The organism is Absiella sp. AM09-50 (assembly GCF_003433845.1).
Classification (GTDB): domain Bacteria; phylum Bacillota_I; class Bacilli_A; order Erysipelotrichales; family Erysipelotrichaceae; genus Hoskinsella; species Hoskinsella hominis.
Map to the genome: position 1 here is coordinate 1 of NZ_QVFI01000025.1, position 57671 is coordinate 57671.

General features: G+C 33.9%; 44 protein-coding genes, 1 tRNA gene and 2 riboswitches (1 of these 47 running past the window's edge). Of the genes, 33 read left to right on the top strand and 12 right to left on the bottom strand.

The features are described from left to right. Positions 1 to 122 precede the first annotated feature (122 nt). The 7 genes from DW114_RS16680 to DW114_RS16710 all read left to right on the top strand — a co-directional run bounded on the left by DW114_RS16680 (position 123) and on the right by DW114_RS16710 (position 5515). Positions 123 to 1193 carry a hypothetical protein gene (locus DW114_RS16680; RefSeq protein ID WP_117454846.1) on the top strand — a complete coding sequence of 357 codons (1071 nt, stop codon included), beginning with the start codon at positions 123 to 125 and terminating at the stop codon, positions 1191 to 1193. 74 nt (positions 1194 to 1267) lie between these two features. Next, on the top strand, positions 1268 to 1930 hold the full coding sequence (deoC, locus tag DW114_RS16685) for a deoxyribose-phosphate aldolase (RefSeq protein ID WP_117454847.1): 663 nt from the start codon (positions 1268 to 1270) through the stop codon (positions 1928 to 1930). A 37-nt stretch (positions 1931 to 1967) separates the two neighbouring features. Beyond that, positions 1968 to 2783 carry a YwqG family protein gene (locus tag DW114_RS16690; protein WP_117454848.1) on the top strand — a complete coding sequence of 272 codons (816 nt, stop codon included), beginning with the start codon at positions 1968 to 1970 and terminating at the stop codon, positions 2781 to 2783. Positions 2784 to 2848: 65 nt separating this feature from the next. After that, positions 2849 to 4186, top strand: coding sequence for a hemolysin family protein (locus tag DW114_RS16695; protein WP_117454849.1), 1338 nt, complete (start codon positions 2849 to 2851; stop codon positions 4184 to 4186). 88 nt (positions 4187 to 4274) lie between these two features. Continuing rightward, entirely contained in the window at positions 4275 to 4598 is a 324-nt protein-coding gene (locus DW114_RS16700) for a helix-turn-helix transcriptional regulator (protein ID WP_117454850.1), read from the top strand. Between the two features lie 117 nt (positions 4599 to 4715). Then, positions 4716 to 5060, top strand: a complete 345-nt coding sequence (locus tag DW114_RS16705; RefSeq protein ID WP_117454851.1) for a helix-turn-helix domain-containing protein — start codon at positions 4716 to 4718, stop codon at positions 5058 to 5060. Between the two features lie 128 nt (positions 5061 to 5188). Further along, positions 5189 to 5515, top strand: coding sequence for a helix-turn-helix domain-containing protein (locus DW114_RS16710; protein ID WP_117454852.1), 327 nt, complete (start codon positions 5189 to 5191; stop codon positions 5513 to 5515). A 122-nt stretch (positions 5516 to 5637) separates the two neighbouring features. Here the strand turns inward: DW114_RS16710 and DW114_RS16715 are convergent. Both DW114_RS16715 and DW114_RS16720 read right to left on the bottom strand, forming a co-directional pair. After that, positions 5638 to 5713, bottom strand: a tRNA-Asn gene (locus DW114_RS16715). Between the two features lie 76 nt (positions 5714 to 5789). After that, the gene (locus DW114_RS16720) at positions 5790 to 6089 is read right to left on the bottom strand and encodes an ArsR/SmtB family transcription factor (RefSeq protein WP_117454853.1); all 300 of its coding nucleotides are present in this window, start codon (positions 6087 to 6089) and stop codon (positions 5790 to 5792) included. Between the two features lie 164 nt (positions 6090 to 6253). Beyond that, positions 6254 to 6432, top strand: a riboswitch (cobalamin riboswitch). Between the two features lie 122 nt (positions 6433 to 6554). On the opposite strand from DW114_RS16720, the gene DW114_RS16725 reads away from it, so the two are divergent. The 14 genes from DW114_RS16725 (at position 6555) to DW114_RS16785 (ending at position 26179) form a co-directional block, all read left to right on the top strand. Then, complete coding sequence (locus DW114_RS16725) at positions 6555 to 7790, top strand: hypothetical protein (RefSeq protein ID WP_117454854.1); 1236 nt, start codon at positions 6555 to 6557, stop codon at positions 7788 to 7790. 16 nt (positions 7791 to 7806) lie between these two features. Then, positions 7807 to 8538 carry a DUF4430 domain-containing protein gene (locus DW114_RS16730; protein WP_117454855.1) on the top strand — a complete coding sequence of 244 codons (732 nt, stop codon included), beginning with the start codon at positions 7807 to 7809 and terminating at the stop codon, positions 8536 to 8538. Beyond that, complete coding sequence (locus DW114_RS21210) at positions 8538 to 9401, top strand: energy-coupling factor transporter transmembrane component T family protein (RefSeq protein ID WP_117536398.1); 864 nt, start codon at positions 8538 to 8540, stop codon at positions 9399 to 9401. Before DW114_RS16730 ends, DW114_RS21210 begins: the two co-directional genes overlap by 1 nt. Then, positions 9377 to 10927, top strand: a complete 1551-nt coding sequence (locus DW114_RS16735) for an ABC transporter ATP-binding protein (RefSeq protein ID WP_158552312.1) — start codon at positions 9377 to 9379, stop codon at positions 10925 to 10927. The genes DW114_RS21210 and DW114_RS16735 overlap by 25 nt, the downstream gene beginning before the upstream one ends. Then, on the top strand, positions 10924 to 11592 hold the full coding sequence (locus DW114_RS16740; protein WP_117454857.1) for an ECF transporter S component: 669 nt from the start codon (positions 10924 to 10926) through the stop codon (positions 11590 to 11592). The genes DW114_RS16735 and DW114_RS16740 overlap by 4 nt, the downstream gene beginning before the upstream one ends. A gap of 286 nt (positions 11593 to 11878) precedes the next feature. Further along, positions 11879 to 17782: a beta-N-acetylglucosaminidase domain-containing protein gene (locus DW114_RS16745; RefSeq protein WP_117454858.1), complete on the top strand. Its 5904-nt coding sequence runs from the start codon at positions 11879 to 11881 to the stop codon at positions 17780 to 17782. 180 nt (positions 17783 to 17962) lie between these two features. Beyond that, complete coding sequence (locus tag DW114_RS16750) at positions 17963 to 18895, top strand: ABC transporter substrate-binding protein (RefSeq protein WP_117454859.1); 933 nt, start codon at positions 17963 to 17965, stop codon at positions 18893 to 18895. Further along, a complete protein-coding gene (locus DW114_RS16755; protein WP_117454860.1) occupies positions 18882 to 19871 on the top strand; it encodes a FecCD family ABC transporter permease in 990 nt (329 codons plus the stop codon). The genes DW114_RS16750 and DW114_RS16755 overlap by 14 nt, the downstream gene beginning before the upstream one ends. After that, on the top strand, positions 19868 to 20878 hold the full coding sequence (locus DW114_RS16760) for a FecCD family ABC transporter permease (protein ID WP_117454861.1): 1011 nt from the start codon (positions 19868 to 19870) through the stop codon (positions 20876 to 20878). Before DW114_RS16755 ends, DW114_RS16760 begins: the two co-directional genes overlap by 4 nt. Then, a complete protein-coding gene (locus DW114_RS16765) occupies positions 20875 to 21654 on the top strand; it encodes an ABC transporter ATP-binding protein (protein ID WP_117454862.1) in 780 nt (259 codons plus the stop codon). Before DW114_RS16760 ends, DW114_RS16765 begins: the two co-directional genes overlap by 4 nt. 122 nt (positions 21655 to 21776) lie before the next feature. After that, a complete protein-coding gene (locus DW114_RS16770) occupies positions 21777 to 22448 on the top strand; it encodes a response regulator transcription factor (protein ID WP_117454863.1) in 672 nt (223 codons plus the stop codon). Next, positions 22445 to 23455 (top strand): sensor histidine kinase, encoded by a 1011-nt coding sequence (locus DW114_RS16775; RefSeq protein WP_117454864.1) that lies wholly within the window; start codon positions 22445 to 22447, stop codon positions 23453 to 23455. Before DW114_RS16770 ends, DW114_RS16775 begins: the two co-directional genes overlap by 4 nt. Before the next feature lie 84 nt (positions 23456 to 23539). After that, on the top strand, positions 23540 to 24289 hold the full coding sequence (locus DW114_RS16780) for an ABC transporter ATP-binding protein (protein WP_117454865.1): 750 nt from the start codon (positions 23540 to 23542) through the stop codon (positions 24287 to 24289). A 183-nt stretch (positions 24290 to 24472) separates the two neighbouring features. Continuing rightward, positions 24473 to 26179, top strand: coding sequence for an ABC transporter permease (locus DW114_RS16785; protein ID WP_317286365.1), 1707 nt, complete (start codon positions 24473 to 24475; stop codon positions 26177 to 26179). A gap of 36 nt (positions 26180 to 26215) precedes the next feature. Here the strand turns inward: DW114_RS16785 and DW114_RS16790 are convergent, their stop codons facing one another. From DW114_RS16790 to DW114_RS16800, 3 genes are read right to left on the bottom strand one after another with little or no spacing between them, the layout of a single operon-like run. Further along, positions 26216 to 26935 carry a helix-turn-helix domain-containing protein gene (locus DW114_RS16790; RefSeq protein ID WP_117454867.1) on the bottom strand — a complete coding sequence of 240 codons (720 nt, stop codon included), beginning with the start codon at positions 26933 to 26935 and terminating at the stop codon, positions 26216 to 26218. A 39-nt stretch (positions 26936 to 26974) separates the two neighbouring features. Next, a complete protein-coding gene (locus tag DW114_RS16795; protein WP_117454868.1) occupies positions 26975 to 27571 on the bottom strand; it encodes a GNAT family N-acetyltransferase in 597 nt (198 codons plus the stop codon). 10 nt (positions 27572 to 27581) lie between these two features. Continuing rightward, positions 27582 to 29075 (bottom strand): carboxypeptidase M32, encoded by a 1494-nt coding sequence (locus DW114_RS16800; RefSeq protein ID WP_117454869.1) that lies wholly within the window; start codon positions 29073 to 29075, stop codon positions 27582 to 27584. Positions 29076 to 29144: 69 nt separating this feature from the next. Beyond that, positions 29145 to 29250: riboswitch (TPP riboswitch) on the top strand. 41 nt (positions 29251 to 29291) lie between these two features. Between DW114_RS16800 and DW114_RS16805 the strand changes: the two genes are divergently transcribed. Both DW114_RS16805 and thiD read left to right on the top strand, forming a co-directional pair. Further along, positions 29292 to 29945 carry an HAD family hydrolase gene (locus tag DW114_RS16805; protein WP_117454870.1) on the top strand — a complete coding sequence of 218 codons (654 nt, stop codon included), beginning with the start codon at positions 29292 to 29294 and terminating at the stop codon, positions 29943 to 29945. Beyond that, a complete protein-coding gene (thiD, locus tag DW114_RS16810; protein ID WP_117454871.1) occupies positions 29930 to 30721 on the top strand; it encodes a bifunctional hydroxymethylpyrimidine kinase/phosphomethylpyrimidine kinase in 792 nt (263 codons plus the stop codon). Before DW114_RS16805 ends, thiD begins: the two co-directional genes overlap by 16 nt. A 25-nt stretch (positions 30722 to 30746) precedes the next feature. Here the strand turns inward: thiD and DW114_RS16815 are convergent, their stop codons facing one another. From DW114_RS16815 to DW114_RS16835, 5 genes are all read right to left on the bottom strand, one after another. Continuing rightward, positions 30747 to 32402 carry a J domain-containing protein gene (locus tag DW114_RS16815; protein WP_117454872.1) on the bottom strand — a complete coding sequence of 552 codons (1656 nt, stop codon included), beginning with the start codon at positions 32400 to 32402 and terminating at the stop codon, positions 30747 to 30749. A gap of 64 nt (positions 32403 to 32466) precedes the next feature. Continuing rightward, positions 32467 to 33234 (bottom strand): ABC transporter ATP-binding protein, encoded by a 768-nt coding sequence (locus DW114_RS16820; protein WP_117454873.1) that lies wholly within the window; start codon positions 33232 to 33234, stop codon positions 32467 to 32469. A 12-nt stretch (positions 33235 to 33246) separates the two neighbouring features. Continuing rightward, positions 33247 to 34593, bottom strand: coding sequence for an ABC transporter permease (locus DW114_RS16825; RefSeq protein ID WP_117454874.1), 1347 nt, complete (start codon positions 34591 to 34593; stop codon positions 33247 to 33249). Positions 34594 to 34706: 113 nt separating this feature from the next. Further along, complete coding sequence (locus tag DW114_RS16830; protein WP_117454875.1) at positions 34707 to 36101, bottom strand: polysaccharide deacetylase; 1395 nt, start codon at positions 36099 to 36101, stop codon at positions 34707 to 34709. Positions 36102 to 36158: 57 nt separating this feature from the next. Continuing rightward, entirely contained in the window at positions 36159 to 36752 is a 594-nt protein-coding gene (locus DW114_RS16835) for a LexA family protein (RefSeq protein WP_117454876.1), read from the bottom strand. A 140-nt stretch (positions 36753 to 36892) separates the two neighbouring features. On the opposite strand from DW114_RS16835, the gene DW114_RS16840 reads away from it, so the two are divergent. Both DW114_RS16840 and DW114_RS16845 read left to right on the top strand, forming a co-directional pair. Further along, positions 36893 to 38149 (top strand): DNA repair protein, encoded by a 1257-nt coding sequence (locus DW114_RS16840; RefSeq protein WP_117454877.1) that lies wholly within the window; start codon positions 36893 to 36895, stop codon positions 38147 to 38149. After that, entirely contained in the window at positions 38139 to 38483 is a 345-nt protein-coding gene (locus DW114_RS16845) for a YolD-like family protein (protein WP_117454878.1), read from the top strand. Before DW114_RS16840 ends, DW114_RS16845 begins: the two co-directional genes overlap by 11 nt. 3 nt (positions 38484 to 38486) lie before the next feature. On the opposite strand, the gene DW114_RS16850 is transcribed toward DW114_RS16845, so the two are convergent. Then, positions 38487 to 39272, bottom strand: a complete 786-nt coding sequence (locus DW114_RS16850) for a C39 family peptidase (protein ID WP_158552314.1) — start codon at positions 39270 to 39272, stop codon at positions 38487 to 38489. Between the two features lie 101 nt (positions 39273 to 39373). Next, positions 39374 to 39529 carry a hypothetical protein gene (locus tag DW114_RS21535; protein WP_199483628.1) on the bottom strand — a complete coding sequence of 52 codons (156 nt, stop codon included), beginning with the start codon at positions 39527 to 39529 and terminating at the stop codon, positions 39374 to 39376. A 292-nt stretch (positions 39530 to 39821) separates the two neighbouring features. On the opposite strand from DW114_RS21535, the gene DW114_RS16860 reads away from it, so the two are divergent. The 8 genes from DW114_RS16860 to DW114_RS16890 all read left to right on the top strand — a co-directional run. After that, complete coding sequence (locus DW114_RS16860; protein ID WP_117454880.1) at positions 39822 to 40646, top strand: EFR1 family ferrodoxin; 825 nt, start codon at positions 39822 to 39824, stop codon at positions 40644 to 40646. Between the two features lie 441 nt (positions 40647 to 41087). Then, positions 41088 to 41915, top strand: a complete 828-nt coding sequence (locus tag DW114_RS16865; protein ID WP_054322386.1) for a ParA family protein — start codon at positions 41088 to 41090, stop codon at positions 41913 to 41915. Next, positions 41869 to 42813: a ParB/RepB/Spo0J family partition protein gene (locus DW114_RS16870; protein WP_054322385.1), complete on the top strand. Its 945-nt coding sequence runs from the start codon at positions 41869 to 41871 to the stop codon at positions 42811 to 42813. The genes DW114_RS16865 and DW114_RS16870 overlap by 47 nt, the downstream gene beginning before the upstream one ends. 220 nt (positions 42814 to 43033) lie before the next feature. Then, positions 43034 to 43747, top strand: coding sequence for a CAP domain-containing protein (locus tag DW114_RS16875; protein WP_054322384.1), 714 nt, complete (start codon positions 43034 to 43036; stop codon positions 43745 to 43747). Positions 43748 to 43823: 76 nt separating this feature from the next. Next, positions 43824 to 48404, top strand: a complete 4581-nt coding sequence (locus DW114_RS16880) for a SpaA isopeptide-forming pilin-related protein (RefSeq protein WP_117454881.1) — start codon at positions 43824 to 43826, stop codon at positions 48402 to 48404. Between the two features lie 94 nt (positions 48405 to 48498). After that, on the top strand, positions 48499 to 49062 hold the full coding sequence (locus tag DW114_RS16885; protein ID WP_054322380.1) for a YodL domain-containing protein: 564 nt from the start codon (positions 48499 to 48501) through the stop codon (positions 49060 to 49062). A gap of 908 nt (positions 49063 to 49970) precedes the next feature. Further along, positions 49971 to 50300, top strand: coding sequence for a TnpV protein (locus DW114_RS22230; RefSeq protein ID WP_394336431.1), 330 nt, complete (start codon positions 49971 to 49973; stop codon positions 50298 to 50300). Then, positions 50228 to 57671, top strand: the 5' portion of a protein-coding gene (locus tag DW114_RS16890) for a helicase-related protein (RefSeq protein WP_158552315.1). The gene runs 545 nt beyond the window's last position; only the first 7444 of its 7989 coding nucleotides appear in the window; it begins with the start codon at positions 50228 to 50230; its stop codon lies beyond the right edge, outside the window. The genes DW114_RS22230 and DW114_RS16890 overlap by 73 nt, the downstream gene beginning before the upstream one ends.

The window sequence follows — 57671 nt, forward strand, 5'->3', positions numbered from 1 at the left end:
TAGCTATATTCCTGATTTTTGTTTTTGTCAATACCTTTAACTTATTGGCATTGGTCCATGGTGACTGTTTATTTTTTTTGTATTATTACCTGGGAAATATTATATATATCAGAAAGTAATTCATGTATAATAGAGTCATGAGAAAGAAAGTCACAAAAGAAAATTACCGATATATGCAAAGAAAAGGTCGGCAGAATTTAAAAGTGCTGCTGATTCTCTTTTATATGTTCTTATTATGTTATAGTGTAATCAATTATTTTATGGTAAAAATGTTATTTGTGCCAAAAGAAAAGGACGCAATGCTGATATTTATGGTGAAAACAATCAGTATGCTTGTCATATGGGGTATCATCATTCGCATGCTTTGGCGCTTTCGTAAGGTTGGAAGGACACTGTTTGCGGCATTTACTATCATTTCTTTATATACACTGGTCGATATGTTACAGGTATTAGAATATCCAATCGTTGATAAAACAGATAATATATTGCGTTACTTATTTGCTATATTGCTTGTGTTGAAAACTATTTTAACGTGTAGCTGTATGTTAAAAATGCGTACAGACCCTACAATGCGCTGTATCTGGAGCAGATATATCATCTATGAAGATGCCTTGGATGAAGACGAACAACTACCTAATGATGATGAGGAAGAAAATCCTATGCAGGGAATACCGTTTCAAAATGATGAAGCGATCCCGTTGATATTACGACTGCCGCAGCGAAGCCCTTTGATTATAAGAGCGAAAAAACGCATACGTATCAATGCATTCCTGCTTGTGATGTTATGCTTTGGTGGATTTCTGTTTTGTTATTTGTTTCTATATCTGATGCATTTAAATAATCGTCATGATGCTGGTATTCCATATATTCAGCGTATGTTGATGCTGTCTACCTTGTATTCTATTTTGATCTGGATGTTTCCTATGGTAACCATGTTTTTCTATCATCGTATCACAAAGCCTTTAATATTTATCGCATGGCTGTGTGAGTTGGTACGTCAGGTGGCAATGCTGCCAGAAATTATGCAGACATGTATATCACAAAAATATTCTATGTTATGTATTATTTTATTATTGATTATGGAAGCTGCACGATATCTTTGTTTCTATCGCTTAACCATGCGTTTATTAAAAGATCCCTTCATTCATGCCTATTGGTCTGGGCGCTTTAAAACAAAGGAACCATATGAATAAGAAAAACAATTTCATTATGGATGATTGCGTAAGATAATGCTATACTGATAGTAGTAAACAGGAGGATTTTTATAATGAAAATGAATAAATATATTGATCATACATTGTTGAAGGCAGATGCGACGTATGACAAAATAAAAGTGCTATGTGAAGAAGCAAAAGAGTATGATTTCGCAAGTGTTTGTGTGAATGGATATTGGGTATCAGCCTGTAAGGAATTATTGGCAGGAAGTGATGTTATGGTATGTACTGTCATTGGTTTTCCATTAGGTGCAATGAGCAGCGATGCGAAAGCATTTGAAACAAGAGATGCCATTAATCATGGTGCCAACGAAGTCGATATGGTATTAAATATTGGCGAGATGAAAGCTGGACACTATGATGCTGTACTTGAAGATATAAAAGCGGTTGTAGAAGCAGCGCAGGGACATACAGTAAAGGTGATCTTAGAGAACTGTTTGTTAAGCAAAGAAGAAATCGTAAAGGCATGTAAGCTTTGTGTAGAAGCTGGCGCAGCATTTGTGAAAACCTCCACTGGTTTTTCTACAAGTGGTGCGACTGTAGAAGATGTACGATTAATGAAAGATACAGTAAAAGATGCATGTAAAGTCAAAGCAGCTGGTGGTGTACGTACATTTGAAGATATGGAAAAAATGATTGAAGCAGGAGCCGATCGTATTGGCACGAGTGCTGGAGTAACACTAATGCAAAGAAAAACAAGTGAAGGCGGATACTAAGGTCAGAAATGACCTTTTTCAATTAGAGGAAACAAATATGGAAAAAAGAGAAGAAGCATTTGATGCAAAACAGATTTATGAGCATTTAAAACAGGCAAGTGTACGCCCTATCATACGCTTTGAAGTTGAAAAGAAAAATGAGATAAGTCCATTTGATATGAAGATTGGTGGTGCATATTATCTTCCAGAAGGTGAGAAGCCACCAGTGAATATAGAAACAGGAAAAGAATTGTATCTATTGGCACAATTAGATTTTTCTAAAATACCGCATATACAGGACTTTCCGCAGAAAGGTATTCTTCAAATATTTATTGCTGGGGATAATGATATGGCAGGTATGAATTGTGATGATCCATTTGATCAAACGACATGGTGTATACGATATTATGAAAATGTGGAACATCCGGATATCCTGAAAGATGTACATCACACCAATTGCGATGATTCAGATATATCACTGCCTTTTTCACCTTCTAATACCTATGTACTAACGCCTTATCTGGATGAACAGGTGATTAGTTTGAGTGATTATCGTTTTAATGATGTTTTAAAAGAAAGCTGTAAAGATATCTTGCCTGAAGATGTCACAAGATATTATGATTTAGATGATGACACTTTGGACCAGCTGTATGATATGTTAGAAACCTGCAATTGTCAGATGGGTGGATATCCGTATTTTACACAATATGATCATCGTGCAGGCATGCCGGAATATGATGTTTTGTTATTTCAATTAGATAGTGTAGAAGACATCATGTGGGGAGATTGTGGAGTAGCAAAATTCTTTATGACATGGGAAGCTTTAAGGAAATGTGATTTTTCAGAAGTGATGTATCAGTGGGACTGTTGTTAAGGTACTTTACTTTTATATTGAAATCTGATAAAATTCATTCAAAATGAAAAAAGGAGAGATGATTTATGGATGACCCCCAAGGTTCATCGATCATGGTACAATTATTACTTATCGTTATATTGACGATGATTAACGCATACTTTGCCGCAAGTGAAATGGCAATCGTATCCGTTAGTAAAACAAAGATTCACCGTTTGGTGGAGGAAGGCAATAAGAAAGCGGAGCTGGTAGAAAAACTTCTACAAGAACCAACTGCCTTTTTGTCTACTATTCAGGTGGCAATCACATTAGCGGGTTTCTTTAACTCTGCCAGTGCTGCGACAGGGATTTCCCTTCGCTTTGCGACGGTTTTAAAGCAATGGCAAGTGCCATATGGAGAAACAATCGCAATCGTTGTGATTACTATTTTATTATCCTTTGTGACTTTGATTTTTGGTGAATTGGTACCAAAGCGTATCGCCCTTCAAAATGCAGAGAAATTCTCAATGATGTGTGCGAAGCCAATTGTTGTGGTATCAAAAATCGCATCACCATTTATTAAAATATTGTCATGGTCCACAAAGTTTGTCTTGCGCTTATTTGGTATGCATGATGAAAATGTAGAAGAATCTTTATCACGTGAAGAAATTCGTTCCATGGTAGAAAGTGGACAGGAAAACGGTGTGTTTAATGAAACAGAAACAGAGATGATCAACAGTATCTTTGAATTTGATGATATTCAGGCAGAAGATGTCATGACACCAAGAACAGAGGTTTTCTGTATTGATATCAATGACCCATTAGATTCTTATTTAGATGATTTAATGGAAATGCATTATACACGTATTCCTGTTTATGAAGATACGGTAGATGATATTATTGGTATTCTACATATTAAAGATTTCCTAATAGAAGCACATAAATATCATTATGATTATACAAAAGTGGATATCCGAAAGATTTTAAGAAAACCATATTTTGTATTAGAAACGAAAAATATAGATGAACTGTTTAAAGAAATGCAGAAGAAACGCCAGCATTTAGCAATTCTGGTGGATGAATATGGTGGCTTTTCTGGTATTGCCACAATTGAAGATTTAGTTGAAGAAATCATGGGTGATATCGAGGATGAATATGATGAAATCGAAGAACCCCAGTTAAAGAAACTGGATGAACATACGTATCTGATTGACGGCTTCATGAATGTAGATGATTTAAATGAAGAATTATCTTTAGATTTAGAAAGTGAAGATCATGATACCATTTCAGGCTTCCTGTTGGATTTATTAGGAAAAATTTTGGAAGATGGTTCAAAAACAAGTGTGGATTATAAAAATCTTCATTTTGATATATTAGAAGTAGAAGATAAACATATTGAGAAAATACGATTAATCATTCAACCAGAAGAAAAAACGGAAGAATAACTCTTTTAAGGGTTATTCTTTTTTTGTGAAGAAAAAGTAACTTGCAAATTTTAAATTATGTGATATCCTTAAAAAAAAGGAGGTTATTATGAATCATAAATCTGATGTTGAAGCGTGGGCGACAGCACTGATATTAAAACGTTTGCGTAGCGCAAAAGGTTTAAAACAATATCAATTTGCGGATGAAATACAGATGAGTTTACACAAATACAATCGTATAGAAAACGCAAGAGGAAAGCTGTCACAAGAAGATTTAGAAAAGATTGCAGAGTATTACCAGATGAGTGTAGAGGATTTATTTCTGAAAATTCATAAAGAAATAAAAATCTTGCAAGGTGAAGAAAAAGAATACTTCGCTAAAGAGAAAATAAACTATTTGAAGATCAGAGATGAAAGATATCAAAACAAATGATTTTTTTTGACCATGAAGTTTAGCGTTACGAAAACTATATACAAAAATGTATATTATCACTAAAATCGTATATCTAAAATTTTCTGATAACTCTATAATTTTATCATGAGGTAAAATATGGAAAATTTTGGAGAGTTAATACGTCAAAGATTAAAAGAGCTGAATATGACACAATCAAAGCTAGCTTATAAGCTTGGCGTTAGTAAAAGTCAAATATCGCATTATATCAGTGGGCATAATGAAGTGCCTTTTCAAAATGTCGCAAAGATATGTAAAATATTAAATCTGAATTTAAATAAATTATATGGAATATACGATGGCAGTATGAATGATGATGAAATGCGTATGGTTGAACTGATGAGATATCTAAACGAAGCAAACAGACAAGAGCTTGCTGACTACATGAATTATTTACTTTATAAACAAAGAGAGAAAAATGATTTCCATCAAAATAAGAAATGATTTTTCACTCTTTTTTGATGTATTGGTAAAGTATAAATTTACTTTTATTTTTCTTAGTAACTTATCAAGTTATGTATATATCTTAATCTTTTGGTACATCCTATAATAAAATTGAGGTAGATTAGAATATGAATACAAAAGATTTTGGTAAGCTGATAAGAAAAAAATTAAAAGAAAAAAACATGACACAGGCGAAGCTTGCTGAGAAATTAAATGTCAGTAAAATGCAAGTATCACATTATTTAAATGGGCAAAATGATATCCCTTACCAGAATATGGTGAAAATATGTTCTATATTGAATCTTAATCTGAATGCGTTTTATGGCATATATGACGCAAAGGTTTCTAATCAGGAAATGATGTTGATTGAATTATGCAGAAATCTTAGTGCGGAGGAAATGAATGAAGTGATTTCATTTGCGACATACTTGGCATACAGGCGTAAGAAAACATAATGTTTTTCTTTTCATGTTTCTTCAGAAATCATTTATATGAGAGATATTGATACATTGTCACATTGTCTAGGATTATACAAAAAAACCATTGAAATATTTATTTCAATGGTTTTGTCTTTCAATGGCGCCTTAAACAAGACTCGAACTTGTGACCTGCCGGTTAACAGCCGGATGCTCTACCTACTGAGCTATTAAGGCATCTTTCTGAATGCCTTGTTATAATATCATATCTTTTTCATTTTGACAATATCAAAAATGAATTTTCTTGAAAAATTTACTTGCAGCAGGATGGGATACGTTCTTTAGTATCTTCAAAATAATGAATCAGCTCGATTGCTTCTTCACAGCCTGTTTTATTGATGCGATAATGCATCCATTTTCCATCTTTTTTAGATTCAACGATTCCACTGTCAATCAAAATTTTCATATGATGGGATAAAGTAGACTGACTGATTTGCATTTTATCTAATAACTCACATGCACAATGTTCTCCCTCTTTTAATATTTCAAGTATTTCCACACGATTTTCATCACAGAAAGCCTTGAATATTAACGCAATTCTACGATTATTCATACAACATACTCCTTCCTTGCCCCTTTTTCTATTATAATCATAGAAGAGTAACGATTTTTTGTCAATCATAAAAAAATAATAACAAAATAAAACTTTCTTATGGAAGTCATGTGATAAACGATGGCGCAATAAAGATAAACATGATACAATACACATGCTCATTGAAAAATGATAAGGATAATGGTTCACAATTTAGTGATGAAAAAGGAAGCAGGTGAAAGACCTGCGCGGTCCCGCCGCCGTAATAGGGAGTCTTATTCAATTGTCACTGTATAACTTATGGGAAGACGAATTAAGATGTTGAACTAGAGCCGGAATACTTGCCATTATCTATATGGATGTGATTAACGAGAGATTAAGCACACCATGATTGAGAAAGATAAGAAACTCTTTTCATCATGGTAAAAGAGTTTTTTTATTCAGTATCCTTATCTTTTTCTTGTGTAAGAAAAGAGGAGAAAGAAAATGAAGAAATTAATGAGTATCGCATTTGCGGCAGCACTTGCCTTTGGAAGTTTATGTATGCCAGTAAATGCACAGGAAACAAATGTAGTGAATGAAGCAACAAGCAATCCAATTGATTGGATTGAAGGTAGTTTTACTTCCTTGCAAGATGGCAGTATTCCATTATATACAGGAGATGATGCATTTATCGCATTATCTCAGACAGCTTATGGAATGAATGAGGAACAGCTGCAGAAAAGTGAAGCAAAATTTATTCCTTTAACACAGAAAAAAATAGAAAATCCAAGAGCAACGGCTAATGATGTTGAAAAGATGATTATGCTTGTAGAAGCTTATGGATACGATGCATCCGCATATGAAATGAATGGTAAGATTGTCAATCTTTATGATATGTTATCTGAATTTGAATTATCCTTCACAAACGATTATGTATTTGCATTAGAAGCCTTACATAGTGGAAATTATTCACCTGCAAAGGACAGTAAACTGGATAAAGACCAGTTAATCAAGGATTTGATCGCATTAAGAAATCCAGCAGATCACGCATGGAATTACACTGGAGATTATACAGGGACTTGGGGATCTTCTGATACAGACACGACCGCAATGGTATTAACGGCACTTGCGCCATATTATAACCTGCCAGAAAGTGAAACAGGTATTTCTAAGGAAACCAAGGATGCTGTAAAACAGGCAGTCGAAGAAGGCTTCACATATCTAAAAGATTTCCAAGAAGAAAATGGTGCGATGAAAAGTGTTTGGTCAAATGGCAATTCTAACACAACCGCAATGATGATTGTCACTATGGCAGCATATGGAAAAGATATGAATACAGAATTTGTGGTAAATGGTAATACATTGATAGATGGATTAATGAATTTTGCTTTGGAAGATAAAAAAGGTTTTGGTAGTACAGATAAGAATGATTTGGATGGTTATGGTACGGAACAGGCTGTTCGTGCATTGATTGCTTATAAGAATGCGAAAGTAGGAGTGCCATATTATTTATATCAGGCTGGAGTAAAACTGAATGAAAATCGTTTTCAGGTGAATCAACCAACCGTTGATGAAACTATAAATGAAAAAGATGATGTGAATACACCAGATAAAGAAATACAAAATGGTAATAAACAGGAACCGGTTATCAAAGATACCAGTAAAGGTATGAACAGTTCTTTATTTGTATTGGCATTATGTGCGAGTGCCGGCCTGGTGCTTGTAAGAAAAAAAGCTTAAGAAAGAAGGTAAGGATATGTTGAGCGATAAAAAGAAAAAACGTTACATACAAGGAATATTATTAGGTGTGATAGCCCTCATATCCTTTTCTTTTCTGTTTATATATGCAAAGCAGGATAATAAAAAAACACCTGTTGGTATATCTTCCATAGAGAATAAATTATATCTGGAATCAAAGCATACGAATATAGAAAAGAAATCTTCAAAGGAAGATACAAAAAAGGAAAAGCAAGAAGAAGTAACATCAGATAAACAAAGTAATAAAGTACCTGATAAACAGAACCCTTCAGAAGATAAAAAAGAAGAAAAACCTAAACAGGAAACCTCTACTCAGAAACCACAAACAAATAAAGAAGAAACACCAGTAAAACAGCCTGAAATTCAGACTGTGACCTTTTCTATTGATATGAAAAATATTTTAGATCATAAAGGCGAAGTAGATTCCCGTTTTCAAAATTTTATACCAGCAGATGGTGTACTGGTTGCACCTGTAAGTGTAGAAATACAGGATGGTGATACCGTCTATGATCTTCTTTCCAGGGTATGTGCACAACAAGGCATCCCTTTAGATGCAAGCAATGGATATGTAAAATATATAAATAATATAGGAGAATTTGATGCAGGGAAAAGTTCTGGATGGCTGTATGCAGTGAATGGGACAGTTTGTACGATAAGCAGTACACAGTACAAAGTAAAAGCCGGTGATGTGATAGAGTGGCGTTATACAGTCAAAGTGGGTGATATCTGATGCTTGAACTGAAACGATATCATCCTTTTGTCATTACCCTATTTGTGTTTACACTAATTGCATGGGATACCATTATTTCACATCCCTTGATTCATGTACTTTTGTTTATCATGAGCTGGATATACATACTGGAATTTCCAAATATGAAAGTAAAAAGTATCCTAAAACAAAATATATTTTTGATGATTCTGATGGCAGTCAGCAATCCGTTTTTTCAACATCGTGGCATTTATATCTTATGCTTTATCTGGAATACCCCAATAACGTGGGAATCTATTTTATATGGCCTTGATTTAGGAATTATGCTTGCAGGTATCATGAATTTATTTCGTATATATTCCCATATGATTTATACGGATCAGATTTTGTATATGATCACAAAGATATCTTGTAATGCCGCAATCTTATGCTCCTTAAGTTTACGTCAATTAACCAGCATCAAAAAACAATATGAGGATATTCGTTATGCAAGAAGTCTGATGATAACGAAGCATAACTGGTTTTCATCCATTAGAGAAAACATTGCGGTTGTATCCATGCTCATTACCTGGTTAATGGAATCAGGTGTAGAAACATCTTTATCTATGCGATCACGTGGCTATGGAGAACGAAAACGCAGTATATATCAAAGATATCCTATAGAGAAAAGAGATCGAAGGGTGTTACTTTTTAACGTTGTCTGTATCATTTTGAGTGTGATTGGAATGCATGGCATATCTTTCTGGTGGTATCCAAGTTTTTATCAAGAATTATCCATTCTGCAGGCGGCTTTATTTTTTATCGCATGTATAGGTTTATGTGCATTACCATTATGCTTATTTCAAAAGGAGGTGCCGGCATGGGAAGATATCGAATCGATATAGATTCACTTTCTTATATCAACGCAAAACAGCCAGTATTGCATGATATCCATATCACATTACCCATTGACAGCTTTGTGGTGATTGCTGGTAAAAGCGGATGTGGAAAAACAACACTGTTGAGAATGTTGAAAAAACAGCTTCGCCCTAAAATGGATGTAAAAGGAACAATCATATGGGAAAATCAAACAAAGACTTTAATTGAAGAAATGAACGATTTAGAAAGTGCCGCATCCATTGGCTATGTATCCCAGCAGCCAGATTTACAGCTTGTAAGTGATCAGGTCTGGCATGAGCTGGCATTTGGATTAGAGAATCTGGGTATGAAAAGTGAAGATATCCATCAACAGCTTGCGGAAGTTGTATCATTTCTAGGATTGGAGGATATTTATCATACTCCTATTTCGCATTTAAGCGGTGGTCAGAAACAAATTGTTCAGCTAGCGGCAGTATTAGCGATGAAACCAAAAGTAATTTTATTAGATGAACCGACCAGTCAGCTGGACCCTATCGCAAAACAGCGATTCTATGATCTTTTGATACGTATTCATAAAGAGTTTGATATTGGAATCATTATGGTGGAACATCAGTTAGAAAGCCTATTGGATGTATGTGAACGTATAATCTATCTTGAGGAGGGTACGATTGCATATGATGGAAAACCAAATTATTTATGTAAAGGACATATTACTTATGATGCCTTATTACCTTATCCTGCACGTTATATACAGCAGATGTATCCCGAAGAAAAAGAAAATCCAGTGACAGAAAAACAAATGCGTCAAATGATAAAGATGGTAAATATAGCTTCATCAAAAATAAAAGAAGATACAAATACCGTATTACGATGTGAACATGTTTATCTGCGTTATCAAAAAGATAGTCCGGATGTATTGCGTGATTTTTCTATTGAGGTAAAGGAGCATGAGATTTTATGTTTATTTGGAGGAAACGGCAGTGGGAAAACAACATTCCTAAAAATGTTAGGTAGCAAATATGCGAATAAATTTGGCAAAGTAGATATCAAAAAAAGATTATTATATCTTCCACAAGATCCCAGAATATTATTTGTGAAGGACAGCTTAAAGGAAGAATATGCAATGTTTTCTAATCGTGATACATGGATCAAATGCTTTGACTTGGAAAAGCTGTTGCTTATGCATCCTTATGATCTATCAGGAGGAGAACTGCAGCGTGCAGCACTTGCTTTATTATTGATGCATTGTGATGATGAATGTATTTTATTGCTGGATGAACCAAGCAAGGGCTTAGATATGTATTATCGAGAACAATTAGCGAAGATTTTAAAAACATTAACAGAAAAACATACAATCATTATGGTATCTCATGATGTAGAATTTGCGGCATTATGTGCAGATCGTTGTGGCTTCTTATTTGATGGCACCATCACAGCATTAAAGCCTGTTCGCTCATTTATGATGGATAATAACTTTTATACGACCTATTGGAGAAGATGTACACGTCATCTGACGCCTTGTGCAATCACATATGAGGATATGATATCATGACGCATGTGTGGAAAAGAAGAATAGGTTTTCTGGGATTGCTATGTACATTTATGCTTTTTCTTTTATATGGGTTTGAGGAACATTTTTTATTCTATGCTAATCTTGGGGCAATTTGTATCTTGTTTTCATGCTGGAATCAATATGATAAAAGAAGTCCAAGATTAAGTGAACTTGTATTATGTGCATGTATGATCACAATGGCTGTCGCTGGACGTGTTTTATTTTTGTGGGCACCCGGCTTTAAACCGCTTACTGGAATCGCCATTATCGCAGGAGCCTTATTAGGCGGATGGAATGGATTTTTATGTGGCAGTTTATCTGCATTACTGTCGGATTTATTTTTCGGAATCGGTCCATGGACATTTTTTCAAATGCTTGCATGGGGGATCATTGGACTAGGTGCAGGATTCATACATAAATGTTTTAAAAAACGTACCATACGAATTGTTTACGCATTATTTTCTGGAGTATTCTTTAGTGTGTTTATGGATATTTATTCCACAATGGCCACAGGAAGTTTTGAATTTCAACGCTACATCGCCCTATTGATAACATCATTGCCTTTTATGGTTATTTATATGATTTCAAATGTGTTATTTGTGGAAATATTATATCCCATTATGCATAAGAAAATTGAAAGAATACGTTTGAAATATGATTTATAATGTTAATCATTTAAATATTTGGTATCCTTAACCGGATACCTTTTTATATATATAATTATCAATATGTGGCTATTAATATATAACAAAATAAGCTGATTTAATTATATATTATAAAATTACTAAAAGGTGCACAAACAATACTAAAAAGTGCAAAGACGAAATGATGGATGAAATAAATACTAATAAAGTAGAAAGAGAGCGCTTTCTTATCACAATATTAAAAAAGGATGTGATACAGCAATTATTTAAAGAATATAAAGATTAATAGTATGGAAAGGAGAAAACTATGTTAAAAAAATTTGCTGCATGTTTTATATCATTCATGATGGCATTTACAGGCACGCTGCCTTTTTCTGTGCATGTATTCGCAGAAGAAGCTACGAATGATGAAGCATATAAAATATATCCTACTGTTCATTCCATAGAATATCAGGATGGTGGATATAACCTTCAAGAAAATGTAAATGTGATTTATGATAAGGAGATTGATGATGCCACAAAAGCTCGAATGAATGAGGTGGCGGCTTTAAAAAATTTAACCATTCAAACATCGGATCAGGCAAAATCTGGTATGACGAATATCTATGTTGGTGTTTATGGTTCTAAAGGCTTCGCTGATGCATATATCCGTCAAAATAATGAAATAGATCCATCATTATTTGAGAAGAATGATGCATATTTTTTGAAAAGCAATCAACAGACAATTGCTATTTTGGGTAAGGATAGTGATTCTGCTTTTTATGGTTTGACAACGTTGTACCATATATTTGCACAAATGGAAAGTTATCACATTAGAAATTTCACAATCAATGATTATGCAGATATTGTCAGTAGAGGCTTTATCGAAGGCTATTATGGTAATCCATGGTCAACACAGGATCGTATAAATTTAATGAATTGGAGTGGATATTATAAATTGAATTCATATTTTTATGCGCCAAAGGATGATCTTAAGCATAATAAAATGTGGAGAGAACTATATAGTGATGAAGAAATCAATACAAAAATTAAACCATTAGCCGAGGCAGGAAATGCTTCAAAATGTCGTTTTGTTTTTGCCTTGCATCCATTTCAATCAGACCCTATTCGCTTTAATACAGATGAAAATTATAATGCAGATTTAAAGGTGCTACAGGATAAATTTAAACAAACCATCGAAGTTGGTGTACGTCAAATTGCAATCCTGGCAGATGATGCAGGTAATTCTGGTGCAGAAAACTATACAAGACTTCTAAAAGATATGACAGCATGGTTAAAAGAAATGCAGAAAACCTATCCGGATTTAAAACTTACACTGCCATTTGTAACTGCGGAATATATGCACTATGGGGAAAACTATTATCATAATTTTCCAGACAATGTTCAAATCGTTATGACTGGTGGTAAAGTCTGGGGCGAAGTATCTAATAACTTTACACAGACCTTCACAAAGAATGCAGGTCGTGGACCATACTTATGGATCAACTGGCCATGTACCGATAATTCTAAAAAACACTTGATTATGGGCGGATATGATACATTCTTAGAACCAGGTGTAAATCCTGATAACATTCAGGGAATTGTATTAAATCCAATGCAGCAATCAGAACCAAGTAAAGTAGCCATCTTTGGAAATGCAGAATATTCTTGGAATATCTGGCAATCTAAAGAAAAAGCAAATGAAGCATGGGAAGATTCTTTCTCTTTTGTAGATCATAATAATGCTTTAGCAAACGATGCTTCCAATGCTTTAAAGGAACTGAGTAAACATATGATGAATCAAAATATGGATACAAGGGTAAAACCTTTACAGGAATCTGTAGAATTAAACAAATTGTTAGCACCATTTAAGGAAAAATTAGATAAACAAAAACCAGTCAGTATCGAAGAAACAAATGCTTTGATTCAAGAATTTGAGAAGCTGGCAAAAGCCTCAAAAACTTATAGAAATCATGCAGGGAATGAAGCTATAAAAGATCAGATGATCTATTGGTTAAACAGTTTTGATGATACAACAGCTGCAGCAATCGCATATTTAAATGGTGTAAAAGCTACATTACAAAATGATACCGCAAGTGTCATGGAGAATATGGCAGCTGGAAAAAAGGCATTTGAAAAATCTAAATCCTATGGGTTCCACTATGTAGATCATACAGAATATGCTGAAATAGGCGTTCAACATATCGTTCCATTTATCGAATATCTGGATTCATACTTAAGCAATTATACAAAAAGTGCTGTGGATCCATCTATCGTCACAAAGCGCTTTATCACAAGCCGTCAAGATACACCGATAGGAAATATAAATAATGTGTTTGATGGCAATGTAGATACCAGTATAAGTTATCAACATCCAAATCTTATCTATCAGGGAGATTACGTTGGCGCAATGTTCTCTAAAAAGATATCTATCACGTCCATGAAGTTTATTTTGGGCGGTGGAAAGAATCATTTTGAGGAATGTAAGCTTCAATATACACAAGATGGAAAAACGTGGGTAGATTTAAATAATCAAACATATACAGGTGTTTTAAATAAGCTGCAGGAAATATATGTTGAAAATTTAGATATAGAAGCCATGGGTATTCGCTTGATTGCCACCAAAGATAATCTAAATGATGCTTATTTAAATGTGAATGAAATAGAAATCAATGATGAACATGAAAATTCAGATGTATGGGGTTATCATGTAATTAAGTCTTCAAGTTGGAATGTATATGCAGGTAGTGCTGCGGAAAGTGCATTGTATGATGGTAATGACAATACATTTGTGTGGTATTCTGAACCAGGAGATACCACATATGCAGGTGATTATCTTGGATATAATTTTGGTAAAGTCATTGAACTAAAGAGTTTACATTTAGTCGTCGGAAATAATGATGGCGATAAACTTGACAATTATAAAATTGAAACATCAGTAGATGGCAATACATGGGAAAGTGTAGAAGGATATGATAATTATCAGGGTGTCGCAAGTGGAAAAGATGTTTTAGATATTGATTTACATAATACGAAAGCAAAGTATATTCGTGTTGTGAATTTAAAAGATAAAAGGGCATGGTTAAAATTTTCTGAATTTACTGTAAAAGAGAATCAGACAGGGGATTTAAAACATGTATATACAAATATAACAGATAATCATATTTCATCAATAATAACACCACAAAAAGCGGCTTTGAATGATGGTTCGCTCGTATTGAAAAATCAAGAATATATAGGATTACAACTAGATAATATTAAGCATATTACAGATATCCATATCGAACAGATTCCAACCAATGTAGTATTGGAAACTTCTTTAAATGGTATTCAATGGACACCAGTAGAAAATACAAAGGATTCCTTCGATGCGAAATATATCCGTTTAAGAAATACGAAAGATACCGTAACAATGGAATTAAAAGATTTTTATGTAACATTGTATACAGCTCCTAAAGCAAAATTATTAGAATGCAATACACCAATTGCGGGTGGATGGGGACCAGCTGAAGATATGCGTTCCTTAGGCAATGATTTTAATATATTCGATCAGAATATAAACACAGGCGCAGAAATCGGCGGTTTTCCACAAGCTGGACAATATGCAATCTTTGATTTAGGGCAAACATATGATATTCATGATTTCCGTTATTATGTTGTGGAAACACAGCCAAACTACCTGCGGGATGGTGTTTTTGAAATCGCTGCAGCTCCTGATGCAAAGGATGATGAATGGACAGAATTATTGAGCGTTGGGGATGGCAAAGAAAATACAGAGCCAGAAGATGCCAGCAATACTGCCAAGAATTATTCTGAATTAACACATGACAGCAGTCATCCGGGCAATATGTATAAAGAAGCAACCAATCTGCAGGCATCAGGTCGTTATCTTCGTTTACGTTTTACAGCCTCTAATAATCATCGTGCAGTATACATGAATGAATTATTGATCAATGGTGGTGTTTATGTATCACCAGAAAATAACAGAGATGTTGTAGCAAGCGTAGTTGAAGAAAAAGGTAAAATCCCAAGCAATATGTTTGATGGTAATTTATCTACCACATACAAACCAAGTGAAAAAAATGGTGAATTTACCTATCGTTTATCAAAACCTGAAAATGTAAAAACCATTCGTATTGTGCAATCTGGTGAAATGTCAAATGCTGTTGTGCGTGCGATACTTGCTAATAAAAATGATTTGAGTAAAACGACAACTGTAACACTAGGAACATTGAACCTGCCATTAAATGAATTTGTTATTCCAGATGATCAGTATCTTTTGAGTATACAGGTACAATGGACAGACAAGCTTCCTGAAATATCTGAAATATTAACATTAGATAAAACAGAGGCTATTGATAAAACAGAACTGCAAAAAGTACTACAGGTATCTTTAAATGAGAAGTGGACATCTGACACAAAACAAAAATTTGAAGATGCTAAAGTAAATGCTAGCGCAATATATGAAAATACATACGTATCTCAAAATAGTATTGATATGGCTGTCAATGCATTACAAAGCGTAATAAAAAATGCTTTGATTCAGGCAGATACAACGGCCTTAAAAGCTTATGTCAAAGAAGAAAAACCATTTATGATAGATGATGTACAAGTCTATACAGGAACATCTTATGATCGTTATAAATCAGCATTAAACAATATCAAAGATGCTTTAAATGATGAAAAGAATATCAGCGAAGAGGATGCGCAAACATTGGAAACAGCCATCAAAGATGCGAAAGAACATCTGGTGTATTCTACCATGCAATCAGAATTAGCAGAGAATACATTAGCGAATGATGAAGGAAAGTTTATAGAAGCAAATTATTCTGTTATGACTTACCAAGCATATCAAAAAGCTAAAGAAGATATGACAAATGATATTCAAAACAGTACAGATCCAGTCAATATGGCTAAGGCAAGAATTGCATATAAAGAAAGCGTTAATCAGCTTGCGGATATCACAGAACTACAAAATCTACATCATGATTTCAATAACTTGAATAAAGATTTATATGAAACAACAACATATCAGGCATATGAAAAAGCAGTCAATGACACAAAAGAACTGTTTAACACGGGAACCATTGATACTGTAAAGAAAGCAATTGATCGTTTACAGGAAGCAAAAGCAGGACTATTGTTTAAGGGTAATGTAATGATGATAGATATGATCAAAGAATTAGAGAAAATTAGTCCAGCGGATTATACAAAAGCTTCATTTGAAGTATTAAGCAATGAAATTGAACTTGCAAAAGCTGATGTGAATAATTCTAATGCTGATATTATCCAGGCACATATTCAAAAGTTAAAAGAAGCACAAAAACAATTGGTGGATATCAGAAATTATCTACATGTTGTAGAAACAACAACAGCTTATCAAAAAGCAGATTATACGAAAGATTCCTTTAATGCTTTACAAAAAGTATTGCATGACACTGCAATCGTTAAGCAAAAAGCAACAGCTGCGGAAGTAGAAAAAGCTTGTCAGGATATTCAGAATGCATTAAAAGCATTAGATCCTTTAGCAAAAGATTTAGAATCTTATCGCACAGCTCTAACAAAAGAAAAAGCGGATGTTTATACAGAAAGTACATATCAATTATATGCACAAGCTTATCAAAAACTTATGGCACTTGATGCAGAGAATACAAATATTATAACGTTCTTAAATGCAAAAGATGCTTATGAAACTGCTTATTCTAATCTGGCATTTAAACAGGCAGATTATCAAAAAGTAGATGCCGCAATACAAAAAGTTCCAACAAATTTAAGTGTTTACACAAAACAAAGTGTCGCAGCTTTACAAAAAGCAATCGATGCTGTACATTATGGATATATGATTCAGGATCAAAACAAGGTAGATCATTTCGCAGAAAGTATAGAAAGTGCTGTAAAAGGCTTGGTTTATCTGGATGGCGATTATACCAAAGTACATCAATTGATGGATCAAGTACCATCTGATTTAAATAACTATACAAGTGATTCTGTAAAATATCTAAATAGTGTAATCCATGATATTGATTATCATAAAAATATTCTGGAACAGAATCAAATTGATGCTTATGCAAAAAATCTACAAAAAGCAATCAACAATCTTGAAGTAAAAACAGCTATACAGAATACACCTGATACTTCAGATCACAGTAATCCATGGATGGCATTTATGGCATTGTTAATTAGTGGTGGCGTATGTATCAGTTTATGGAAAAGAAATAAAAAACACGCATAAGTTATAAAAGGCTTAATTGGATAATTATTCCATATTTAAGCCTTTTTTTATGTTTAATAAGTGAGAAAAGGGGAAAACTATCTTATGGATTAGTTTTGGCTAACATAATGGTTGACAGCATAAAACAGGATATGGTAATATCTTAAAGTATTAGCTTAAGCTAACTTATTAGGAGGACATATGAAAAAGACAATATTTACATTATGTATGATGATTTCTTTATTAACATTAACTGCGTGTGGCAGTACAAATAACCATTCTAATACAGAAATGATAACAGTAAAAGATGTAAGAGGCGAAGTTGAAATACCAAAAGAAGCCAAACGAATAGTAGATTTAAGTGGAAATAGTGATATTCTATCTATCCTTGGATATCAGGTAATTGGCACAGCGAATAGCGATGCCTATGATTATACGAAATTTCCAAGTTATCTAAAAGATACTTTAAAAGGCGCAAAGATTCTTGGATACAGTATGCAGGATACCATGGATATTGAGGCAGTGATGAATTTAGAACCAGATGTTATTGTGATTTCTACCGTACAGGAAAAAATGTATGAACAATTAACAAAAATTGCACCTACGATTATGATTCAAAATGAAGCCTTGGATTGGAAAGAAAATATTCATCACATGGCGGAAATCTTCCAGCGTACAAAACAGGCAGAAACTTGGTTATCTGCTTATGAAACAAAAGCAGAAAAACTATCTCAAAGCATCAAAAATAAATATGGAAAAGATACCAGTTATCTATCATTTCTGGCAAGTGGTGGACAGTTCTTTGTGTTCTCTGATGCAGGATTTGGAGATGTGCTATATAACGATTTAGGCCTTGTAAAACCAAAAGGCATGCCAAAACAAAGTGATATATCTTTACCAGTTGTGACTTATGAAGGTTTGGCTGAAATTGATGCGGATTACATCTTTTTGATTACAACGGATGAAATGCAGAAAGAACTAGAAAGCAACCGTGTCTGGAATAATCTACCAGCAGTAAAAAATAAACATGTGATCACACTTCCATCCTCACCATATTTCAATCAAGGATACAGTCCTATTGGACGTGAAAAATTATTAGCTGAAATAGAAGGGATGCTAAATGAAGCAAAATAAAAGATTTTGGATATGTATCCTGATATCGATCTTCTTATTGATCACTGGTACTTATCTTGCCTTAAAATCAGGCGCTAAAACCATGAATCAGGAAACGATATGGAATGCTTTATTCCATTATGAAGATGTGTTAGATCATCAATTGATTCGGGATGTCCGCTTGCCACGGGTAATTGCTACTATTTTGGTCGGAGGACTATTGGGAATATGTGGTGCGATGATGCAGGCAGTAACACGTAATCCTATCGCAGAGCCATCCATTCTTGGCATATCACAGGGGGCGACGCTGGCAATTAGTCTGTTATATATCCATGCAGCATGGGTAACGACAAACAATATCGTAATTGCATCTTTCATTGGCGCTTTATTAAGTGGCTTGCTTGTGATGTTCACTATGAAGAATCCTTCTCGCACATCTATGGGAAAACTATTGTTAGCCGGAACAGCCCTCAGTACATTTTTCCTATCCCTTTCCACGGTGATTTCCTTACTCACAAACAATTCACAAATGATTGCTTTTCTGGTTGGGGGTGGTTTTCGTAATACCGGCTGGCATCATGTCATACAATTAATGATCGCTACAACGATTGGTATGATCTGCGCAATGTTGTTATCCACAAAAATCAATGTATTATCCCTAGGGGATGATGTATGCATCTCTTTAGGTGAAAAGCCATCTCATATTCGCTTTTTTACACTATTGTTGATTATTCCCATAAGTGCGATCTGTGTCGCAGTTGCGAAAAATATCAGCTTTGTTGGGCTTATCATACCACAGGTGATATCACGTATCATAAAAAAAGATATGCGTTTTCTATTACCTTTAAGTTTTTTGGCAGGTGGAGTTTTACTGGTATTTGCGGATATATTAGCACGTATGCTGTTAAGTCCCTATGAAACACCAATTGGTATCTTTACATCTTTAATGGGGATTCCATTCTTTCTATATCTTGTTAGAAAGGAGCGAAGCCAATGAAAAAGAAAATAAAATATACATGGATCATCTTGTCTGTAATCTTATTGATTACGATTGTTTTATCCCTTGGCTGGGGAAGCTACCAAATAGCGTTTTCAGATATATGGAAAATACTTGTCGGACAAGGTACTAAAATGCAGAATATTGCAGTATTTACCTTACGATTACCAAGAATAATAACAGCAATGCTGGTAGCTACAGCCTTATCTATCGCTGGTGCATTACTTCAAGGTATCACGAAAAATGATTTGGCAGATGCAGGAATCATAGGTATCAATGCCGGCGCATCCCTTGCTGCTGTGTTATTTATCTTTTCCCAAGGAAGCTTATATTATCAGGCGATGGGAAATGCATCCATCATGATATTGCCAATCATCGCATTACTTGGTGCCTTTCTATCCGCAGGATTGATTTATTTCATATCTTCCTCACGTGACATTCATCCACAAAGACTGTTATTAACTGGGATTGGTGTGAATATCGCCATCAATGCCTGTATTATGTTTCTAACATTTCAAGGCAGTACACAGGATTATAACCGTGTATTGGTTTGGACAAGTGGAAGTTTATGGGGAAGTGGATGGATATATGCATTATCTATTTTACCAATTGTGATAATTGTGACAGGACTTGTCATGTATCATCATAAGACATTAGATATTTTGCAGTTGAAAGATGAGCTTGCGATTAGTTTAGGGGTTTCTGTGGAAAAAGAACGAAAGCGATTCTTATGTTATGCAATCATACTTGCAGGAGGTGCAACAGCTGTTGCAGGAAATATCAGCTTTTTGGGATTGTTGGGTCCTCATATCGCAAAATCTATGGTTGGCACAAAGCATAAACATTATCTTCCTGTGTCCATACTGATTTCTATGATCATCATTGTTGTCGCAGATAGTGTATCCAGAAATTTGTTTTCCCCAATAGAAATACCAGCAGGTATTACCATATCATTGATTGGTGTGCCTTACTTTATATATTTGATGTTAAAGGAGAAGTCATTATGAATGCAATATCTGTAAAATCATTAACAGCCGGATATGAGTATCGTATAATTTTAGAAGATATTCATGTGGATATACCAGAAGGAAAAATCACTGTGATGATTGGTCCTAACGGATGTGGAAAATCCACACTTCTAAAAAACATTGCCCGTATCCAGAAGCCTAAAAAAGGTCAGATTTTCTTATATCAGGAGGATATACAGAAAATGCATTCTAAGCAGATTGCGAAAAAACTAGCAATGCTGCCCCAAAGTCCTGTCACACCAACAGGATTATTAGTAAAAGAATTAGTAGCTTATGGGCGTTTTCCATATCAAAAACCTTTAGGCTCACTTTCAAAAGAAGATTATGAAATCATCAACTGGGCAATGAAGGAAACAGGTGTATATGATCAAAGAGAACAATTTGTGGAAAACTTATCCGGCGGACAACGCCAGCGAGTATGGATTGCCATGGCATTAGCACAACAAGGAGATATACTGGTATTAGATGAACCTACAACCTATCTCGATATATCTTATCAATTAGAAATATTAGAACTATTGAAAACACTCAATCAAAAAAAGAAGCAAACCATTATTATGGTACTCCATGAATTACAGCTTGCATGTCGCTATGCTGATCATATCATCGGAATGAAAGAAGGTAAAATCGTATTTGAAGGTCATCCAAAAGAAGTAATCAATGAAGCACATTTGCAAGAATTATATGGAATCAAAGCACAGCTTCATTACGATAAAGATAAAAATTATCCTGTGATTATGGATTATCATATTTAGAGTCAATCAACAAGGATTTCCTTAGATTGACTTTTTTAATAGTATTATCTTATGTATTTCTCACAAAAATGTTAGATACAAGTAAGCAAACATACTTTATAATTATAATAGAGGGTGATAATATGCGGATAATGATAATTGAAGATGATCGAGTATTAGGAAATGAGATAAAACTTTATTGCGAAAAATGGGGACTAGAAGTCGTATGCGCCACAAAATTTCATGACTTATGCAAAGAGGTAGAGGTGCTACAACCACATTTGATTTTATTAGATATCAATTTGCCATATTTTGACGGCTTTTACTGGTGTGAAAAAATACGTAAAAATTCCACAGTTCCAATTTTATTTATATCTAGCAGAGATGGCAATCAGGATAAAATCATGGCCATCACAACTGGCGGGGATGACTATATCCAAAAACCATTTGCGTTAGATTATCTCATGGCAAAAATTCAGGCAATGCTAAGAAGAACCTATGAATATCAGGACCATGTACAGATGCAGTTATCCAATGATCTGCAGTATGATTTCTCACAGGGGCTTTTACGTTATCATCATGAAGTGATTGAATTAACAAAGATGGAAAACCGTATACTTGCGATTCTTTTAAAGAGCAGAGGGAAAATCGTTAGTCGTGAAGAATTGATGATGCAGATATGGAGTACAGATGAATTTATTTCTGATGGCTCTTTAACAACCAGTATTTCACGCCTAAAATCAAAGATACGACAGGAAACTGGTGTTGAGGATATCATTATCACAAAGAAAGGACAAGGATATTTAATACCATGAAATCATATATTAAACAAAAATGGATGTTGTTACTTGGCATTGTGATTGTCTGGATGATGAATCGTGTATATTATGTTTATTTGAGTCCTGTGCATATTCAGCAAAGTGATATATATTATATGGATTTTTTAATAGCAATCATAATCTTAGGACTTATAGTTATTGATTATTATAGAACATGGAAACATCATAAAGAAATCGATGACCTTTTAGAATGTCAGGAGTATATCGTTTGTGATGATTTGCATCAGCCTTTATATGATCATGAGGCGTTATTTATACATAATGAACAGATTTATCATCAGGATATTGAAGACAGCTATCAAAAGCTTTGCGAATTACAGGAGTATATTTCCCGCTGGTCACATGAGATAAAATTGCCACTTGCCGCACTTCATATGATGAATGAGCGCAATGATGATGTCACATTGCGTATGGAAATCAAGGAACAGTGTGAAAAGATGGAACAATTATTACATACGATGCTGACAGGCTGTAAAACATGGAACTCTCATTATGACAAAAAGATAGAATTGTTAAGTTTAAAAGGAATTGTGGATAAAAGTATTCGCCATCAATCGTTTTTTCTAATCAAAGAACATTTTGAAATTGATAATCAAATAACGGATGAAAAGGTGTTAAGCGATGAACAATGGCTGGTCTATATGTTAGATCAAATCATTCACAATGCAATAAAATATCACAAGGAGCAACCAAAGTTATCTTTATATACAGAAATGAAAGGAAATCGTACGATTTTACATATTCGTGATAATGGAATCGGGATATGTAAAGAAGATATATTAAGTGTTTTTGAAAAGGGATATACAGGTAATAATGTTAGAAATGGTGAATATAAATCCACGGGAATGGGACTATACTTTGTAAGACAAATTGCCCGTATGTTAGAACATCAGATTGAAATAGTATCCATACCTCAAAAGTACACAGATGTATGTATTATTTTTGATCATCATCTAGATTTTTTCAATATTACTGAATTGTAAGGATATCATGGTATCTGTAAGGTGGATGAAAGGATTTTGGCTTTCATCTAAGGTATGCTATAGGTGTCAAGGAGGTATCAGTAAATGAAAGAAATCATGCAGGTAAAAAATATTAGTAAGGAATATGGCAAAAAAGGAGTCAAAACAAGGGTATTAAACAATGTGAGCTTAGAGATTTATGAAGGGGATTTTATCGCAATTATGGGACCAAGTGGTGCTGGGAAAAGTACACTTCTGAATTTATTAAGTACCATTGATAAGCCAACACATGGCTCTATCCTTATGGAAGGTGTGGATATCACAAAAATTAAAAATGATAAATTGAGTAATATCAGAAAGAAGCATATAGGATTTATTTTTCAGGATTATAATTTGTTGGATAATATGACATTGATGGATAACATTGCACTACCACTTTCCATTAATGGGAAAAATCCTAAACAAATTGTGGAAAAAGTTAAACAATTGGCGGATTTATTTGGCATCAAAGAGCATTTAGAGAAGTATCCATACCAATTAAGCGGTGGACAGAAACAAAGAGGTGCTGCGGCCAGAGCTTTGATCAGTGATCCGGATATCGTGTTTGCGGATGAACCTACGGGTGCACTTGATTCTAAATCCAGTAAAGAACTGTTGATGAGTTTGAAGAAAATTAATGAACAAAAGAATGCGACGATTTTAATGGTTACACATGATGCCTTTTCCGCAAGTTATGCCAAACAGGTATATTTATTAAAGGATGGGGAAATTTCATGTAAGTTGAATGCAGGCGATTCCCGTAAAGAATTCTATGATCGTATCTTACAACTAATGGCATCCTTAGGAGGTGAGTAGCATGCGTGTCATGCGATTAAGCCTTCAAAATCTGAAGCGAAATTTCACTTCTTATCTGGCTTTTATATTCTCATTATCCTTTTGCAGCTTTATTTTATATAACTTTTTAAATCTTATGGATTCAGGAGCATTGGATATCCTGGGTAAAAAAATCAGGAATTCAGTGAAATCATCATTGCGGCAATCTCTGTTGTATTGGTATTCTTTGTTTTCTGTTTCATATGGTATGCTTCTAATGTATTCCTTGGGCAAAGAAAAAAGGAAATGGGTACCTTTATCTTTATGGGTTTAGATAACAAACAACTAGGTAAAATGTATTTCTTTGAAATGATGATGGTAGGTATGATATCCATTGTTTCAGGGATTTTGACAGGTATTGCCTTTTCAAAACTGTTTGGTATGTTGTTTTTTAAATTAAGTGATATTGAAGCATCTATTCCTTTTGATTTTCAATTTATCACGGCAATAAAAACCGCTTTGATCTTTCTGGTATTGTATGCGTTTTTGATGGGAAAAGGATATTTTAATATCGTACGCACCAGTGTAAAAGATATGCTTTCCGCAAACAGACAAAGTGAATTTAAGAAAGCCAATGGCTTTATGACTTTTTTTAAGGCATTGATATCTTTACTGATATTGTGTGCTGGATACTATTTTGCATTACAGATTGGAGATATATCAAGTTTCATTTACATGCTTTTAGCGACTGTTTTTGTAATCGTTGGTATCTATGGCTTATATGATTCCCTAATGCCCTTTGTCCTTACAAAGCTTTCTGATAAGAAAACGTTTCTATATAAAAAAGAACGAAATTTGTGGATCAATCATTTGATTTTTCGTGTGAAAAAGAACTATCGTACCTATGCCATTGTCACCATTATGATGTTATGCTGTGTGAGTGCATTGGGCGCTGGTCTTGCGATGAAACAACGCTATGATGCAATGAATCATTCTCAATCTCAATATGTATATTCATTTATGGGGGATCAAATACCAATTGATAAAATCAATCAAACGATTGAAAAAAATAATACGATGAAACAGAAAGCATCGATTCCATTCTTTTTCCATCAATATCGTGTTGAGAAATATACAAATGATCAGCTTGCTTTTGTGGTATCCTATTCAGATTATATCAATTTCTGTAAAGAAGTCGGGTTAACACCATTAAAAGCAAAACCACAGGACTTAGAAGCAATAGAGCTTCATAAAAAATACCTAATATCTTTATCAGATGATACATTGGGAAGTGTTCCTATAGATCAAAAAGAATTAAAAATTATTGCGGCTGAGGATACAGCTTACTTTGGTATGATGCAATATAATATGAATGCATTGATTGTAAATGATAAAACTTTTGCGTCACTTTCAAAAGGTAAAATGATGATGGATTTATATGTGGTAAACATTGCGGATCAAAAAAATTATAAGGCAGGTATTGAAGAGCTTAAGGCGTTCAATAGTGAGCATACACAAGTGATGATCGCAGATTTAGATAGTGGAGAAATTGTCTTTATCCGTGTTATTTATTCCTTATGTATCTTCATGTTTGCGGTATTTGCGTTCTCTTGCGGCGGGGTATTGTTTATGAAAACTTATAATGATGCTAGTGATGATCGCCAGCGATATATTATATTGAAGAATGTAGGTATCTCTAAACGCAGTATGCATCATGCGATTCAAAAGGAAGTAGCATTCACATATATTCTGCCGATTGTGATAACGGCATTCTCCAGTTATTTTATTATGAGTGCTTTACAGAATCTGATGAAAAGTGATCCTTTACGATTGATCACAATAATCAGTATTTCAGTTTTAGCAGTATTATTTTTCATTCTATATATCATTTCAGTGAAATCATTTGAGAAACGCTGTGAAATAGATCAGTAGGATACAAACAAAAAACAGGGCATATGGCATGTCCTGTTATTCATATCGTTTTGCACATACGATGATGGGAATAAAAAATGTTGATAATACGATGATACAGATCAGTGTTTTTTGTGTAATCAGGATATCTGAAAATGAAGTGTTTAAAGATATTCCAAAAAAGAAAGGGCAAATGATCATCATGAGGATGGACCAGATAACAATCGTCATACTGATGCGAAACCAGTTATTATTGTTGAAATGAATACCTGGCATATTCATACGCATGATACCAGTGGATATAAAATGAATTTGATTTTTGTCATAATAATCCGGAAGCTGTTTTGGTGTGAAAAATACGAAGTAGCCTCCTATGACAATCGCAATCACAATGTAGGTAAAATAATCTATCTGTTGTAAAGTATCCATGGTATATATATGTATTAAATACGCTGTAGCAAGTAGGCAAAAGGCAGTTGTGAGTATATAAATCATACGCCAATGCTTTCGCTTATTTTGGGAAATCTGTTTGATTTTCTGAATAACTTCATCATCCTGTTTAGAATCAAGAAGCTTTCCTTCCAATAGTTCATTTATGCTTACATCTAATATATCCGCAAGTGGCTGGATCAACGATATATCAAATAAACAAATATTACGTTCCCATTTACTGATGGCTTTATCTGATACATAAAGTTTTTCCGCAAGCTGTTTTTGTGTAAGTCCCTTTGCTTTTCTTCGTTCTGCGATAAAATTTCCAATGTCTTTATGCTCCATTTGTGCACCTCCTGATATCAGTATACAGAGGTTTTCTTTTTATTGCACTCGACCTGTGGTAGAATCACTATCATCTTCCAGATTTTCGATTCTATGAGGATACATATTCCAATATTTTTGATAAACGAAATCACTTCCATCAAAGTTCATTTGATACATACGAAAGTTTACATCTATATCTTTTGGCATCCAGTGTTCTGCATACGTATAACAATACTTCATGCCAATCGCTTTCATCACATGACCACTTCTTGGATTCAAGACATCATGTGTCGCTGTGATATAAGGAATATCTGTTGTTTTCAACATTTCTATAAAAGCGTTTGCGGCTTCTGAAACGATGCCTTGACGCCAGAATTCTTTGCGTAATGCATAACCAAAATCAAAGCTGTCACCATCACCAACATGAATATATCCAATGGGCTTGTTGTCATCTTTTAAACAGATCGCATAGCGAAAGCCTTCCCCCTGATAATCTAAATAAAAGCTCTTTAAATATTTCTTTGTTTCTTCAAGACTTTTAAAAGGAAACCAAGGTAAAAAGGTATTTACTTCTTTATCTTTCATAATTTCTAATAAAGCTTCTGTGTCTTGTTCATGAAATGGGCGTAAAATTAATCGTTTTGTTTCTATCATAAAAATTCTCCTAAAGTTGATATAATGTGCGATATTTATTCATTAAATAATCGATGTAGTATTGGGCATGAAAGGTGTCACCTGTTGCTTGTTTTAATACTTCATTAGCGTTTTGATAGGCACCAACATAGTGGATATTGTCTTTTAACCATGCCGCGATTTTATCAAATTGATTGTTTCTTAAATAATCTGCCACTGGCAGCTGTTTTTCCATTGAACTATAAAACTGTGCTGCATAAGCACTTCCTAAGGCGTATGTTGGAAAATATCCAAAATTGCCACCACCCCAGTGCATATCCTGTAAAATTCCTTCACGATGATTACGTGGACGAAGCCCCAGATATTGTTCATATTTATCATTCCACATGGTTTCTAACTGATCAAGAGGAATAGAACCATTGAAAATTTCTTTTTCTAATTCATAACGAATTAAAATATGTAATGGATAGGTTAATTCATCTGCTTCTGTTCGTATAAAAGAAGGTCGTGTGATATTGATCATACGCATGAAATCTTCAAAGGATACATGGGAAAGTTGTTTTGGGAAATAGCTTTGAAGGATAGGGTATTGTACCTGCCAGAAAGCTGGATGACGCCCGATATGATTTTCCATAAAGCGGGATTGACTTTCATGCATGGCGTAACCAATATTATCTTTTAAAGCAGTTCCATCATATTCTGGTTTTACCTGTAACGAATATAAAGCATGACCATATTCATGCATTGTGGAAAAGATGCCCGACATAACATCATGTTCATAATAATGTGTGGTAATACGTGCTTCATTTTCACTAAAGAAATCAGTAAATGGATGTTCCGTTAATCCCATAACGCACTTTTCTCGATCTATTCCTAAATAATCTAGTAATTGCGCATTGTATTTTGCCTGCTGATCAATATCAAAACTTTGATGTAATACGGAATCATCGATTTGTTCCTTCTGTTCATTGATTTTTTTGATGAAAGGTACCAGTTGTTCTTTGATGGAATTAAAAAATGCATCATATTGTTTCACACTCATACCATCTTCGTAGCGATCTAATAAATAATCATAGTCTGTACTTTCTTTTTGTACATACGTCAATGCTTCTTTTTGTTTTAGAATCACATCTTTTAAATAAGGTGCGAAAGATGCATAATCATCCTGATCTTTTGCGATATGCCATGCGGCTTCACTGTCATTGATGCTTTTCTGCATTGCGACATATACATCTTTTGGCAATACCCGATCATATTCCATTCCTTTTAGAAACAACGTGATTTCTCTTTTTTCTTCTGTGTCATTTGTGATTTTTCCTAATTCTTCAATCATCGCAAGAGCTTCCTTATCGGTTGCCTTACTGAATGCTTCACCACTTAAATATGCCATAGCTTCATTACGTTTGGCAATTCCTTTCTTTGGCGCAATCGTTGCGATATCATAATACATTGTACTCAATGCGAGTGTGTAGGCCTTTTGGATATCCTTATATTCTTGAAAAGCTTTTCTTAATGTTTCTACCATAATGTTCACCTCTATGCGAATATTGTAACATATCTGCTTTCATTTTTCGTCCCTTTATGCTATGATTACCATGGAAATCACGGGAGTTGGTATGACCGGCTGAGAGGAAGTTGAAAACTTCGACCGATACCTGATTTGGATAATGCCAACGTAGGGAATAATCATTAGTTATTGGAATATTCTCATGTTGGGGATATTCTTTTTTTTGGAGGGTCTATGATAAAAGGATGTATTTTTGATTTAGATGGCACACTGTTAGATAGTATGCATGTATGGGATGATTTTGCATTTTCTTATTTAATCAGTAAAGGAATACAGACAAATGAAAATTTAGATGAAGTATTTTCTACTTTACGCATGGAAGAGGCAGTCGCATATCTTCAAAAACATTATGTACAAAAGGAATCATTAGAAACAGTACATGATGAAGTTTATGCTTTATTGAAAAAACGATATATCCATATGGAGTTAAAACCTGGTGTAAAGGAATGCATACAGAAGCTTTCTACAATGCCAGTGACTTTATGCGTATTAAGTGCCAATCATAAAGAAGTGTGTGAAACAGCCTTGAAAAAACATGGACTATCAAATAAATTCTCCTATATCTTAAGTTGTGAAGATATCCATTTATCCAAAGATGATCCGGCTTGTTTCTATTACGCCTGTGAAAAGATGCAATTAAAACCAGCGGAGTGTATCGTCATTGAAGATGCATTGCACGCTGTATCAGGTGCAAAAAAAGCAGGATGCTATGTGGTAGCCGTGAAAGAAAAAAGCCAGCAGAAAGATGAAGAAAAAATCAGAAGTATGGCAGATGCATACATAGAGGATATGCAGGAACTGGAGGAGATATTATGCAGAAAGTTTTAACAATTGCAGGCACAGACCCAAGTGGTGGGGCAGGGGCACAGGCAGATTTAAAGACCTTTATGGCACATAAGGTATATGGAATGAGTGTGATCACCGCATTGGTTGCACAAAATACATGTGGTGTACGTGATATTATGAATGTAACACCTGCCTTTTTAAAGGAACAGTTTGATTGTGTATTTGAAGATATTTTCCCAGATGCAGTAAAAATCGGGATGGTATCACAACCAGAATTAATCGAAGTCATTGTGGAAAAGCTGAAACAATATCAACCTAAAAATATCGTGGTAGATCCAGTGATGGTATCCACCAGTGGCGATCGGCTATTAGCGCAAAAAGCGTTAACGATGCTGCAAAAAGAGTTGCTTCCACTGGCACAGATTATTACACCAAATATTCCAGAAGCAGAAGTATTATGTGAATTTTCTATTGAGTCCAAAGATGATATGGTAAAAGCAGCACAAAAGATTGCCACAAATTATCATGGCTATATTTTGATTAAAGGTGGACATTTTGAGGATTGTGCAGATGATTTATTGTATCATGATGGAGAAGAAATCTGGCTGCCTTGTGTTAAGATACAAAATCCTAATACCCATGGAACCGGCTGTACCTTATCCAGTGCAATTGCCAGTAATTTAGCATTGGGTTATGACATGGTAAGCAGTGTAAAAAATGCAAAGGCATATATCACAGGTGCATTAAAAGATGGCATGGATTTAGGAAAAGGCAGTGGACCTTTAAATCATTGCTGGAACTTGATGAATAAAGCATAAAAAGTCGCAAATCGCGACTTTTCATTTACAATAATTCCTTTACCAAAGATACATCAATATAAGGGGTAGTGACGCCATTTCCTATCATTTGCGTCGTGTTTTTTGTATACCATATCAAGCTATCATCATACAGTTTTTGGATATTCAAATCTAAATGTAAAGCCAAACGATAGAAATTGCCAATAGAAAGCTTATCATTCTCGACATGTATATCATTGTAATGTTTACCTAATATATCAATGCCGGAAGCATCATGAAGATATTTTTGTACATCCTCTTGATATTTTTCAGGCTGCCACAGTGTAAAATCTAAACGATAAGCAGTGATACTGAAAAACAACCAGTCTTTAATTTCTTTTTCATTCAGCTTTGATAATTCTTCGATGGTTTTTGAATATCTGGCATAATGTGCAAATTTCGCATGTTCTGGCAATCCATAAAACCGGATATCTTTACATATTTCATACAAAGGGGAAGCACATACTTTTTGTACTAGCAAATACAATTCCTTCGCCATCGCATCACCATTTTCGGCAGTAACTTTAATATCAAAACCTTCTGCGTTATCATACATGCGGCTGATAGGATAAATATCCTTCTGATGAACTGTAAAATTGATGTTTAACGAAGAAACAAAAGCACCTGGTAAAGTGTCTTCAAAAATGCTTTTTCCATTTTCATCCAATGATTCTTTCATATAAAAGCTCACATCATTTTCTTCATCATAGCATTTATAGATTGAAATATCTTGATATAAAGGATTATCAGTATTTACTTCCTCTTCTAATGTTACATAATCGCCATAGCGCTCATGTATAACTTGAGGAATCGTACGAATGTTATTATTACCGAATACATAGACATCAATACTTCCGAAAACCATTAGTGATACGATGAATAAAATGACAAAGGTAGACATTTTGATTTCTTTATTCTTATTTTTAGATGCTAAAGATAAGTAACTTAGCAAAATCGCAATGATTATGATGCAATATAAAGGAACCCTGGACTTCCAAAGCGAGGATAAATAAATAAAGAATAATGCAACGACAATGGCGATTATCACACAAACTTTGTGGAAATTCTTATTGTTTTTAACTGTTCTTTTTTGCATCTGTTCATTTAACAATTCTAATAGCTGATTTATTTCTTGGGAAGGTTCTTCTATTTCTGTATAGAATTTATAGAAAGCTGTATTGGCTTCAGAAGATATGATACGTTTCGATATAAAATAATATAAGTCATCAACAAATATGGGGTCCTCAGCAATATGTATAAAATCAGTTTCTTGTGTGAATGCCAGCCATTTGGTATAGGAGGTCATTTTAGTCAATAATCCACTGATTTTTTCTAATACACATGTTCTAAGGTTCTCTTTTTGTTGTTCATTCAAATGATTCCCTTCTTCAAACAAAGCTTCAAAATCAAATTCATTTGATGCATCTTCATTGGTTTCCACAGGGGATACCTTGATGATATCCGATGGAACAAAGAAAGTTTGTGTATCCTGATGTTTCGCAATTGCCATCGCTTGTTCATATGCATCATGAAGCTGCATAAATTCTTCCGGATGATCTTCTGGATGTATTTCTTTAGAACGTTTTGCGTATGCTCGTTTGATTTCTTTGATATGATCAGTTGCTTCTATGCCAAGGATTTTCCAACAAGGATGCTGCCACATAATTTCACCGCCTTTTGTTTATTATAGCAAAAAAGCCCTGAAGATGAACAGGGCGATATTTCATTTATTGAAACAACAGTTCCATGGATTCCTTGCTGTTAGCCTGAACGATTTTGTAGAAATATTCCTTTTGATCAAGGCCTTCTCGTTCAATGACTTCATCAATGACGCCATCACGGATAAACAATAAACGTTTAGAGTAGCTGGCAATCATCGCATCATGAGTAACCATAATAATCGTCACATGGTCTTGTTCATTTAAATTTTTTAATAAGGCTAACAAATCATGAGAGTTTTTAGAGTCAAGATTACCTGTTGGCTCATCTGCCACAATTAGTTTTGGATTGGTCACAAGGGCTCTAGCAACAGCACATCGCTGACATTGCCCACCAGAACATTCCGCAGGATATTTATCTAACAAGGCATTTATTTCAAGCTTGTTTGCGATTGCTTCTACACGTTCTTTGATTTCATCTTTTCCCACTTTCGCAAGTGTCAAAGGTACCGCAATGTTTTCACGTATGGTCAGTGTATCCATCAAATTGAAAGACTGGAAAACAAATCCCAAATTCTCATAACGAAATTTTCCGGTTTCTGTTTCCATCATTTTATTTACACTTTTCCCATTGATGAATACAGAACCTTTTGTTGGGGTATCAATGGTGGAAAGATTATTGATCAAAGTAGATTTACCGGAACCAGAAGGTCCCATGATACAAATGAAATCTCCTTCATAAACTTCTAAAGATATACCGTGTAAAACTTCAAATTCATTTTTTGTATTGCGATTATATGTTTTCACAATATTTTTTGCTTCTAATATTTTTTTCATAATGGTTCCTTCCTATTCTTCATTTACGATTGGTTTATCTATTGCTTCTTTAAATATCAGATTCACATAAATGCGATACATGACAACACCTGCAAAGGAAATCATTGCCACAAATATCAACAGCATTCCAGCCATAAATGCCGGAGTAATGGTATCGAATAATACAAACATGAAAGATATAATAAACAATAATGGGAAACATGTAAGGATAATCAAAAAGAAGAATCCTGCCATTTCCTGAAGGATAATTGTTTTGATATCCGATTTAAGATATCCAATAGAAATCATATTGTGGAATATTAATTTCTTATTTAAAGCATCGGAAGATAATTTATAACCAATACATACACAAATCAATACCAACGATACAATATAAGACAGAAGCACAACCATAAAGGTAGCTGCATCATGTCGAAATTTACATAAATAGAAGAATAAAATAGATACATCAATTAATATAATCGTCACAAGCATACCACTGGTAATAATGCTATAACGCAGGTTGCCCGTAGATATTACACGATGATGATCTGTCGGAAATAATTTGTTTTTCACCCATGTGACTGCTTCTGGATAGATATATTTAAAAATGTTGGCAGGTCCACATGCAATACCAACGGACACATAAATCATGAAAAAGAAGTTCACATGTGTGAAGTCCAGTGTGCATAAAAAATATAGAATATATGCATAAACGACAACATAAAATATTTTAAAATAAACACTTTTTGATTTACCAATCGGATTCATTGCTTTTTTTGCTTTTAGTAATGAATTTAAATCCATACGATATACAAATCCAGCATCGACTAAAATCAACCAGAATCCAACCATGAACAAGGTAGTCACACAATATACCATTGCGTCCATACTAAATGCAAATAATGGTGCCGATATAGCCATTTCTTTATAGATCAAATAATTAATCATGGGGTGTAAGCCAAACCCGACAAGAGCACCAATAGGTGCAGATATCAAAAGCACAATAAAATTTTGAACGATTAGAAAATATCCCAAACGTATGACGTTACAGCCACTAATCATCATAACACTGATATCTTCAACTTTTGATATCAAAAAGAATTTGTTGGAAAAGAATACCGTAATTACACAAATAGATATCATCATGAGGGATAATATCATTGCGAAAATACCGTTTCCAATTCCTCCATCAAAATCTGCTGAGCCAATCGCATAAGTCACATAATCAGACATGGAACTTATACCATAATAAGGATTACCTAATATTGAAAAAAACAAGGTAATCACAGCGGATGCTACGATAATCGAGAACGCAAAAAAATACGCATTTTTGGGATTGCGCTTCAGATTATCGTAAGCGAACCTTAAGATTTCCATAAATCTCTCTCCTCCTAGTAAAAAAAACTTTAGCCACAATAACGATATCACATTTTAGTTTGATTCACAAGTTATTTATGCATACGCTTACAAAAAGGCGTGGTTTCCCATGCCTAGTTATTGATACCATGATGATATCCGTTTGTATTTACATCAACCGTTTCAAATGTATATCCTAAATTTTGATAATATGAAATAATTTCTGGAAGAGTTTCAACGGAAGAATGACTTCCTGAATGATCATGTGTCAGCATCATGACTGAAGGATAATTTCCATATGATTTTGCAGTTTGTATCAAAGTGGATGCTGGCAGAGCACTGTTGCCATCACCACTTGCCGCATTCCAGTCAAAATATTGATAACCTTTATTCTGGACTTCTTTTGACAAACGACTCATGATGCCGGAATTATAATTGGCGGAAACAGTATTAGAAGAACCGCCTGGGAAACGAATGATATGAGAACGTACACCTGTTTTCTCATAAACAACGTCACTAATTGCCTGTAAATCACTAAAATATGCAGCTTCATTTGCATAAACTTGCGCATAATTATGAGAATAGGTATGTAGGCCAATCGAATGTCCTTTCTCATGCGCAATCCGGATATAATCAAGATAATTAGGGGATTGTGCTGTCACGAAGAATGTTGCTTTTACATTGTATTGATCAAGGATATCTAAGATTGCAGGTGTATTTGCGCTGGGACCATCATCAATCGTTAAATAAATCACTTTTCCTGAAACTGGTTGTGGTTTTGTGACTGTGACAGTGATTGTTTTTTCAGATCGATTATGATGTTTATCTTTTGATTCATATGTCACATGATACGTACCAGCTTTTTCAGTATCTACATCATTTTTTATGACAGTGACTTTCACTTTACCATCGCGCGCATCATTGGCACTTACCCCATATAATGCATCAAAAGAATCACCTGCCTGTAAAGTGATATTTTCTGCTTTGATGACAGGGGGCGTTTTATCTTTTTCTTGTATTGTTAATGGTATAGTGGCGATTGTTTCATTTCCGCCTTCATCTTTTACGATGATATCGACATTTTTCTTACCAGTTTTATCAAAAGCTTCATCTTTATTTTTCAATACAACCGTTGTTTTTGTATCATCTTTTATTTCTTTGATACCATCTTTTAAATCAAAAGATTCTCCAATTTCAATAGAAACAGGTTTTGTTGTGACTTCTGGCTTTTTCGTGTCTTTTACCTGTACATCTAATGCAAAAGTTTGATCTTTGATTGCATATAATATTTGATAGGTGCCCAGCTTTTTATTGTTTACTTTGTCATCTTTAACAGATACTTGTTTAATATCACTGTGTTCTACCTTTTTAATAAAGGACATCGCATCATATTTAGAATTGATTTCAATAATTTCCGGCTCATGAGAGAAGATGATATTTGGTGTAGTGAAATATAGATATCCCATAACAGCCAGTGCACAAGCAATGATTATGAGTAAAATATAGATGATGATGCGTTTCTTTTTCATAAAGAACACCTCTTTTCTTTATGGTACCATGAAGAAATCAAAAAAAGTAAAAATATGTTAGAGATAATGCTTCACAAATAAAACTTTGCCGATGACTTTAACAGGCAGCATTTCTGCTTCTTTACTAGTGAATACTCGTGGTTCAACTGTAGGGTTTTCCGCAACCAGTTCTACCTTTGTTCTGTCTTTATAATAACGTTTTATCGTGACTTCATCACCAATACGAATTAATGCGATATCACCATTTTTTACCGTTTCACATTGATGGACATAAATATAAGAGCCATCCACAATACCAGCATTGATCATGGAATCACCTTCAACTTTTAGAAAATAATCTCCACGTTGATATTCTTCTAGAGATACACTTTCTTCACCTAGATAATCATTTTCAAGAAACATATCATAACCAGCCTTCGCCATGCCAAGAACTGGCTTTTTCAAAGTGATGGCGGTTCCCTGCAAAACAGATTGCACATCATAACCAAGCACACGACTCATATTTTGTGCGGTTTCTTCTTGTATTGTTTTAACCTCACCACGCAGCCATCGTCCAACTGTGATATGTGTCACATGAAACTGTTGTGCAATTTCTTTATTAGACAGCTGATAACGATTTTTGTAATCTAATATGATGTCTTTTAATTCCATAGTTACCACCTCTATTTTGATTATACCGTATTTTATTTCAATTGAAAAGCAATTTTACCAGAAAAAGGAAACATAGTATACATAATTTTGTTGATTATGTATATTTTTAGTGTTAAAATACCATTACGGAGGTGGCAGGAATGGAACGAATCTATCTATGCATTGATTTAAAAACATTTTATGCATCGGTGGAATGCGTGGAACGTGGACTTGATCCTTTTCAAACGAATCTTGTTGTGGCAGATCCATCCAGAGGCAAAGGTGCTATTTGTCTGGCAATATCACCAAAATTAAAACAGCAGGGTGTACGCAATAGATGCCGTATTTTTGAAATTCCAGATACAATCGAATATATCACAGCACTTCCCAGAATGAAATTATATATGCAATATGCCGCAGATATCTATGGAATCTACTTAAAATATATATCTAAAGATGACATTCATGTATATTCCATTGATGAAGCATTTCTGGATGTGACAGAGTATCTGAAATTATATGAAATGGATGCGAAAAGGCTTGCGAGAAAACTGACAGATGATGTATTTGATACAACAGGAATCACTGCAACTGTTGGTATTGGCACAAACTTATATTTGGCCAAAATAGCTTTAGATATCACTGCTAAACATACCCCTGATCATATGGGATATCTGGATGAGGAAACGTATAAAAGAACGCTGTGGCATCATCGGCCACTAACTGATTTTTGGCAGGTAGGCAGAGGGATTTCTAAACGGTTGGAGAAATATGGATTTGTAGATATGTATGATGTTGCCCACGCACCAGAAAAGGTTTTATACAATGAATTTGGGGTTAATGCAGAATATTTGATAGATCATGCACATGGTATAGAGCCAACCACCATCGCAGATATAAAAAAATATATTCCCAAAACGAATTCAATTTCTAATAATCAGATTCTTTTTGAAAATTATGAATATGAAGATGCTTATCTTGTGATAAAAGAAATGGTGGAATTGAATGTTTTAGATTTAGTAGAAAAACATGTGGTTTGTGATCATATTGGGTTATATGTTGGCTATGCTGAAGATGACGTTTCCTCAACCGGAGGCATGCGGAAGTTATCTGTTGTGACAAACTCATATCAAATTTTGTTGAAGGAATTTTTAAAGTTATTTGAAGAAACCACAAACAAAGATGAACTGATACGTCAGATTGGTATAACATTTGGTAATGTTGTAGATGAAACACATGAAGCTTATGATATATTTACGGATTATGAAGATATCAAAGAAGAACGAAAGCTTCAAAATACACTTGTGGAAATCAAACAGAAGTATGGGAAAAATGCAATCTTAAAAGGAATGAATTTATGTGATGCAGCGACAACGATGAAAAGAAATAAATTAGTAGGTGGTCATAATGCAGAATAAAGCAGATAAAGCGATGCGGGCAAAACAGTTTTTGCCATTTGAATCTTTAAAAGGTTTTCATGAGTATTTGAAAAGCAAAGAAAGGATTGTTGTGGAAAGAAAACAGCTTTCTAATGATGAATATGAAGAATTAAATAGGAAAATTCTTCAGGTAAAAAAAGGAATGATGATAAAAGTTATTTATTATGAAGGTAAACAAGCCATTGAAGTTGAGGGGATGGTCACTAAAATTGATTTAGAATTTACAAAAACAATCAGAATTGTGGATAATAATATCCTTGTGAAAGATATTGTGGAAATCAGTGGGAAAGATATTGTGGAAAAAATCTTATAGCTTTTACCAGATATAGGCAGGTTCTTCATTATGAATAATTGCCTGATAAAGCTCATGACGACCAACGATTTTTAAGCCACCATATATTTGATCTTGTACTGTATAGGAGGAATCAATGATATAGTAATAATCAATGACATCATTCGTAGATGCATAACCAATCACAATAATCATATGATTGCCATGATATAAATCAGGATAAAGTCCCATTACGTCAATTGCGGTAAATACCGGATCATGAGAAGCAATATCTGATTTCACACGTTGTTCAAATAAGGCCTGGCTTTGAGAACTTTGGTCATTAATCGCAAGTGTCTGTACACGATAGCCTGGTTCGTTTCCTTCAATATGCTGTTTGTGGAAAAGATATGCATTTAAGGTATTTGCTAAATCAATGTATTCTGTACCTGTAACCGTATCTGTATGCATTTCTTTTGATAACTGTGTCTGACTGACTTCTATATCATGATAACGTAAAACCATTTGCACGCACGCAGGAACACAAAAATAATTATTCTCTTGTACACTTTGTGGAACATCAAGTTTTATAACTTTTTGTTTATCCTGTTCCTTATGTTGTGGCTGCTCATCTTGCTGATTAGGGTCTGTAATAATTGTTTGTGTGTTTGTATGATCATCTTTATTTGTTTTATCATCTTTATCAGGTGTTTGTTGATCTTGTTTATTTTCAATTGGATGATCCTTTTGCTTCTGATCAGACTCATTTATATAGTAGAAAGTGCAGCCAATCACAATGATGATTATGATACTTACCAATTTGAATTTCATACGCTTCACCGCCTTCATTTATACAACGAAAAAAGTAGATGAATATTTCATACGACAAAGAAAAAGATGATTTTCCATCATCTTAGCTAATATAATTATTTCTAAACTGTATCATAACAGTCGCTATCACGTTCTAGGATTTTACCAGCTGCATCTTTCACAGTGTAAGCCACTTGATAATATTCTTCAACTTCATCATTGATGGCAATAAAGTTAACCTCACCCTTATCTATAACGTAGACCGATATCTGCTGCATAGTATTTATCACCAGTTTTCAAGTACTGCTTGCCTTTAATATCATAGCAATCTACCCTGTAAAAAATAAATTTTGTAGAACACAAATTCCCAATATTATTGAAAAGAAAACGTACTAAACTTTTCAACAATACTACATTATTTTGTTTGGATTTAAAAGGATATTAAAAATTTCATCATATCCTTGATCATTCATGTGGCTTATTTATAAAAATTAATGCTTGGTATCATCATAGCTTTTTTGTTTATGTTTGGCTATAATAAAAGAAATAAAGATACTATGGAGGATACATATGAACATAAGAAAAGTCTATGGTTTATTTTTCAGCCCAACAGGAAATACAGAAACAGTAGTGAAAACTTGTACTAATCAAACAGGCAAAGAATTAAATGTCACTATCGAATATGTGGATTTTACATCACCTCAGCAACGCAATATGGAATACAGTTTTTCATCAGACGATTTTATAATCATAGGAATTCCTGTATATGCGGGAAGAATTCCTAATAAACTATTGCCATTTATTCAAACAAAGCTAAAAGGAAATAAGACTTTAGTGATGCCTGTTGTAACTTATGGCAATCGCTCATTTGATAATGCATTAAAGGAACTTTCCAATGAATTAACAGCACATGGTTTTTATAGTATTGCTGCTTTAGCTGTGCCATGTGAACATGCTTTTTCATCTCAAATCGCAACAAATCGCCCTAACAAGGATGATTTAAAATGTTTAGAGTCTTTTGTTGAAGAAGTAGTGATGAAGTTAAAAACATCAAAGAATCTTCCTGCATCACTTTCTATACCTGGAGATGATATAATTGATGCTTATTATACACCATTAGGTATTGATGGAAAGCCAGCAAAATTTTTAAAAGCCAAACCAAAGACAAAGGTAGAAAGTTGTACATCCTGTGGAATTTGCGCAAATAATTGTCCAATGGGTGCAATATCCTTTGATAACTTTATAGATGTTCCTGGCACTTGTATCAAATGTCAGGCATGTATAAAAAAATGTCCTACTCATGCAAAATATTTTGATGATGAAGCATTTTTATCTCATGTGAAAATGTTGGAACAAAATTATAAAAGACGCTTAGATATTCAATGTTTTTACTAAATAGAAAATAATACGTTTATAATCGTTGTTTATATATAAAAAAAGAGGCTTTTTCAGCCATTCCTGATATTCTTATCTAAATTGGCGCCCTCTGCAGGAATCGAACCTGCAATTAAATCTTAGGAGGGAAAAAATCACGATTTTACCTCATCTTCCCTTTTCGTCTAAAATCACGAATTATCCTTTATTTATGGGCTTTTTTTGAATTGGTGAACACTTTTTTCTTTCCTAATTTTCCTTTAAATATTAGCTATTTTTTAAGGTCAAATTAGCAAGTCATTAGCAAAACTATTCAGTAACCATCAGTGTTTTTTAGCACTTTTAAAAAACGAAATTAGCAAATCGGGTACTTTTTTAAAAATTTTGTGTAAAACTACATGAAATAAGACCTTTTTACATATCCATTCCATGCGATTGGTTATGTAGAAAGGAGGTTTTTTTATGCCATATGGAAAAATTATTGCTATCGCAAATCAAAAAGGCGGTGTCGGTAAGACCACAACATCTGTTAATCTATCTGCAGGATTATCATTAAGAAAAAAGAAAGTTCTTTTAATTGATTTTGATCCACAGGGTGATTCTGCAAAAGCGTTGGGTTATACAGAGCCTAATAAGATGAAAGATACAATATCTAACATCATGCTTGAAATGATTGTTTCTGATGAATGTGATATTGAAAATCGAATTATTCATACAGAAGAAGGATTTGATTTAATTCCTGCTAATGAAAAACTGTCAAATATTGAAAAGACGCTAGAAAACATTGAAGATAAAGAAACGGTTTTAAAAGATGTTTTGAAACCAGTTAAAGACAAGTATGATTTTATTATTATTGATTGTAGACCATCTTTAGGTATGCTTACCATCAATGCCTTTACTTGTGCAGATAGCGTAATTATCCCCACACAGCCTGAATATTTATCCGCAACAGGAACACAACAGTTATTGAGTAGAATACAAAAGACGAAAAATGATCAAAATCCTCAATTAGAAGTTGAAGGAATCTTAATAACGATGACTGATGAAAGAACATTATTGGGAAAAGAAATCAACAGACAGATTCATGAGAATTATGGAAAACATTTTCATGTATTCACAAATAAAATACCTCGTCGTGTATCCATTGCAGAAAGTTCAGCAGTAGGAAAAAGTATTTTTAAGTATGATTCTAAAAGTGATGGTGCAAATGCCTATCATGTACTTGCAAGGGAGGTGGACTTAAATGCCAAGAGAGAGATTAAACGGCATAGAGATTCCATCGCTCGATGATGATGTGTTTGAAAGTGATGACAAGAAAGCATTAGATCAAGCAGAAAAGGTAATTGAAATCAAATTAAATAAGATTGTTGATTTTCCTAACCACCCTTTTCAAGTGAGAGAAGATGAAGAAATGTTAGAATTGATTGATTCTGTCGGTAGAAACGGTGTACTTATGCCTGCGATTGTTCGCCCAACAGAAGATGGCAAATATCAAATGATTGCAGGACATAGACGAAAGTATGCGAGTGAAAAGAACGATAAAGCAACTATGCCTGCTTTAGTAAGAAGTTTAACTGATGATGAAGCAACCATTATAATGGTGGATACGAATTTACGTCAAAGACAAAATATACTTCCGTCAGAAAAAGCATTTTCATATAAAATGATGTTAGATGCATTAACTCATCAAGGAAAACGCAATGATTTAACTTCGGTCCCACTGGGTCCGAAGTTAAGAGCAAATGAAGAACTTGCTCAAAAAGTAAAAGAAAGTCAAACACAAATTAAAAGATATATTCGCCTAACCTACCTATCAAAAGAATTGTTAGAGTATGTAGACAACAACAAAATTGCACTTCGTCCAGCAGTTGAAATCTCTTATTTAACACAAGAAGAACAACAATCTTTACTCTACTACATTCAATTAAATGATTGCACACCTTCACATGATCAAACAATCAGAATGCGTAAAATGCACGATGATGACACACTTACTGATGATACAATTCGTAACATCATGGAAGAAGAAAAACCAAATCAAGTTGAGAAATTCAGAATTACTAAAAATCGAATTGAAAAGTTCTTTAAGCCTTCGACGTCAGCTAAAGAAATGGAAAACGAGATTATAAAAGCACTTGAATATTATCAACGATATAAAAATCGCAATAAAAACAGAGGCGAGAGATAAAATTATGACGTACAAGGGGTTAGTGTCGATGATAGATGATAGCCACTTTTTTGCTTCTCCCCCTTTCCACACCTAACCCCCTATACCAACTCTTATTACCAACTCAAAAAGAAATATGGGGATATATCTTAATACTATATAGAGATGTAATATAGTAAATAGTACATTTGTTTTCAATTTCATTCATTGATAAACTGAATGCAAGAAACGAGGTGTGTGTATGAAAAAGAAAATTCTTTATGTTATTGCTTTAATTCTGTTATGCAGTGCAGGTTGTTCCAATGCTCAAGAAAAAGATCATCCAAACAAAGAAACAGTAAAAGACAAAGTTACAGTAACAAATCAAACAAAAGAAGATAAAACAACGCAACAAGAAAAAGAAGAAACAAAAAATGAGGATAACGATGATACAAAGAAAGAAGAACAGCCATCATCAACTAAGCAACAATCTTCATCTAATACAAAAAAATCTTCCCCTAAAACAGAAGTGCCTCAAGTGAATCAACCTAGCAAGGAGAATACAAAAGATACTTCAAAACCAACAAACAAACCAAGTAATCCACCTAAACAGGATATTCCTGAAACTCCACCAAAAGAGGAAGTTAAGAATACACCTGTCAAACAGTCTGCAATGGAAGTGGAAGTTTTAAACAAAATCAACAATTACAGGGCAGATAACGGATTACAACCTTTAAGCAGTTCTCAGTATTATCAAGAAAAAGCCAATGCTCATGCATATGCAATGGCAGAAAAAAGAGCATTATGGCATGAAGATAATGGTGAGTGTATTACCAACTCGCCTGATCCATTTACTGCTTGGATCAATTCATCTGAACATAAAAATATTGTCCTTACTCCAAACAATACCGTTGGTGTTGTCGCAATCTATTATGTAGATGGATATTATTATTCTGTATTTAGAACTTATTGGTAATAAAACAAAAAAATATATGATCAATCAAGGCACGAAATAACATCGTGTCTTTTTTTTGTGAAAGGAGAAAAACAACATGAAAAAAATGATAAGAAAACTCACGCTTTGTTTTGCGACTTTTGTCTTAATGTTTACTTCTGTTTTTTCAAATATTGCAACACCTGTTTATGCAGCAAGTGAAACAACGTTTTTTGAAGTAAACAAAGCAGATGAAGTGATTAACGAAGCAAAGAAACATATTGGTAAACCATATGTATGGGGTGCAAGCGGTCCAAACAGTTTCGACTGTTCAGGATATGTTAGTTATGTATTAAAACAAACGGGATTATCTTTAGGTGCAGACCGTATTACAACCTCTAGTGCTATTTCATTTTTAAATGGAAAAGGAGTTACTGCTTATCAGTATCCTACCAATGAAGCCAATCCAAAGAACGCTAAAAAAGGAGATTTAATTTTCTATTTTGATGCAAGTGGTGAGGCTATTCATATGGGAATTTATATGGGAAATGGACAAATTATTCATTGTGCAGCAAGTATGCCTAGTGGTCCTCAAGATCAAGTTATGATTAGCGGTGTTGATGAACTAGGAACAAAACATGGTACAAGCATTGTTACCTATAAAGTCTATCGTGTCTTTCCACAAGACGGTGGAATGCGAATTAAAAAAGTTAATGAAGATGGACAACCACTTGCAGGCGTTGTATTTGAAATTACCATGCCTAATGGTACAAAAAAAGATGTAACAACAAACAGCAGCGGTATTTGGGATAGTGATGAAGCTGGTGTTCGTTTAGAAGTTGGAACTTATACAGTAAAAGAAAAATCAACGATTCAAGGATATTTATTGGATAGTTCAGTCAGAACGGTAGAAGTCAAAGCAGGACAAAAAGCAAGCGAAAATGTTTTAGTCGTAACAAATAAAGCACCTACTGGAGAAATTACGCTCACAAAATACAATGATGATAAAAGTGCAACTGTTGCAGGTACAACTTATCATGTAACAAGTAATACAGGCTATGTGAATGATGTAACAACGAATGAAAGTGGAAAAATTCATTTAACCGGATTAAAATTAGGAACTTATACTTTTGTTGAAACTCATGCTGCTGATGGGTACTTGTTAAATGGAGAGCCTATCACAGTAACTCTATCTTATAAAGATCAACATACTGCAATCATTACAGCTTCAACAGAACAAATCAATAAAGAACCGACAGCAAGCATTTCTTTGAAAAAAGAGGATAACGAAACAGGTAAAACACCACAAGGCGATGCGACACTCCAAGGTGCTGAATATCAACTTATTGCCGGAGAAGATATTTACAATAAAGCACATACAAAGAAATTTTATTCTAAAGGTGAAGTCGTTGCGACTCGTATTACTGATGAAAAAGGAAATATGAGCGATGTGAAAGGATTGCCATTAGGTTTTTACCAATTCAAAGAAACAAAAGCAAGCAATGGATATTTAATTGATCCTACGATTTATGATATTCACTGCGATTACGAAGGACAAAATGTTGAAGTTGTTTTAAGAAATCAAACATCAAAAGAACAAGTCAAAAAACAAGCATTCCAAATCATTAAAGTTTCGACAGAAGGCAGTGAAGAATCTGATTTAGTTGCAGGTGCTGAATTTACAGTAAAACTAACAAGCGAAGTCAATCAAGTTGGTTGGGACAAAGCAAGAGTTTATGATGTTTTAACAACAAACAATAAAGGATATGCTAAATCAATCGAACTTCCTTATGGAACATATACAGTCAAAGAAACAAAAGTTCCAAATGAAATGATGCCAGTTGATGATTTTACAGTCATTGTTGATGAAGATAATCGTGAACCTCAGGTATGGCGTGTATTCAACGATGCGCCTTTTAAAGCACTGATCAAAGCAGTCAAAGTTGATGAAGAAACAGGAAAAACGGTTTTGCTTCCTGATACAACATTTAAAATCAAAAACTTACAAACAAATGAATATGTCGGTCAATGGGTTTGGTTCCCTATTCCTCATTATGTAACTGAGTTTAAAACTGATGAAAGTGGTACAGTAACGACACCAAATACTCTAGAGGTCGGAGAATATCAATTAGAAGAAATTCACGCTCCTTATGGGTATGTCTTAAATAGTGAACCTATTAAATTTAAAGTATCTACATCGACTCCATATCAAATGGCTGAAGATGGAAAAACACCAATCATCATGGTTACAAAAGAAAATAGATCTGTCAAAGGAAACATCGAGGTATTTAAGATCGGTGAGCAATTAGTTGGTACAAAAACCGATGAACAAGGAAACATTCAATTTGTGTATGATAAACTTCCGGTTGATGGTGCTACATTTATCCTTGAAGCAGATGAAGATATTTACTCAGCGGATAATCAAAAAGATTTGATTTATTCAAAAAGACAAAAGATTGAAGAACTTACCACAGAAAACGGTTATGCAATATCTAAAGATCTTCCTCTAGGTAAATATAGTATCTATGAAAAAACTGCTGGTGATGGTTTCGTATTAAATAAAGAAGTCAAACACATTGAGTTGAAATATGAGAATGAAAACATTCCGATTGTCTTTGAAAATATTGATTATGAAAATCAAAGACAAAAAGTAGATTTGAATGTTATCAAAAAAGATAAAGAAACAGATACCTTATTAAAAGGTGCAGTTTTTGGTTTATATGCCAGTGAAGATATTTATGGTATTGAAAACGCCACACGTTCAATGACATTACTGATTGAAAAAGGAACATTGATTGAAACAGCAACTACTGATGAAAATGGAAAAGCTGTATTCCATGCAGACTTACCAATCAATGCGACCTTTGAAATCAAAGAAATAAAAGCACCGATTGGTTATGCAAGCAGTGATACTGTCATTTCTATTGATACCAAGTATCAAGGACAAGATAAAGAAGTGATTGAATTTGAACCTGTATTCAAAAACGAAATCACAAAAATCGAAGTATCGAAAAAAGATATTACCAACGATGAAGAAATCGAAGGTGCATTTATGTGCGTGTATCCAAAAGATGATAAAGGTGCAATTTTTGATTCATGGATCAGTGGACAAGATGGTAAAAATGAAGATGGGACAATCAAACCGCATATGATAAAAGGTTTAGAAGTTGGCAAAAAATATATTTTAAAAGAAATCAGTTCCCCTTATGGATATGCAATTGCCAATGAAATTGAATTTACTGTTAAAGATACAGGCAAAGTACAAGGTGTAGAAATGAAAGACGAAATGGTCTTTGGTCAAGTAAAATGGAACAAATCTGGTGAAATCTTTATGTCTACTGTAACAGGACAAAATGAATTTGGTAAAACGGAAAGTCCGGTATGGGAAAAATCAAATTTATTAGGTGCAGAAATCACGATTTATGCTGCTCAAGATATTACGATTGGCAACCATACTATCTATAAAGCAGATGAAAAGATTGAAACTTTAGAAAGTGATTTAGAATCTGTATTAAGCAAGAAACTTCCAGTTGGTCGTTATTATTATCTTGAAACCAAAACACCACATGGTTATATCAAAGATACAAGCAAACATTATTTTGAAGTCAAAGACAATCAAATCAATGAACTTCAAACAATAGAATCAACTTTAGAAAACAAACGCCCTACGGTTGATATTGATATGACAAAAGTATTAGAAGAACAAAAGAATTTTAAAAATCCAAATGCATACAAAGATGTCGTGTTTGGTATTTTTGCTCGTGAAGATATTTATAACTATAAAGGTGAAATTGCAATTCAACACGATACCATGATTTACACTTCAGGAATCAATGAAGATGGACATTTATCTTTAGCAGATTCTTTTGATTTACCGAACGGTGTTTATTATCTCAAAGAATTATCTACGAATGGACAGTATGTTCTAAACGATACGGAATATGATTTTGAAATTGCCTATCATGGTGAAGATGTTTCTAAATATACTGTCATGATTGGTGTAAATGGAACCATCAATAACGAACTTGCACGAGGAACGATCCAAGTGAAAAAAGCAGACAGTAACGATGTAGAAAAAATCTTGTCAGGAATAGATTTTAATATTTCTGTAAAAGATGATATGAGCGAAATCATTCAAACCGTAAAAACAGATGATAATGGTATTGCGACTTTTGATGATCTAGAACTAGGCGTTTACTACATTCAAGAAGCCAAACAAGTTGATGGGTATGTACTAAATGATCATATCTATAAAGTAATCGTTACAAAAGATAGAGATATATTAGAAGTTACTTGTGTGAACAAACCGACCGAAATGGTATTCAGCAAACAAGATTTCACTACCGGTAAAGAATTAGAAGGCGCTCATATGAGTGTTACAGAGAAAGAAACAGGAAAAGTCATTGATGAGTGGGTATCTACAAAAGAACCACATCAAATCAAATATCTTGTTGAAGGAAAAGAATATATCCTTACTGAAAAAATAGCACCAAAAGAATACGAAATAGCAGAAAGTATTACATTTACTGCAAAAGACGGAAATAAGATTGTCATGAAAGATAAATTAAAACCAAAAACTCCACAAACAGGCGATGAAACCAATGTTAGATTATGGGCAACCTTAGCACTTAGTACAGGTGCTGTTTTAGCAGCAGCGATAATGTTGAAAAAACGAAAAGATATGAAAGAAGATAAATAGATTAAAATGGGCAGAACTTTGTTTTCTGTCCTTTTTACATAGGAAGGAGGTCAAGTATTTTTATTTTTTAAACACCAAATATAAGGAGGTCAATATGAAAGAAATCAATTTTAAAGATACAAGAGGATCATCACTGTTTAAAATCAAAAATGGATCTTCTATTATGTTGCAAGCACTTGATAATAAACCTGTAAGCATCACTTGTCGATATATTGATGAACGCAGTTTTTATTTAAAGAACGCTCGTTTTTCATTTAAAGAATTTGCCGAACTGGTAGAACAAAACAGTTGTATTTTTTATCCTGAACATGGAACTGCAAAAACATATGAAATTTATCAAATTCATTCAGATAAGGAACATGATTATAAATTTATGCACTACTCTTATGCAAAACATCAATTTCATGCTAAGCACTATACAAAGGTTTATATGGGCATGATGTCAGAACAGACTTCATTAGAATCGATATTTTATAAGCACAATCTTGATTATCGCCCTTTTGCTCGTAAAATGCGTTCTCTTAGTGTGAGTAATGTTATTGTTGTAAACGATCATGGAAAAAGCAAAGCCTATTATGTTGATAGTTTTGGCTTTAAAGAAGTTCCACAGTTCCTGCAACAACTTAATCAAACAAAACACAAAGAGTATGCAAGATAATAAACTGCTCATGTAAAAAGCAATTTAAGGAGGTGTTATCTATATGGCAATCAGTTATTATCAAGCAACGAAACTTTACGAACAAACACTCAAAGATATTTCCAAAAACGAATTTACTTGGAAACAATTCTTAACATCTTCATGTAAAAATTATCGTCTATCCTTTGATGATATGGTTATGATTTATGCTCAAAGACCAGACGCAATCGCAGTCTTAGAGATGGAAGATTGGAATAAAAAGTATGGATTATGGATCAAACCAAAATCAAAAGGAATTGCAGTATTTGATCCACATCATGACGGATACGCAAGACTTCGTTATTATTTTGATATAAGTGATACAAGAAAAACAAATAAATATCGTCCGGTTCCTATATGGTCAATGAAATCAGAATATGAAAAAGATGTTATTGACACATTGGTGAACCATTTTGGTGTAGAAGAAACAAATAATTTATCTTTAGCAGACGCAATTATTCAAGCCGCTGATACGATTGTTGAAGAAGGAATTGGAGATTACTTTTCAGAATTAAAGTATTATGTCAAAGATACTTTTCTAGAGGAATTAGATGAACTCAATTTACAGTTGGTCTATACAAGCCTTTTAAAAAGCAGTATTTCTTATGCTGCTCTTACTCGATGTGGCATTGAAGCAGATGACTATATCAGTGATGACGCATTACGATTGGTAGCACAATTTAACTCTCAACAAGCACTCAATGCAATTGGTGTTCCTACACGAGATATGGCACAAATGCTCATTGGTGAGATTAGAAAAACTGTATTAGAATGTATCCGAAATCAAAATCGCACATTTGAATTGGATCAATTACCGTTATACAATGAGCCTGAACAAAAAATACCAAACATAGAAAGGAGTCAGGAAAATGAAACTAGAATACATTCCAATGGGAGAACAATTGATTCCCAACTTAACACTCAAGGACGAAGGGAAAATCACGCTTGGGAAATACGCCTTGATGAGAAAACATTATCTCAAAGAACATCGTCCGATACAATTCACAAATTATTTGACAACACAGACACTCAATCAACACTTGATGGAGATCGACCAGATCGCCACACAACGACACGATCTACTGCTCGAACAGATGATGAAACAACAAGGAGTGAACGAAGCGTTGAAAGAATCCAATCAGATGGAATGGATTCAAAAGATGAACAGTATCGAGGAAACGATTCACGAAATTCTCCGTCAAGAACTGATTTACGATTAGAAGAAACACAAAGTACAGGTAATCCATTTGGAATACCTGCTTTTTTATCTCAAGAAACCTTTGAAAAATTATTAAAGAGGGATAAATTTCATGCTCATAAAAACAAAGACATTATTGCTGTATTTGAGTTATTTGAAAACCAAGAAAAACGTATCGCTTATGTGAAAGAATCTTTTAAAAAGATGTATATAGAAGAAATCATTTCAGATACTCGTTACGGTTATTACAATGATACTGAGAAAGATGTATTAAGAGTATGGAAAGGTAATTACAGCAATACTGAATTTAAAGCCGATCTATCATGGGAAGATGTAACCCGATTTATAGAGGATATGATCGACAGAAATGTATTTTTATCCATTCCATTAAAACCGTTACTTTCTTCTGATGAACAACAATTAAATCTTTTTGATTTAGAACCAATTGAACCTGCTCAAAAAGAACATACGCCTAAGATTTTCCAAATGCCACAATCAGCCATTGATACGGTGCTTAGCGATGATATGAATATAAGAGATTTAAAGATTCGAGTTGCAGCATTCCTTTCTCACGATCGACCTTTAGAAGAAAATGCGGCATTTATAAAAGAAATGTACCGTAAAGGATATGCAGGTTTTATTCAACAAAATCGTCATATTTCAGTACAATGGGATCAAACAGGAATGATGATGACTTGGGGAAAAGGTATTATCAACTCCTTTGAACATCAGTTATTTTCTTGGGAAGAAGTCGCAAAAGGAATTCGCCGATTGTTAGATACCGGACGTTATTTACCTCAAGAAGAATTAAACCAGTTATCTGAATATGAATATCGTCAAGGTGCCCAAATGCTTTGGTATATGGCACAAGACATGAGCGATGAAGCCGATGAAAAGTATATGCTGCCAAAAGAATATCATTTTCAACATGGTTTTCCTAATGATACAAAAGAACTTGCTGCATTACTGCATGACAACGATTTTTTACAACGTACCATTGAATATTTAAAAGAGTTTAGTAATGCCTATCGTCATGACCATGAACTCATGCGATTTAAATTGTATAATCCAATCAAAGTATTATCATTTATTGAACATTTAGATGATCATCGCTTATCCTTTAGCGCACCACAATATCAATTATTAGAATCTAATTACTTTATTACACAGGACTATATTGATCATGTGATTTGCCGACATACAGATGCTAAATACAAATTATTATCTTATTTTAGCCAACATACTGATGTAAAAGAACGTGTTCAGTTTATTAAAAATGAATGGGGAATCAGTGGTTCAAATTCCTACTCTGCCGATGGAAAAGGTATCAAGATACTCTATGGAGATTCAGTAACAAAACCAAAAGCTTTCTTCTTTATGAAATGGAAAGAGGTTGAACAAAGAATTTCTTACCTTATCCGTCGCAATCAATTTTTAACACCGGAAGAAGAATTAGGAAAAAGTCATTATGAAAGACAACAAATTGCAAATGCTATTCACTCTTTCTTTTATCGACTCCCGTTTTCTAATCTTAGACCATATATGGTAAATGAATTTTATCACTTTGATTCAGATAACTTAGCAATAGCATTACGCAACGATGATAATGTAAAGCATATCTTAGATTTAATGAATATAGCATTAGAAAATACAGCAGATATTGATGAAAATTATCAAAACATGAAAGATATTTTTCAAAAGGTTCAACAGTATTATTTAGGTACTTACAGTGCTTTTAATGAAAGAAAAGAAACACAAAATAAAGTTTATACCCCTATCCTAGATACACAATTTAGCCTTGCAGTTCGTTTAAATTCATTTTATAAGGAGCATGATCCTTATGAATACAATGATAACAGTCATTCAAATGAAGAAGAAAATATCCAAAACTTCATAGATTCTTTTCATGATGTTGGTGCGTTGGTCGATACCATAAAACACTTAAACCTTTTGATTGATGAAAGTGATGATATAGAAGAAAAAGGCTCTGCAATTATGCTTCGTGAAGAATTGTCCATGCTTTATACTTTTCGACACGAAAATGAACTGATCGATAAAAATGAAATCAACTTCTCTTTTGCAAGAAACAATTTTTCAAGTACCCCACGATACAACACAGGTGATATGGTTTTCTTTTCTTCCTATGATGAAACATACTATGGTACGATCGAACTGATTGATGATGAAAATATTGTTTTGAATCTATATCAAGGAACAGAAACGATCGATCCAATTGATGTAACACTTGAAAGAAAATGGCTTGATACTGTAATTCGTCAGGATCTGAGAAATCAATATCTATATGATAAAGATAAAGTCATGTATCAAAACGATCACTTTGAAACTGTTCAAGAAGTTGAAAGCAGTATTCTTATTTATCAAACAGTGGCAATAGAAAACTATGAACAGCTTCATAAAATCGCTCCCCTTCTTTTCGAACATCAAAGTGATTACATGGCTTTTCAACATACAAAAGAAAATAGACTGTTGGAATTTTTTATTGAAAACAATCAACTTGTGATGGAAGAACATAATCATGATGATGTTTTGTTATCAAGTTATACACTAGCAATCGACGATGTCGATCATCTATTAAATATTCGTGAATATATCATTGACGGGAAATCTTATCAGTTAGCATTAACTGATGGTGAGCCTGACGATTACGAAGAAGAACTACAACTTAATGAAATGGTTCAAAATTATATACAAACATTGAACTACCAAAACTATCGCTTTTCAAAAGGAAGAATTGATGATAATGGTATTCAAATTGATTTTGAATTTGATAAACATGGAAATATGGTAAGTTTTAGTGGAAGTGATATACAGTTAGAACAATTTAAACAACGGTATTTAAAAACTCCACTCTCCTCTCTTTCCTCACTCATTCCAAAAGAAACATTAGAAATTCAAAAGATAGACACATCAAATTCTTATACAGAAGTTGAACAAGAAAGTGATGATTTAGTTTCTGATAAAGATAAGGAAACAACAAAAACAGTTGAGATTTTACCTGCTCAAAAAGAAACAGAGCTGAAAGTTAAACAAGAGCCACCTCAATCGACATCACAGTTTTCTTCTCATAAATTACTTCCTCAGTATGAAGATCATGAGCGAAACAATTTTCACATTACCAACATGGAATTGGGAGTTGGAGGTCCAAAAGCAAAATATCAAGCTAATATCCATGCTATTCGCTTATTAAAACAGTTGGAAAATGAAGGTCGTTTAGCAACAACAGAAGAACAAGAAATCTTGTCCCAATATGTTGGTTGGGGATCGCTTGCCGATGCCTTTGATGAAACAAAAGAAAATTGGAAACAGGAATATCAAGAATTGAAAGAACTATTAACAGATGAAGAATACAAAGCAGCCAGAGAATCAACTTTGACTGCTTTTTTTACACCGCCTATCGTGATACAAGCCATTTACAAGAAACTCAATGATATGGGACTTGTCGAAGGAAATATTTTAGAACCATCATGTGGTATCGGTAACTTTATTGGTATGCAGCCGAAGGAAATGAATTGCAATTTCTATGGTGTTGAACTTGATACGATCTCCGGACAGATCGCAAAACAGCTTTACCAAAAAGAAATCGTTGCAATCCAAGGATTTCAAGATTTAGATATTCCTAATCATATCTTTGATGCAGTCATAGGAAACGTCCCTTTTGGGCAAATTCCAATCTTTGATCCACAGTACAAACAAAATAATTTTATGATTCATGATTATTTCTTTGCTAAGGCATTAGACAAAGTCAAAGTCGGTGGTGTCGTGATCTTCATTACTTCTCATTTTACAATGGATAAGAAAAACAGCAATGTAAGAAGATATATTGCTCAACGAGCAGATCTGTTAGGGGCAATTCGTTTACCAGACAACACTTTTACTGCCAATGCGGGAACAAAAGTAACCAGTGATATTTTAGTTTTGCAGAAACGAGAAAGACCTTATGTGCATGAACCCGAGTGGTTGAATGTAGAAAGCAATGACAATGGTTTGACAATGAACGCTTATTTTGTCAATCACCCACACATGATACTTGGTAAAATGGTAGAAGAAAGTTCCCCTTATGGAAAAGCATTTACCTGTAAAGCCATAGAAGGACAATCTTTATCGACTCAACTTGAACAAGCATTTTCACATATCACTGCTCAAATTGACCAACGATCTGTTCTTTTTGTTGATGAAGAAGATCACTCTATTCCAGCTGATCCAAATGTACGAAACTTTAGTTTCTGTGTATCTGATGGAAAATTGTATTATCGAGAAAACAGTCGAATGTATCCGCATGAAACAAACAGAACAGCTGAAAATCGAATACGAGGACTGATTCAAATTCGTGATTGTTTGCACGAATTGATTGAAATGCAGACCAAAGGTTTTCGTCATGAAGATATTGCAGCATTACAAAAAGAACTCCATATGCACTATGATATGTTTACTTTAAAGTATGGACTGATCAATGACAATGCTAATAAGCGTGTGTTTCAAGAAGATGCTTCTTATGGACTGTTATGCTCATTGGAAGTGTTAAATGAAGATAAAACATTAAAACGAAAAGCCGATATTTTTGATAAACAGACGATACGACCTAACAAAGAAATTCATTCTGTGGAAAACGCCGATGAAGCACTAACAGTCAGCATGGCGGAAAAAGGACGTGTTGATTTAAAGTATATGTCAGATTTATCAAAACTGTCTGAAAAACAATTGATTGAAAACTTAAAAGGCGTGATTTTCCGTAATCCTAGACTTCTTGATCAAGATGGCAATCCTGTATATGAAACTGCTGATGAATATTTAAGTGGAAATGTGCGTGAAAAGTTAGTCTTTGCAAGACACGTCGCAAAACAAAATCCTGAGCTTTATACGATCAATGTCAAAGCCTTAGAACAAGTGCAGCCTGAACCTATCAAAGCCGGAGATATTAGTGTACGTTTGGGAAGTACATGGATACCAAAGCATTATTACGAAGAATTTATGTATCAACTCTTGGATACTCCTCAATGGAAACAGAAAAATATTAAAATACTTTATGTTGCTGCTACCCAAGAATGGACAATTACAAGAAAAGGATTAGATTCTAGTATAAAATCAAATAAAACTTATGGAACAAATCGAATCAACGCATATAAGATCATAGAAAATACGCTTAATCTTAGACCTTGTAAAATATTTGATAAGGTGTTAGATGACGATGGAAAGGAAAAGCGTGTACTGAACAAAAGAGAAACTGCTATCGCTCAAGATAAACAAGAAATCATCAAACGAAACTTTAATGAGTGGATATGGAAAAATCCTGAGCGTCGTGAAGATTTATGCCAAATTTACAATGAACAATTCAATTCCATTCGAAATAGAACATATGATGGAAGTCATTTAACACTTGCAGGAATGAATACGGATATTCAATTAAGACCACATCAGTTAAATGCGATTGCTCGTGTGCTATATCATGGTAATACATTGCTTGCCCACTGTGTTGGTGCAGGTAAAAGTTTTGAAATGATTGCATCTGGAATGGAAAGCAAACGGTTAGGTTTGTGTAAGAAACCCATCTATGTAGTGCCAAACAATATCATTGGTGATTTTGCTTCTGATTTCTATCGCTTGTACCCAAGTGCGAATATTTTAGTATCTACCAAAGATACATTTTCAAAAGCCAATCGTCATAAATTTTTCTCTAAAATCTCAACTTGTGAGTGGGACGGAATCATCATTGCCCATAGTCAGTTTACCAAGATGCCCATTTCCCTTGAACGTCAACAGGTTTTGATTGAACAACAAATCAAGGATATTAGTGAAGGAATACGCCAAGTAAAAAACGATAACGGTGAAAATTTCACCATCAAGCAGTTAGAAGCAATGCGAAAAAAGATGGAAGAACGATTGAAAAAGCTCAATGATCAATCAAATAAAGATGATATTTTATGCTTTGAACAGTTAGGGATTGATATGATGTTTATTGATGAGGCTGATATTTTTAAGAATTTATTTATCTATTCCAAGATGACAAACGTATCTGGTATTTCGCAAACCGATTCACAAAGAGCTTCCGACTTATTTGCCAAAACACAATATCTCAATGAGATTACAAATAATCGAGGTGTTGTCTTTGCGACAGGAACACCTGTTTCTAACAGTATGGCTGAGCTTTATACAATGCAGCGTTATCTTCAATATGATTTATTAAAAGCAAAAGGATTAGAGTCTTTTGACGCATGGGCTTCCACATTTGGAGAAACAACCACTGCAATGGAATTAACACCTGATGGCACAAAATTTCAATTAAAAACTCGCTTTGCCAAGTTCTTTAATCTTCCTGAACTGATGACCATGTTTCGAGAAGTTGCAGACATACAAACTGCCGATATGCTTGATCTTCCAACTCCAAAGGCAAATTATAAAGTTATATCTGTACCTGCTAGTCCCGAACAAAAAGAAATGATTCAGTCTTTAGGTGAAAGAGCGGAACAAATCAAAGGCGGTAATGTTGATCCACATATTGATAATATGTTAAAAATCACTTCTGATGGAAAGAAACTAGCCCTTGAGCAGCGATTGATCAATACCTTATTACCAGAAAATAAAGAGAGCAAAGTAATGGCTTGTGTCAATAATGTGTATGAAACTTGGAAAGATACGAAAGAAAATCTTTCTACTCAACTGATTTTTTGTGATATGTCTACTCCAAAAAACAGTTCAAAAAATATCAATGAAGAAAGCATTACTAACGAAACAGAGCCGATATTTACAAGTGTATATGAAGATATAAAACGTAAACTTGTAGAGCGTGGCATTCCAAGTCATGAGATAGCATTCATTCATGATACAAATAATAATGAAGTTTTACGAAAAGAATTGTTTGCGAATGTACGCTCTGGAAAGGTGCGAATTTTGATTGGATCAACAAGCAAAATGGGTGCAGGTTCTAATATGCAAGATAGAATTATTTCACTTCATGATCTTGATTGTCCTTGGCGTCCACGAGATTTAGAGCAACGCTCTGGTCGTGCAATTCGTCAAGGAAACATCAATCCCGAAGTCAATATCATTCGATATGTTACCGAAGGAACCTTTGATGCTTATATGTTCCAAACAATAGAAAAGAAACAATCCTTTATTTCACAAGTCATTACAGGGAGAGTTGTGCAGCGTTCGATGGACGAAGTTGATGATATGTCTATGCGTTATGCTGAAATCAAAGCAATCGCTTGCGGTGATCCTAAGATTATGGAACGATGTAATTTAGATATAGAAGTTAATAAGCTCAATGACTTGAAATCTAATTATCTAAATCAAAAATATGAATTACAAGATAATATTTTAAAAAGATTGCCACGTGAAATGACACGAATACAAGAAGAAATTTCAGGATTAAAAG

Bases quoted from the DNA above. Each gene is read 5' to 3' on its own strand.
- DW114_RS16690 (WP_117454848.1), top strand. From the start codon at position 1,968: ATGGAAAAAAGAGAAGAAGCATTTGATGCAAAACAGATTTATGAGCAT.
- DW114_RS16870 (WP_054322385.1), top strand. From the start codon at position 41,869: ATGCCAAGAGAGAGATTAAACGGCATAGAGATTCCATCGCTCGATGAT.
- DW114_RS16750 (WP_117454859.1), top strand. From the start codon at position 17,963: ATGAAAAAGACAATATTTACATTATGTATGATGATTTCTTTATTAACA.
- DW114_RS16805 (WP_117454870.1), top strand. From the start codon at position 29,292: ATGATAAAAGGATGTATTTTTGATTTAGATGGCACACTGTTAGATAGT.
- thiD (WP_117454871.1), top strand. From the start codon at position 29,930: ATGCAGAAAGTTTTAACAATTGCAGGCACAGACCCAAGTGGTGGGGCA.
- DW114_RS16860 (WP_117454880.1), top strand. From the start codon at position 39,822: ATGAACATAAGAAAAGTCTATGGTTTATTTTTCAGCCCAACAGGAAAT.
- DW114_RS16710 (WP_117454852.1), top strand. From the start codon at position 5,189: ATGAATACAAAAGATTTTGGTAAGCTGATAAGAAAAAAATTAAAAGAA.
- DW114_RS16760 (WP_117454861.1), top strand. From the start codon at position 19,868: ATGAAAAAGAAAATAAAATATACATGGATCATCTTGTCTGTAATCTTA.
- DW114_RS16825 (WP_117454874.1), bottom strand. From the start codon at position 34,593: ATGGAAATCTTAAGGTTCGCTTACGATAATCTGAAGCGCAATCCCAAA.
- DW114_RS16790 (WP_117454867.1), bottom strand. From the start codon at position 26,935: ATGGAGCATAAAGACATTGGAAATTTTATCGCAGAACGAAGAAAAGCA.
- DW114_RS16680 (WP_117454846.1), top strand. From the start codon at position 123: ATGTATAATAGAGTCATGAGAAAGAAAGTCACAAAAGAAAATTACCGA.
- DW114_RS16795 (WP_117454868.1), bottom strand. From the start codon at position 27,571: ATGATAGAAACAAAACGATTAATTTTACGCCCATTTCATGAACAAGAC.
- DW114_RS22230 (WP_394336431.1), top strand. From the start codon at position 49,971: ATGGGAGAACAATTGATTCCCAACTTAACACTCAAGGACGAAGGGAAA.
- DW114_RS16725 (WP_117454854.1), top strand. From the start codon at position 6,555: ATGAAGAAATTAATGAGTATCGCATTTGCGGCAGCACTTGCCTTTGGA.
- DW114_RS16695 (WP_117454849.1), top strand. From the start codon at position 2,849: ATGGATGACCCCCAAGGTTCATCGATCATGGTACAATTATTACTTATC.
- DW114_RS16735 (WP_158552312.1), top strand. From the start codon at position 9,377: ATGGGAAGATATCGAATCGATATAGATTCACTTTCTTATATCAACGCA.
- DW114_RS16835 (WP_117454876.1), bottom strand. From the start codon at position 36,752: ATGGAATTAAAAGACATCATATTAGATTACAAAAATCGTTATCAGCTG.
- DW114_RS16740 (WP_117454857.1), top strand. From the start codon at position 10,924: ATGACGCATGTGTGGAAAAGAAGAATAGGTTTTCTGGGATTGCTATGT.
- DW114_RS16765 (WP_117454862.1), top strand. From the start codon at position 20,875: ATGAATGCAATATCTGTAAAATCATTAACAGCCGGATATGAGTATCGT.
- DW114_RS16745 (WP_117454858.1), top strand. From the start codon at position 11,879: ATGTTAAAAAAATTTGCTGCATGTTTTATATCATTCATGATGGCATTT.
- DW114_RS16875 (WP_054322384.1), top strand. From the start codon at position 43,034: ATGAAAAAGAAAATTCTTTATGTTATTGCTTTAATTCTGTTATGCAGT.
- DW114_RS16850 (WP_158552314.1), bottom strand. From the start codon at position 39,272: ATGAAATTCAAATTGGTAAGTATCATAATCATCATTGTGATTGGCTGC.
- DW114_RS16705 (WP_117454851.1), top strand. From the start codon at position 4,716: ATGGAAAATTTTGGAGAGTTAATACGTCAAAGATTAAAAGAGCTGAAT.
- DW114_RS16865 (WP_054322386.1), top strand. From the start codon at position 41,088: ATGCCATATGGAAAAATTATTGCTATCGCAAATCAAAAAGGCGGTGTC.
- DW114_RS16815 (WP_117454872.1), bottom strand. From the start codon at position 32,402: ATGTGGCAGCATCCTTGTTGGAAAATCCTTGGCATAGAAGCAACTGAT.
- deoC (WP_117454847.1), top strand. From the start codon at position 1,268: ATGAAAATGAATAAATATATTGATCATACATTGTTGAAGGCAGATGCG.
- DW114_RS16830 (WP_117454875.1), bottom strand. From the start codon at position 36,101: ATGAAAAAGAAACGCATCATCATCTATATTTTACTCATAATCATTGCT.
- DW114_RS16845 (WP_117454878.1), top strand. From the start codon at position 38,139: ATGCAGAATAAAGCAGATAAAGCGATGCGGGCAAAACAGTTTTTGCCA.
- DW114_RS16880 (WP_117454881.1), top strand. From the start codon at position 43,824: ATGAAAAAAATGATAAGAAAACTCACGCTTTGTTTTGCGACTTTTGTC.
- DW114_RS21210 (WP_117536398.1), top strand. From the start codon at position 8,538: ATGCTTGAACTGAAACGATATCATCCTTTTGTCATTACCCTATTTGTG.
- DW114_RS16775 (WP_117454864.1), top strand. From the start codon at position 22,445: ATGAAATCATATATTAAACAAAAATGGATGTTGTTACTTGGCATTGTG.
- DW114_RS16800 (WP_117454869.1), bottom strand. From the start codon at position 29,075: ATGGTAGAAACATTAAGAAAAGCTTTTCAAGAATATAAGGATATCCAA.
- DW114_RS16755 (WP_117454860.1), top strand. From the start codon at position 18,882: ATGAAGCAAAATAAAAGATTTTGGATATGTATCCTGATATCGATCTTC.
- DW114_RS16770 (WP_117454863.1), top strand. From the start codon at position 21,777: ATGCGGATAATGATAATTGAAGATGATCGAGTATTAGGAAATGAGATA.
- DW114_RS16730 (WP_117454855.1), top strand. From the start codon at position 7,807: ATGTTGAGCGATAAAAAGAAAAAACGTTACATACAAGGAATATTATTA.
- DW114_RS16885 (WP_054322380.1), top strand. From the start codon at position 48,499: ATGAAAGAAATCAATTTTAAAGATACAAGAGGATCATCACTGTTTAAA.
- DW114_RS16780 (WP_117454865.1), top strand. From the start codon at position 23,540: ATGAAAGAAATCATGCAGGTAAAAAATATTAGTAAGGAATATGGCAAA.
- DW114_RS16720 (WP_117454853.1), bottom strand. From the start codon at position 6,089: ATGAATAATCGTAGAATTGCGTTAATATTCAAGGCTTTCTGTGATGAA.
- DW114_RS16840 (WP_117454877.1), top strand. From the start codon at position 36,893: ATGGAACGAATCTATCTATGCATTGATTTAAAAACATTTTATGCATCG.
- DW114_RS16700 (WP_117454850.1), top strand. From the start codon at position 4,275: ATGAATCATAAATCTGATGTTGAAGCGTGGGCGACAGCACTGATATTA.
- DW114_RS21535 (WP_199483628.1), bottom strand. From the start codon at position 39,529: ATGCAGCAGATATCGGTCTACGTTATAGATAAGGGTGAGGTTAACTTT.
- DW114_RS16820 (WP_117454873.1), bottom strand. From the start codon at position 33,234: ATGAAAAAAATATTAGAAGCAAAAAATATTGTGAAAACATATAATCGC.